60 protein-coding genes and 1 pseudogene (1 of these 61 only partly in view) are annotated in these 54705 nt (G+C 63.9%); 38 read left to right on the forward strand and 23 right to left on the reverse strand.

All coding sequences use genetic code 11. The features are described from left to right. The 5 genes from HS053_RS16580 to HS053_RS16600 form a co-directional block, all read right to left on the reverse strand. On the reverse strand, window positions 1–380 hold a 380-nt coding region (locus HS053_RS16580; protein WP_174212392.1), incomplete at its 3' end, for a hypothetical protein. 69 nt (window positions 381–449) lie between these two features. After that, window positions 450–656 carry a hypothetical protein gene (locus HS053_RS16585; protein WP_174212393.1) on the reverse strand — a complete coding sequence of 69 codons (207 nt, stop codon included), beginning with the start codon at window positions 654–656 and terminating at the stop codon, window positions 450–452. Between the two features lies 1 nt (window position 657). Beyond that, a complete protein-coding gene (locus HS053_RS16590; RefSeq protein ID WP_174212394.1) occupies window positions 658–1035 on the reverse strand; it encodes a DUF6915 family protein in 378 nt (125 codons plus the stop codon). Between the two features lie 9 nt (window positions 1036–1044). Next, window positions 1045–1539 (reverse strand): DUF6878 family protein, encoded by a 495-nt coding sequence (locus HS053_RS16595; RefSeq protein ID WP_174212395.1) that lies wholly within the window; start codon window positions 1537–1539, stop codon window positions 1045–1047. A gap of 181 nt (window positions 1540–1720) precedes the next feature. Beyond that, a complete protein-coding gene (locus tag HS053_RS16600; RefSeq protein ID WP_168775702.1) occupies window positions 1721–1885 on the reverse strand; it encodes a hypothetical protein in 165 nt (54 codons plus the stop codon). 614 nt (window positions 1886–2499) lie between these two features. Here HS053_RS16600 and HS053_RS16605 point away from each other — a divergent pair. Both HS053_RS16605 and HS053_RS16610 read left to right on the forward strand, forming a co-directional pair. Continuing rightward, the gene (locus HS053_RS16605; RefSeq protein ID WP_174212396.1) at window positions 2500–2877 is read left to right on the forward strand and encodes a helix-turn-helix domain-containing protein; all 378 of its coding nucleotides are present in this window, start codon (window positions 2500–2502) and stop codon (window positions 2875–2877) included. Continuing rightward, a complete protein-coding gene (locus tag HS053_RS16610; RefSeq protein WP_174212397.1) occupies window positions 2877–4157 on the forward strand; it encodes a type II toxin-antitoxin system HipA family toxin in 1281 nt (426 codons plus the stop codon). Before HS053_RS16605 ends, HS053_RS16610 begins: the two co-directional genes overlap by 1 nt. 137 nt (window positions 4158–4294) lie before the next feature. Here HS053_RS16610 and HS053_RS16615 read toward each other — a convergent pair whose 3' ends face one another. The 3 genes from HS053_RS16615 to HS053_RS16625 all read right to left on the reverse strand — a co-directional run bounded on the left by HS053_RS16615 (window position 4295) and on the right by HS053_RS16625 (window position 7215). After that, complete coding sequence (locus tag HS053_RS16615) at window positions 4295–4618, reverse strand: DUF736 domain-containing protein (RefSeq protein ID WP_174212398.1); 324 nt, start codon at window positions 4616–4618, stop codon at window positions 4295–4297. A 159-nt stretch (window positions 4619–4777) separates the two neighbouring features. Further along, entirely contained in the window at window positions 4778–5977 is a 1200-nt protein-coding gene (locus HS053_RS16620; protein ID WP_174212399.1) for a DUF932 domain-containing protein, read from the reverse strand. A gap of 173 nt (window positions 5978–6150) precedes the next feature. Further along, window positions 6151–7215, reverse strand: a complete 1065-nt coding sequence (locus HS053_RS16625) for a RepB family plasmid replication initiator protein (protein ID WP_174212400.1) — start codon at window positions 7213–7215, stop codon at window positions 6151–6153. A gap of 636 nt (window positions 7216–7851) precedes the next feature. On the opposite strand from HS053_RS16625, the gene HS053_RS16630 reads away from it, so the two are divergent. Together HS053_RS16630 and HS053_RS16635 are read left to right on the forward strand one after the other, a co-directional pair. Beyond that, window positions 7852–9054, forward strand: a complete 1203-nt coding sequence (locus HS053_RS16630) for an AAA family ATPase (protein WP_174212401.1) — start codon at window positions 7852–7854, stop codon at window positions 9052–9054. After that, window positions 9051–10046: a ParB/RepB/Spo0J family partition protein gene (locus HS053_RS16635; RefSeq protein ID WP_174212402.1), complete on the forward strand. Its 996-nt coding sequence runs from the start codon at window positions 9051–9053 to the stop codon at window positions 10044–10046. The genes HS053_RS16630 and HS053_RS16635 overlap by 4 nt, the downstream gene beginning before the upstream one ends. Before the next feature lie 46 nt (window positions 10047–10092). On the opposite strand, the gene HS053_RS16640 is transcribed toward HS053_RS16635, so the two are convergent. After that, window positions 10093–10989 carry a recombinase family protein gene (locus tag HS053_RS16640; protein ID WP_174212403.1) on the reverse strand — a complete coding sequence of 299 codons (897 nt, stop codon included), beginning with the start codon at window positions 10987–10989 and terminating at the stop codon, window positions 10093–10095. 230 nt (window positions 10990–11219) lie between these two features. Here HS053_RS16640 and HS053_RS16645 point away from each other — a divergent pair, with 230 nt between their 5' ends. Beyond that, window positions 11220–12290: a hypothetical protein gene (locus tag HS053_RS16645; RefSeq protein ID WP_043872360.1), complete on the forward strand. Its 1071-nt coding sequence runs from the start codon at window positions 11220–11222 to the stop codon at window positions 12288–12290. Between the two features lie 57 nt (window positions 12291–12347). On the opposite strand, the gene HS053_RS16650 is transcribed toward HS053_RS16645, so the two are convergent. Beyond that, window positions 12348–12764, reverse strand: a complete 417-nt coding sequence (locus HS053_RS16650; RefSeq protein WP_043772414.1) for a MerR family transcriptional regulator — start codon at window positions 12762–12764, stop codon at window positions 12348–12350. 75 nt (window positions 12765–12839) lie between these two features. Here HS053_RS16650 and HS053_RS16655 point away from each other — a divergent pair, with 75 nt between their 5' ends. The 8 genes and pseudogenes from HS053_RS16655 to HS053_RS16690 all read left to right on the forward strand — a co-directional run bounded on the left by HS053_RS16655 (window position 12840) and on the right by HS053_RS16690 (window position 18833). Continuing rightward, a complete protein-coding gene (locus tag HS053_RS16655; RefSeq protein ID WP_043772411.1) occupies window positions 12840–13229 on the forward strand; it encodes a mercuric transporter MerT family protein in 390 nt (129 codons plus the stop codon). Window positions 13230–13247: 18 nt separating this feature from the next. Further along, entirely contained in the window at window positions 13248–13553 is a 306-nt protein-coding gene (locus tag HS053_RS16660; protein ID WP_038068071.1) for a heavy-metal-associated domain-containing protein, read from the forward strand. 4 nt (window positions 13554–13557) lie between these two features. Beyond that, window positions 13558–13791 carry a mercury resistance system transport protein MerF gene (gene merF / locus HS053_RS16665; RefSeq protein WP_082033411.1) on the forward strand — a complete coding sequence of 78 codons (234 nt, stop codon included), beginning with the start codon at window positions 13558–13560 and terminating at the stop codon, window positions 13789–13791. A gap of 4 nt (window positions 13792–13795) precedes the next feature. Further along, a complete protein-coding gene (gene merA, locus HS053_RS16670) occupies window positions 13796–15220 on the forward strand; it encodes a mercury(II) reductase (RefSeq protein ID WP_043772569.1) in 1425 nt (474 codons plus the stop codon). A gap of 58 nt (window positions 15221–15278) precedes the next feature. Next, window positions 15279–15479: pseudogene (locus tag HS053_RS16675) on the forward strand (hypothetical protein); the annotation flags it as partial. 559 nt (window positions 15480–16038) lie between these two features. Then, entirely contained in the window at window positions 16039–16860 is an 822-nt protein-coding gene (locus tag HS053_RS16680) for a chromate resistance protein ChrB domain-containing protein (RefSeq protein WP_174212404.1), read from the forward strand. Then, window positions 16860–17309, forward strand: a complete 450-nt coding sequence (locus HS053_RS16685) for a chromate transporter (RefSeq protein ID WP_206677617.1) — start codon at window positions 16860–16862, stop codon at window positions 17307–17309. The genes HS053_RS16680 and HS053_RS16685 overlap by 1 nt, the downstream gene beginning before the upstream one ends. Before the next feature lie 78 nt (window positions 17310–17387). Continuing rightward, complete coding sequence (locus HS053_RS16690; protein WP_174212405.1) at window positions 17388–18833, forward strand: ISKra4 family transposase; 1446 nt, start codon at window positions 17388–17390, stop codon at window positions 18831–18833. Window positions 18834–19123: 290 nt separating this feature from the next. Here HS053_RS16690 and HS053_RS16695 read toward each other — a convergent pair whose 3' ends face one another. The 5 genes from HS053_RS16695 to HS053_RS16715 form a co-directional block, all read right to left on the reverse strand. Next, window positions 19124–19297 (reverse strand): hypothetical protein, encoded by a 174-nt coding sequence (locus HS053_RS16695; protein WP_174212406.1) that lies wholly within the window; start codon window positions 19295–19297, stop codon window positions 19124–19126. Between the two features lie 25 nt (window positions 19298–19322). Next, window positions 19323–20990: a cbb3-type cytochrome c oxidase subunit I gene (locus HS053_RS16700; protein ID WP_174212407.1), complete on the reverse strand. Its 1668-nt coding sequence runs from the start codon at window positions 20988–20990 to the stop codon at window positions 19323–19325. Window positions 20991–21003: 13 nt separating this feature from the next. Beyond that, the gene (locus HS053_RS16705) at window positions 21004–21675 is read right to left on the reverse strand and encodes a cupredoxin domain-containing protein (RefSeq protein WP_174212408.1); all 672 of its coding nucleotides are present in this window, start codon (window positions 21673–21675) and stop codon (window positions 21004–21006) included. 936 nt (window positions 21676–22611) lie between these two features. Further along, entirely contained in the window at window positions 22612–23082 is a 471-nt protein-coding gene (cueR, locus tag HS053_RS16710) for a Cu(I)-responsive transcriptional regulator (protein WP_174212409.1), read from the reverse strand. A 13-nt stretch (window positions 23083–23095) separates the two neighbouring features. Then, window positions 23096–25567: a heavy metal translocating P-type ATPase gene (locus HS053_RS16715; RefSeq protein WP_458358907.1), complete on the reverse strand. Its 2472-nt coding sequence runs from the start codon at window positions 25565–25567 to the stop codon at window positions 23096–23098. 173 nt (window positions 25568–25740) lie between these two features. On the opposite strand from HS053_RS16715, the gene HS053_RS16720 reads away from it, so the two are divergent. The 4 genes from HS053_RS16720 to HS053_RS16735 all read left to right on the forward strand — a co-directional run bounded on the left by HS053_RS16720 (window position 25741) and on the right by HS053_RS16735 (window position 27877). Beyond that, window positions 25741–25929, forward strand: coding sequence for a heavy-metal-associated domain-containing protein (locus HS053_RS16720; protein ID WP_174212411.1), 189 nt, complete (start codon window positions 25741–25743; stop codon window positions 25927–25929). Window positions 25930–25958: 29 nt separating this feature from the next. Continuing rightward, window positions 25959–26375 carry a CopM family metallochaperone gene (gene copM, locus HS053_RS16725; RefSeq protein ID WP_174212412.1) on the forward strand — a complete coding sequence of 139 codons (417 nt, stop codon included), beginning with the start codon at window positions 25959–25961 and terminating at the stop codon, window positions 26373–26375. Window positions 26376–26694: 319 nt separating this feature from the next. Further along, entirely contained in the window at window positions 26695–27342 is a 648-nt protein-coding gene (locus tag HS053_RS16730) for a hypothetical protein (RefSeq protein WP_174212413.1), read from the forward strand. A gap of 16 nt (window positions 27343–27358) precedes the next feature. Further along, on the forward strand, window positions 27359–27877 hold the full coding sequence (locus HS053_RS16735) for an SRPBCC family protein (RefSeq protein ID WP_174212414.1): 519 nt from the start codon (window positions 27359–27361) through the stop codon (window positions 27875–27877). A gap of 23 nt (window positions 27878–27900) precedes the next feature. On the opposite strand, the gene HS053_RS16740 is transcribed toward HS053_RS16735, so the two are convergent. Continuing rightward, window positions 27901–28944 (reverse strand): type II glyceraldehyde-3-phosphate dehydrogenase, encoded by a 1044-nt coding sequence (locus HS053_RS16740; protein ID WP_174212415.1) that lies wholly within the window; start codon window positions 28942–28944, stop codon window positions 27901–27903. A gap of 93 nt (window positions 28945–29037) precedes the next feature. On the opposite strand from HS053_RS16740, the gene HS053_RS16745 reads away from it, so the two are divergent. Further along, a complete protein-coding gene (locus HS053_RS16745) occupies window positions 29038–29226 on the forward strand; it encodes a hypothetical protein (protein WP_174212416.1) in 189 nt (62 codons plus the stop codon). 40 nt (window positions 29227–29266) lie between these two features. On the opposite strand, the gene HS053_RS16750 is transcribed toward HS053_RS16745, so the two are convergent. The 4 genes from HS053_RS16750 to HS053_RS16765 all read right to left on the reverse strand — a co-directional run bounded on the left by HS053_RS16750 (window position 29267) and on the right by HS053_RS16765 (window position 33882). Then, a complete protein-coding gene (locus HS053_RS16750; protein WP_174212417.1) occupies window positions 29267–29770 on the reverse strand; it encodes a hypothetical protein in 504 nt (167 codons plus the stop codon). Further along, complete coding sequence (locus tag HS053_RS16755; RefSeq protein ID WP_174212418.1) at window positions 29767–32175, reverse strand: heavy metal translocating P-type ATPase; 2409 nt, start codon at window positions 32173–32175, stop codon at window positions 29767–29769. The genes HS053_RS16750 and HS053_RS16755 overlap by 4 nt, the downstream gene beginning before the upstream one ends. 370 nt (window positions 32176–32545) lie before the next feature. Then, window positions 32546–33211 carry an RNA polymerase sigma factor gene (locus HS053_RS16760; RefSeq protein ID WP_174212419.1) on the reverse strand — a complete coding sequence of 222 codons (666 nt, stop codon included), beginning with the start codon at window positions 33209–33211 and terminating at the stop codon, window positions 32546–32548. Then, complete coding sequence (locus HS053_RS16765; RefSeq protein ID WP_174212420.1) at window positions 33208–33882, reverse strand: RNA polymerase sigma factor; 675 nt, start codon at window positions 33880–33882, stop codon at window positions 33208–33210. The genes HS053_RS16760 and HS053_RS16765 overlap by 4 nt, the downstream gene beginning before the upstream one ends. A gap of 646 nt (window positions 33883–34528) precedes the next feature. Between HS053_RS16765 and HS053_RS16770 the strand changes: the two genes are divergently transcribed. From HS053_RS16770 to HS053_RS16825, 12 genes are all read left to right on the forward strand, one after another. Beyond that, window positions 34529–34846: a DUF2933 domain-containing protein gene (locus HS053_RS16770; RefSeq protein WP_174212421.1), complete on the forward strand. Its 318-nt coding sequence runs from the start codon at window positions 34529–34531 to the stop codon at window positions 34844–34846. Beyond that, window positions 34843–35499 (forward strand): methyltransferase family protein, encoded by a 657-nt coding sequence (locus HS053_RS16775; protein WP_174212422.1) that lies wholly within the window; start codon window positions 34843–34845, stop codon window positions 35497–35499. The genes HS053_RS16770 and HS053_RS16775 overlap by 4 nt, the downstream gene beginning before the upstream one ends. A gap of 70 nt (window positions 35500–35569) precedes the next feature. After that, window positions 35570–37009, forward strand: a complete 1440-nt coding sequence (locus HS053_RS16780) for a YfcC family protein (RefSeq protein ID WP_174212423.1) — start codon at window positions 35570–35572, stop codon at window positions 37007–37009. A gap of 13 nt (window positions 37010–37022) precedes the next feature. Further along, a complete protein-coding gene (locus tag HS053_RS16785; RefSeq protein ID WP_174212424.1) occupies window positions 37023–38252 on the forward strand; it encodes an arginine deiminase in 1230 nt (409 codons plus the stop codon). A gap of 18 nt (window positions 38253–38270) precedes the next feature. Next, window positions 38271–39272 (forward strand): ornithine carbamoyltransferase, encoded by a 1002-nt coding sequence (gene argF / locus HS053_RS16790; protein ID WP_174212425.1) that lies wholly within the window; start codon window positions 38271–38273, stop codon window positions 39270–39272. A 5-nt stretch (window positions 39273–39277) separates the two neighbouring features. Continuing rightward, a complete protein-coding gene (gene arcC / locus HS053_RS16795; RefSeq protein ID WP_174212426.1) occupies window positions 39278–40186 on the forward strand; it encodes a carbamate kinase in 909 nt (302 codons plus the stop codon). Between the two features lie 15 nt (window positions 40187–40201). Beyond that, a complete protein-coding gene (locus HS053_RS16800; protein ID WP_174212427.1) occupies window positions 40202–40912 on the forward strand; it encodes a DUF6629 family protein in 711 nt (236 codons plus the stop codon). Between the two features lie 118 nt (window positions 40913–41030). Further along, window positions 41031–41303, forward strand: coding sequence for a hypothetical protein (locus HS053_RS16805; protein ID WP_174212428.1), 273 nt, complete (start codon window positions 41031–41033; stop codon window positions 41301–41303). A 23-nt stretch (window positions 41304–41326) separates the two neighbouring features. Further along, window positions 41327–42229 carry a ribose-phosphate diphosphokinase gene (locus HS053_RS16810; RefSeq protein ID WP_174212429.1) on the forward strand — a complete coding sequence of 301 codons (903 nt, stop codon included), beginning with the start codon at window positions 41327–41329 and terminating at the stop codon, window positions 42227–42229. A gap of 13 nt (window positions 42230–42242) precedes the next feature. Further along, the gene (locus HS053_RS16815; protein WP_174212430.1) at window positions 42243–43601 is read left to right on the forward strand and encodes an MBL fold metallo-hydrolase RNA specificity domain-containing protein; all 1359 of its coding nucleotides are present in this window, start codon (window positions 42243–42245) and stop codon (window positions 43599–43601) included. Further along, window positions 43598–45121, forward strand: a complete 1524-nt coding sequence (locus HS053_RS16820) for a thymidine phosphorylase family protein (protein WP_347233346.1) — start codon at window positions 43598–43600, stop codon at window positions 45119–45121. The genes HS053_RS16815 and HS053_RS16820 overlap by 4 nt, the downstream gene beginning before the upstream one ends. A 43-nt stretch (window positions 45122–45164) precedes the next feature. After that, window positions 45165–46010, forward strand: coding sequence for an EamA family transporter (locus HS053_RS16825; protein WP_174212431.1), 846 nt, complete (start codon window positions 45165–45167; stop codon window positions 46008–46010). Between the two features lie 44 nt (window positions 46011–46054). On the opposite strand, the gene HS053_RS16830 is transcribed toward HS053_RS16825, so the two are convergent. From HS053_RS16830 to HS053_RS16840, 3 genes are read right to left on the reverse strand one after another with little or no spacing between them, the layout of a single operon-like run. Next, window positions 46055–46642: a cobalamin biosynthesis protein CobQ gene (locus HS053_RS16830; RefSeq protein WP_174212432.1), complete on the reverse strand. Its 588-nt coding sequence runs from the start codon at window positions 46640–46642 to the stop codon at window positions 46055–46057. Window positions 46643–46646: 4 nt separating this feature from the next. Then, complete coding sequence (locus tag HS053_RS16835; protein ID WP_165053303.1) at window positions 46647–47414, reverse strand: DsbA family protein; 768 nt, start codon at window positions 47412–47414, stop codon at window positions 46647–46649. Next, window positions 47411–47974: a L,D-transpeptidase gene (locus tag HS053_RS16840; RefSeq protein WP_165053300.1), complete on the reverse strand. Its 564-nt coding sequence runs from the start codon at window positions 47972–47974 to the stop codon at window positions 47411–47413. The genes HS053_RS16835 and HS053_RS16840 overlap by 4 nt, the downstream gene beginning before the upstream one ends. A gap of 502 nt (window positions 47975–48476) precedes the next feature. Between HS053_RS16840 and HS053_RS16845 the strand changes: the two genes are divergently transcribed. The 8 genes from HS053_RS16845 to mrdA all read left to right on the forward strand — a co-directional run. Continuing rightward, window positions 48477–49055: a L,D-transpeptidase gene (locus HS053_RS16845; RefSeq protein WP_458358908.1), complete on the forward strand. Its 579-nt coding sequence runs from the start codon at window positions 48477–48479 to the stop codon at window positions 49053–49055. A 4-nt stretch (window positions 49056–49059) separates the two neighbouring features. Beyond that, entirely contained in the window at window positions 49060–49434 is a 375-nt protein-coding gene (locus HS053_RS16850) for a hypothetical protein (RefSeq protein WP_174212433.1), read from the forward strand. Window positions 49435–49600: 166 nt separating this feature from the next. Then, window positions 49601–50245, forward strand: coding sequence for a c-type cytochrome (locus HS053_RS16855; RefSeq protein ID WP_174212434.1), 645 nt, complete (start codon window positions 49601–49603; stop codon window positions 50243–50245). 2 nt (window positions 50246–50247) lie between these two features. After that, window positions 50248–51231: a cytochrome c gene (locus HS053_RS16860; protein ID WP_241699903.1), complete on the forward strand. Its 984-nt coding sequence runs from the start codon at window positions 50248–50250 to the stop codon at window positions 51229–51231. 10 nt (window positions 51232–51241) lie between these two features. After that, window positions 51242–51649, forward strand: a complete 408-nt coding sequence (locus HS053_RS16865; RefSeq protein WP_174212435.1) for a FixH family protein — start codon at window positions 51242–51244, stop codon at window positions 51647–51649. Next, window positions 51639–52130: a hypothetical protein gene (locus HS053_RS16870; RefSeq protein WP_174212436.1), complete on the forward strand. Its 492-nt coding sequence runs from the start codon at window positions 51639–51641 to the stop codon at window positions 52128–52130. Before HS053_RS16865 ends, HS053_RS16870 begins: the two co-directional genes overlap by 11 nt. Window positions 52131–52156: 26 nt before the next feature. Beyond that, window positions 52157–52870: a ferric reductase-like transmembrane domain-containing protein gene (locus HS053_RS16875; protein WP_174212437.1), complete on the forward strand. Its 714-nt coding sequence runs from the start codon at window positions 52157–52159 to the stop codon at window positions 52868–52870. Further along, window positions 52857–54705, forward strand: the 5' portion of a protein-coding gene (gene mrdA / locus HS053_RS16880) for a penicillin-binding protein 2 (protein ID WP_174212438.1). The gene runs 104 nt beyond the window's last position; 1849 of the gene's 1953 nt are visible here — the first part of the coding sequence; it begins with the start codon at window positions 52857–52859; its stop codon lies beyond the right edge, outside the window. Before HS053_RS16875 ends, mrdA begins: the two co-directional genes overlap by 14 nt.

Below are 54705 nucleotides of genomic sequence, written 5' to 3' on the forward strand. Positions count from 1 at the left end.
TGGTCTGGCAGTATGCCAAGTCGATGCTTCTCGTCGACTGGAGGGCCATGCGGCATAATCCTGATCCCGGCATAATATGGTTTATGCCGAATTCGGCATAAGGCGTAGTCGAAGCCCCAGAGGCCGGTGAGATCGAGGTCTTCCGCGAGGCGCAGCACGAAGTGGATGACCCCTTCGACATCGCCCTGCCCGTCGTCATGGAACCAGAGGACGGAACTGCCCGGGCCATCCGGCAGTGAAAGGGCAAAGCCCGAGAACTCCGGATCGTCCAAGGCCTCGTCTTCCTCGCGCAAGCGCAGGAAGAGATCGAGCGCCGCGAGGGCCTTGTCAGGTGTCCCGACGTCCAGGACGCAGGAGAATTGGGTGAAATAGTCAGCCACGATGGGCTCCTTTCAGAATGAAAACCCGGGCCGCGACGGTCGGGTCAGGTCGGGTTGCGATGGGGGGGATCAGCCCGCTTCCGCGGGCTGGGGGATATTGGATGCGACCTGTGCTGCGGCATGGGCCTGCAAGAGCTCGCGGTAGTAGCGCTTGCGCGCCTCGCGCCAGCTGCGGACTGCGAGCGTGTCGGGGTGCAACCGCCGGATCGCCGTGCGCAGGACTGTGAGGGGAGAGGCTTCAGGGGTCAGTCCGAGGTTCTGATAGGCGCGGCTCATGTCAGCTGACCTCCAGCACCGGCATCACCAGTTGCGGATCGACCTCGGCTTCGATCTCCTGGGTCCGGCCCATCCACGGCTCGGCCCGGATCGAGCGCGCCCAATCGGCAAAGCTGGGGATGAAACCCAGATCCTCGCGGACATGCTGCTCGCCAACCCAGCGGGTCGGGATCACCCGGCTCGTCGATAGAGTGAGGGTTTTCCCGTGGACCTGCTCCAGCAGGAAAATCCCCTCGGCATGGTGACGGAGGGCGCGGTGCCGGAAGTCCGCCAGGATGAGCTTTGAGGCATCGAAGAATTCATGACAGGCGAGGTAGTCGTCGACCGTCCCGCCCCACTTTTTCACCGAAGACAGGGCGTGGTGATACGGATGTGCCATCGCCGCCCCTCAGAAGTCGTGGGTGTAGAGTTCGGACGAGGTGAACCGTTCGTTGAACTCGAGGTGGATGGTCCGGGCGCGGGCATCGATGCAGAACTCGCCATAGGCGCCGTCATTGTCCTGCCAGCCGGAATGCGAATCGGAGAGGAGGTCGTAGACCAGCTCTTCGACGGCGCCTTCGAGGGTCAGACAGCGCTCGGTGGGTGCCCCGCTCTGCCAGTCGATGCCGGCAAAGGTGATTTGAGCGGCGGGCAGCGTGACGCTTTGGTCAGCATCATTCCGGGCCTCGATGCTCTCGATCTGCCCGCTGTCGCCTGAGCCATCGAAACTGACCAGGGCATGCGCGATGCCGACAAGGCGCAGCCCGTCGAACAGTACCTCCTTGTTCCGGGCGTGCAGCGCCACCTCGGCGGCGTCACGCTCGGCCTGCTCGGCCAGGATGCGGGACAGTTCGGATGAGAGTTCAGGGGCCGGCGCAGCGCGGCCGGGAAGGTGGATGGTCATTTTGGGATCTCCGGGGAGAGCGGGTTACAGGTGAGCCCGCCGCCGCTCTCTCTGTCTCAGCGGGCTCGCCCTGCCCGCTCCCGCCTCGACCTCCCCCTGCCGGACCCCTCGGTTCGGTGCCGTGTCCCCGGACGGGCGCGCTGGATGGGCGCGACCCGGGTGGGTGAGGCGCTTTCGCGCCTCATTGCCAGGGATCGATTTCCAGGGCGACGAGCGCCTCGTCGCCATCGTATTCATCAGACGGCATCGCCCCGTGCGTGCCGTCCCCGGCCTGAAACACGGTGATCGCGACCATCAGCGTGGCGGCGAGGCTGGCGGCGTAAGCGGTGGCATCTTTTTTGGACATGGGGTCGGCTCCTGTCTTCTTGGGGGCGGAGGACCATCCCCCGCGCGACAGGCGCCCGAAGTGTCTGACCGGATCTGCAATCACCCTCGTGCGTTCGGCTCGTCCGAATCCGCGAGGGCGGCACGCTCGCGTAGCCGACCCCTCTGGGGTTGAGTGTCAAAGAGACGGATCAGACCAAGGACAGCGAATGGAAGCGGGGGATGGGGCTTTGACCCGAGACAGGAGCTCCTGCCCCGTCACAGGATGCCCACCGCTCGCCAGCATTGCCGCCATGCGGGTCGCCAGCGATCAGCTGGTTCAGACCGGGAAGGTAGAGGGGCAACTTGCCATCGATGAATACGGGCGGGCGGGACCGTCACCTTGGAAACCCCATGGCATCAGGCTGAAACGCCACACCATTCCTGCCGCAGGTCTTGCTGCATTCTACACGGAGCGACACCTTGCCTGGCTGATACCGAACTGTTCCTGGAATTGTCGCGCACTTGAGATGCGAGATATTCCAGCCTGCCCTTGTGACGGATTCTGTACTTCTCCGGAGCCGCTGCGACTTTACAACTGGTCTTTTACGCCATATATGGCAGTTTAAGCTATCATAGACGCCGTATCCGACAGACATGTCAAATCTGAAAGCCCTTCGCTCCCTGACTGACCTTGGCCAGAACCTGCGCCAGGCCCGTCTGTCGCGCCGGTTCTCCATCGCAGAGCTGGCAACGCGGGCAGATGTGTCCGAGCGTACGCTGATGCGACTGGAAAAGGGCGATCCCGGAGTCGGCGTCGGAAATCTTGCTGCAGTGTTGGCCGCACTGGGAAGCCCCAAGGGTCTGGCTGATCTCATTTCACCAGAAAATGACCCCGTCGGCCTCTCTCGCGCGCTGGATGCCATTCCCAAACGAGGGCGCAGCTTCAAGCCTGGCAAGTCCACGAAGGCTGAGGCGAGAGGCGACGAAGCATCCCCTGCCCCGAAGCCTGAGCGCAAAGGGGTCAGTTTCTGATGGCCGAAGTGGATCGCATTACCGTCCGCCGCACCCGCTCCGCGCCGGGCAAGCAGGAGGCCGAAGTTCATCTCGGCAATAGTCTCCTGCATGTGGGAAAGCTGCGTTTCGCATTCGACCGGGGCCGCCAACACTCGGAGTTCAGCTACAGTCAGGGGTGGACCGACGACCCAAAGGGTTTCGCCCTCGCGCCCGATCTTCCTCTTGGACTTGCACCCTTCTTCGCTTCATCCGGGCGCGGAGGGGATCAGCGCGAGAGTCTGCCCGGTGCGTTTCAGGATGCGGCGCCAGATGCCTGGGGACGGATGCTGATGGAACGGCTGCACGGGGCAGGCCTAAGCGAGTTCGACATGCTGACGCTGACCGATGATACGACCCGGCAAGGGGCGCTGCGGTTCTGTGACAGTGAAGGGCGTGTGATTACTGGCGACACGGCCCCGGTTCCACAGCTGATCGACCTCGAAGACCTGCGCAGCATTGCCGCCACCATCGAACGCCGTGGCGAGGTTTCGAATGCGGCGCTGCGGCAGATGGCCGGCGCGGGTGGCTCCATCGGTGGAGCCCGGCCCAAGGCCAATGCTCTGGACGGCGGTCAACTCTGGATCGCGAAGTTTTCGTCAGCGACAGATGCGAGTCCAGTCGAGCGGATCGAGGTGGCCACGCTGCAACTGGCGCGATCGGTGGGGCTGAACGCCCCCGACGCCAACCTGATGCTGGAGGCAACCGACAGTCCGATCGCACTGATCCGCCGGTTTGACCGCGACGGGCCCGCACGCATCCCCTATATCTCCGCCCGCACCGCACTCCAGCGCCGCGGAGCCGAGCAAGGTGCCTATACCGAAATCGCAGGGTTCATCCAGCAGCACAGCGACAACCCGCAGGCGGACCTGACAGAGCTCTGGCTGCGGATCGTGTTCACCGTCTTGGTCACCAACACCGACGACCATCTGAAGAACCATGGCTTCGTCTATGCCGGCGATGGCCAGTGGAGCCTCTCTCAGATGTTCGACGTGAATCCGCAGCCTGAGCGGCATCGGCTGCTCAAGACGGCCATTTTCGAGGGTGCGCCCTTCGAAGCATCGCTTGAGATGGCGATCGAGGCCGCAGAGTTCTTCAGCCTGTCCCCGTCCGAGGCACGGCAGCGCGCTCGCGTGATGGCGAGGCAGATCCGCGACACCTGGCAGACGATCATGCAGCGTCATGGCGTGACGGGTCGCGATCTTAGCCAGCTGGCCCCCGCCTTCGAACATCGGGAGATGGAGCTGGCTCTGGCGCTGTGAAGTGATCTTCACCGCCGGATACGGCAGTTTATCACCATATAAGTGCCATATACGGCATGTAATGTGGTACAGCTTGCGATAGAACTAGTGCAAGCACTTCGGCCCCGGTCTTTCGACCGGGGCCTTTGCTTTTGCGATCAGTCGCCGCGGCGGGTGTTGGGGCGGGACCAGATGAGGCTGTAGCCCTCGCCGTCTTCGTCATCGAAGAGGTTGGCGTAGATCGGGGCGGCGAAGCTCGGATCGTCCAGCTTCAGGCCCAGGTATTCGCGGTTCTCGTTCGATTTCTTCGTCCAGGCGGCGCCGATCTCGGCGCGGCCGACCAGGACCCGGTGGGAGGGGGCGTTCTCGCCCGAGGCGCGCAGGTCCGGGACGAGGCGCACACCCTTGGCCTGCAGGCTGAGGGTGAAGATTTCGCCGGTGTATTCGGTGCCGGTCTTCTTGAAGGTGCCGATGGTCGCCATGGTCTTTCTCCGTTTTGCTGTTTCGGGCCCGCGTCCTTGCGGCCTCGATGGCGATCGACAGCCCGGAGGCAACCGCTGGCGGAGTTGGCCGGGAAGGAGTAAAGGGGGGGAAATGCTGACGGACAGAAGGCCGAAGGGCCCCCTGCCCCGCTGCTGATGTCAGCCGACGCGGTCGAGAAGTTTCTTGGCGCGGCCTTCCATGTCGAGACGCGCATCCTGCTGGGTCTTGTCGCGCGCCAAGCGCGTGATCCCCTGCACGAAGTCGAAGATGCTCTCGGGCGGGCGGCCCTCTTCCATCAGCACCTTCTCGATGATCTTGCCCGACTCCGACTTCGAGAAGCCGCGCTTCCGCAGGAAATCGTCCCGATCCTCATCCGTCCGCGCCACGATCTGCTGCCGCGCCGCCTTGATGCCGTTCACGAATCCCTGCGGCGAAGAATTGGCGAAGCGAGTCAGCGCCGGGGCGGCCTCTTGGGCAAAGCGGGAGGCCGCGTATTTCGAGTGGCGGATGGTGATCTCCTGGAAGTCCTCCACGCCCCAGAGGTTGCGGTTCTGGCACACCGCCCTGAGGTAGAAGCTCGCCATGCCGAGCGTCTTGGCGCCCACCTCGGAGTTCCAGCAGTAGAAGCCCCGGAAGTAGAGATCGGGGGAGCCGCCCGGCAGGCGACCCGCTTCGATGGGGTTGCGATCATCGACCAGGAACAGGAAGACGTCGCGGTCAGAGGCGTAAAGGGTCGTCGTGTCGCGGCTGATCTCGACATCGGGGTTGTAGACCCCGGTCGACCAGTCGAGCACGCCCGGAACTTTCCAGCGCGTATCGCCGGTGCCATTGCCCGCGATGCGCTGGACCGCCTCGACCAGTTCATGGTCGTGGATGCGGCCGTAGTCAGGGCCGGTCACGGCGCGCAATTCGGTGCGGCCATCCTCGGTCTCGAACGTCTTCACCTGCTCGGCGCGGTGGTTGCTGAGGCCGTATTGCAGGTTGATCCCGGCCAAAGGCGCAGGCAACTGCCGCAGGTAGGAGGCCGGGGCACCGACGATGCTGGCCAACTGGCCGAAGGCCCAATGCGTCGGAGCCACGGGCTCCTTGGCCTTGGGGAGGACCAAGTGCAGCCGCTCGGCGCTGTCGCGCGCAGCTTCGACCCGGATCTGCGCCGTCTCAACGACGCGGGACCGGCTCCGCTCGGACCGACCCTTCACCGAAGCCCAGAGATCGTCGAGCGAGAGATACCGCTCGTCATCGGGCCGGTTGAACCATTCGGACGACACCCGCCCGTTCCGCTCGCCCCGGCTCACATCCACCCTGTAGCCGCCCAACCTCACCGACCGCACAGGGTCCATAATTTCCACGTTGCTCATGGCAGTCTCTCCGTGACGGGCGCCGGAAGCCTCTCTCCCGGCTATGGCCCGTCACAGGCCAAAAGGCCCACTCTAACTCTTCCCCCTTACCGGTGCACACAATGACACGGAGGCATGAAGTCCATTTAACTATTTGATACTACTTATGAAAGCGGCAGATTGCCAATTGGCAACTATCTGATGGGATTGGCCTCAGCAAACTTCCGGAAGAATGCCAAAAATGCCCTATCCGGATCGTCCGCAGGGGGCTTTCCGGCTGCCCAAGTGCGCCACTCACCTTCCACGAAATAGATATCGTAGCCTGCATGCCGAAGGCGCGCCGTCTCGTAGGTTTCTGTCCGCAGTGGCGTACCACGCGACTGGAGCCATGCCGGACGGGGCTTCAACTCGGGGGCCTTCGGCCGCTGATCGGGTGTCGCCTCAACAGGAGCGGACGGGACTACCCTGTCCTCGGTGCCGGCAGCCCTAATACGTCGTCCGACTTTGGAAAACTGGAGAGCACGCCCTGCTGCGCCGGTCGCCTCCTCATCCTTCCGCCACCATTTGAGCTCAACATGTGTGACGCTTCGGCCAGATTTCAGGGGCTCGAACGCCACCATGAAATCGGAAAGGTCATTCACCTCTGCGACGGCGGGATCGAGAGCTCGAAGCTTGAGGTTTGACCAGGAAGTCAGCTTTCCCTTCGGTACACCAAGGATGCCCCGAAGTGCGTCAAGCGAAAACCGCTCTGCTGACCTCCAACGCAAGTTTCCCCGCTTCTGCACCATCTCGTAAAGCGTTAGCGAGTATTTGGATGAAAGCGCGAACATCACCTCGCGCTGAAGGCGAGCGAAAACAGTTGAGTTCGCGATGATCTTTCGCAATCGCGCGGGTATTTCGTACTCGATCAAACCGTCAGATCGCAGTGCTTCGATGTTCCCTCCTAGCAACTGTACTCGCTCGATCGCCGGTCCGCCGTCCCAGTTGACAGACACCTTGACGACCGCCGACATCAAGCGCTCCAAGCTTTCGCCAACCCGGTCATTCGAGTTGTGTTTGCCTCGCAGTGCCGATTTCGAGATGATGTGGCTCACGGGCTTGTCGATGGCATCCCATGCGTTCTCAAGAAGTTGATTGTAAATTCTCCGATCGTTGAGGCTCAGGGGTGTTACCTCGATCAGATCAACCAGTTCGCCTGGCTTGATCAGACTGTCGGCACTTGGCCGAGCATCAATGGTGCGATAGGGTTTTTCAGCCATGGAGCCCATACATGCTTTGTCTTACTTTTGTAGTTTGAAGTGAGTAAGCGAGCAAGTGTCTGGTAGCGCTCAGATCGGCAGACGTCGGGCCGGCACCCAATTTGTAAGTTGATCACGCGAGGACGAATCAGGGGCGATTCGCAGGCGATTGAAAGCAAAGAGAAATCTGCAGCCCGACGCCTTGAGAGGTTGCGTCACCCGAAATGTAAGTCTTCGACCAGTTGCAAAAAGTAAGTCGTCCCGCCCCGATTCGTAAGTTCTACACTCCCAGAATGTATGGCTAAGCACCCAGGAAGTAAGGTAAGGCGTGTATTATCTATGCTTTACAGCCGCTTACGGCATGCGAACCCTAGAACCAGAAAGAATCTGAACTCTTAGAGGTTTTCTTTGTGGATAATTTTTCAGGAAGAAGGTTGCGCTGACCGCCACCTCTCATTGAAACCCTACTTTTTGGGATGGGGCGACATCGTGACGGGCGCAGACTATCGACTTTCTGAGCCACGCCAGCGAAAGAGCGGAAGTCGACGTCAAGTTGCCCGTTTTCCGGAGGATCACCGTCGAGACGGTGATTTCCGAACTTTACCCTGCGTGGAAGATGCAGCATGATTCGAGCATAACCACAGAAGAGAGCAGTTGATGGACGATACCGTGCTGCCACCGGTCACGCTGAGCGAGCTTACCCTCCTAACACGTCGCGCGGCGACCGTGATCGAGCGCCTGAGAGAGCGTGTCTTCGCTCCGAATTCCGAGAAGCGCCTGGATATCCGTTTCAACGTCCGGACCGCCGCTGAGATGGTTGGCCGGACGGAGAAGGCGATCAGAGACGCTGAAGCGGACGGGCGGCTATCTGAACCCGACAAAGACGCGGAGACGGGGCGCCGCACGGGATACACTCTCGCGCAAGTCAACAAGATGCGAGAGGTCTTCGGTACCTTGCCGCACCGCGGTGCGGATGACCCTCCGCTTGTTCTCGCCGTACAGAATTTCAAAGGCGGCGTCGGCAAGTCAACCATCGTCAGCCACTTGGCGCAGTTCTTCGCACTAAAGGGCTACCGCGTGTGCGTTATCGACTGCGATAGCCAAGCGTCTTCAACGGCGATCTTCGGGATGAACCCAGACGTGGACGTGGATGAGGAGGAAGACACGCTATACCCCTTCCTACGCCACGGCGGGCCGAAGTCACTGCACTACGCTCTGCGGGCGACCTACTGGCCCGGGATTGCCCTGATTCCGGCTAATCTAGGACTCTACGACGCAGAATATGAGTTTGCGGCGAGGATGGCACGAGAGCCCACCTTCATCCTTGACCGGTTGCGCGATGGGATTGCGAGCATATCCGACCAGTTCGACGTGGTCCTTTTGGACCCGCCGCCTGCGTTGGGTATGATCTCCCTCTCAGTTCTACGGGCCGCCAACGCTCTTCTGATACCGGCGCCACCGAGTAACATCGATTTCGCCTCGACAGCACATTTTCTGAAAATGATGGAGGCGACGCTAACCGAGCTTTCGAAGTTCGGCGGCGAACGATCGTACAGCTTCGTGAAGATTCTGGCGTCCAAAATGAATGACCAGAAGTCTGCGCATGTGGCCATCAAACGCATGATGGATGCGGTGTTTCCGCAGGACATGCTTCAGTCGGTCCTGAAAGACAGCGCAGAAATCGACAATGCGACGGCCAACCTTTCGACAGTTTATGAACTGACCGGACCGAGCACGCGGACCGAAACGCACAAGCGGTGCCGTGCATACCTTGATGCGGTCGGTCGAGAGATTGAGACCTTGGCTCGTAAGACTTGGCCGAGCCATCATCGTGCGCTTCGCAAGGAGGGAGTGCTGTGAGCAAGCGTCATGACGCGATCTTCGAGGATGTCCTCAAAGATCTGAACAACGAATCTGCTCCAGGGGAAGAAGACCGCGGCGGTACGCGATTTCTCCGCAGGTCAAATGCTCTGGCTGACGTCGGGGAGCGCGAAGAAAAGGTGCTGCGTTGGGTGGATCCCGCCCTGTGTGTCATGTGGGATCGTCACAACCGCGCCTACGAGCTGCTGAACGAAGACAACTGTCGTGATTTGATCGACTCGATCAAGTCTCAAGGCCAACAGGAGTTTCCGGCCATCGTTCGCAAACTGCGGAAGGGTCGCGGTGCGGAGTATGAAGTCATCTGTGGGGCGCGGCGCCATTTTGCGGTCTCGTGGCTTCGTGCGAACAACTACCCGCAGTTCCGCTATCTTATCGAAGTTCGCGATCTTTCCGATGAGGAAGCTTTCCGTCTCGCTGATGTCGAAAACCGTGATCGCGAGGACATCTCGGACTTCGAACGCGCTCGGGACTATGCTGCGGCGCTTGAGCAGTATTATGGCGGGCGACAAAAGGCGATGGCCGAGCGGCTTGAGGTTTCGGAGGGGTGGCTGTCGCGCTACCTGAATCTGGCACGGCTTCCCGATCAGGTGGTGGCCGCATACCAATCAATTCGCGAGATCAAGGAGCTTCACGCGCGCGTCTTGAAGCCGCTACTGGCGGACCCGAAGGTCGCTTCGTCCGTAATACAGGTGGCTCGTGACCTGGCCGAAAGACAGGCTGCTGCGCGAGCAGGGCAGGGGGCTCCGATTGAGGCTTCTGCAGTGCTTTCATCTCTCAGATCCGCAGCTTCGGGCCCGAAGCGCAAGCGACCTCCGGAGCAGATTTTTCGGGGCGATGCGGACAGCATTGGGGTGACACTTAGAAAGCGTGGGTCGAATGTTGTTCTGGAGTTCAGCGATAAGCTTTCTGACGCATCGCTGCGGGCTGCTTTTGAAGCCTATCTCGCAAACAGAAGCGCAGGGCGGAAGTAAGTTACCAATTGGCAAGAAGTGGATTTTTGCACGATGGTACAAATAGTTAGACGAGTTTCGACCCAAACAAACCTAGCCGTTCCGCCCGCTTCAGCAGCATCGCGACGGAAGACGGCTGCCAACTCGTCCGTCCTCGGGGCGTGCGCTCGCGCATAGCCTCCAGGCGGCCACAAATGGCCTGCAGCGTGATGTCGGGGTCCGCGCCTTTAATGGCAGCGACGATGGCAGGCAGGCGGTCGTCCATCTCGCGCCGACTGGAGCGGCCCAGAACGTTCCCGGGCAGGAAGCCGTCCCGGACATAGGCGTTGACGGCCCGCAGGAGGCGGCCTTGCGTCCACTGGCGCTCGCGGGGCAGTGGGCCGTTGACGATGCGCAGCACGTCTTCCCACGCCATGTCGGGCCGCAGTCGGCGTACATGGGGCACCCAGTCCTGGGCCGTCTCGTTCAGCCTCTCCATATAGCCGTCCTGGCGTGCCAGCCGCACCTTGCGCAGTGCCGCCGGATCGCGGGCGCGCAGGCCTGGGTTCCCGCCAACCCGCCCCTTAGTGCGTGCGCTGGCCAGCCCCGCCTTGGTGCGTTCGCGGATCAGGGCGCGTTCAAACTCGGCCGCGGCACCCAGGACCTGCAGGGTGAACTTGCCCTGAGGGCTGGCCGTGTCGATCGGGTCCGTGAGCGAGCGGAAGAACGCGCCCTTCGCCTCCAGCCGTTCGATCACCTCGAGGAGATGGGACAGCGACCGCGCCAGGCGGTCAATGCGCACGACGACCAGCGTGTCGCCCTTGCCGATCCGCTCCAGCACCCGCGCCAGCACCGGGCGCGCGCGGTTCCCGCCCGAAGCCTGTTCCTCATGGATCTCGGCGCAGCCCGCGGATTTCAAGGCCTGCAACTGGGGCAGGGTAGTTTGGTCCTCAGTTGAAATGCGCGCGTATCCGATCAGGTGCACGGGGCAGGGGGCCTGTTTTGCAGTTTATGATGTTGCCAATAAACGACCGTTTGTAAACGAATGCAAGAGCGTGCTCTGTGGCACTGCTCATCAGAAACCCCTTAGTTTGCATAGGCTGAGCGCGATCAGAGAGTTCTGGCAGACCGTGCCGCGCGCATGCAATATAAGGAGCGCGGGCGCATTCCGACAAAACCCTTGGGTAAAAAGCAAAATTCCAGTATTTTGCACATATGAAGCCTCAAGTGCCTGCCTTTCATGATGAATCGGACGCTCTCTTCCTCGACGCTGAGGAGGTGGAACAGTCGTCCGAAGACGATCTTTGGTTCCTGCCCGGTCCGATGGAAGAGGAGCCGGACTACTTGCCACCAGGACCACGGGCCGAACTGCGTGAAGGCGAGGTCCTCGACGATTGGCGGAAAGCAGAGGCAGGTCATGCCGCGCGTCTTGCCCGTGTGGCCGGTCGCGTCGGCGCGCTGGACGACCGCCTGAAGCGCAGCCCGGAAGGATGGCGGCACAGGCTTGCCCTGATCGAGGCTGCCGACCTCAGCTGGTTCGCGGGTGACCGCATTGGCCCGGATCGCATTGCTATTTGGATATCCATGCGCCTGTCAGGCGTTCAAGAGGACCCCGCAGCACTGGCGCGTGTCGGTTGGGCGGTACGTCGTCTGACAGGGGGACCAGGCCCAGAGGTGGACCTTTCTGCCTTCCTCGATCGTCGCGATCCCGAGAACATGGTCGATGACGCCGAGCCTTTCGCGGATCGCGCGGGCGGTTGGCTGAACCTGATGGCGCAAGCCGCCGAGCTGCACCCGATAACCCGTGCCTGCGCGGGTTATCACCTCTGGAGCCTTGCGGGCCTTGGGCAGCAGGGCGATCGAATGGAAGCGGCAGTCACGGCCGCGCGGATCGCGGCCAGCGAGGGCAAGGGAGCAGTCTTTGCACCTCTGGCCATGGGTGGGGCAGGGGGGCTGCGCGCTGGCGGCCCACCCGCTGATCGTTTGGCGCGTTGGCTTGAGGGGATGGAGACGGCATGTCTGACAGCAATGCGGCACCTAGACGATGTCGAAGCATGGTCAGCGCGGGCGGAAGCCGAAATGACACCGCTTTCGGGCAAGACCCCGCGCGCCTTGCGCGCTGTGCTTACCGAATGGCCCCTTGTCTCTACCCCGATGGGCGAGGTCCTGACCAACGCTAGCCGTGCCGCCGTTCAACGCAATATTGCCTGGATGGAAGCGCGAGGCCTGATCCGCGAGGTGACCGGCCAGGGGCGATTCAAGATATGGGTAGCGGCACGATCTTGAATCTTCCAGTTCGATGCATGGGAGCTTCAAGAGTTCGGGAAGTTCGTGTCATAGTTTTCAGTTTCCAGAAATCGCGTCGAGCACCGGACAGTTGGGGACTTCGGCGCCAGAACACCTGGATGCCGTTGCAGCGAGGACGGATTCGATCCGCCGGAGATCCGCGATCTTCGCCCGCACGTCCGCAAGGTGACGTTTTGTCCGCTCCTTGACCTCGGCGCAGGTCGGCGCGGCACCATCGTCGAGCCCCATCAGCCCGCGAATGTCCTCCATCGAGAACCCGAGCTCGCGGGCGCGCAGGATGAAGCGAAGGCGCGTGGCGTGTGCGGCGGAATATATCCGGTAGCCTGCGGCGCTGCGCGGCGGGTCGGGCAGCAGGCCGGTTTTCTCGTAATAGCGGATCGTCTCGATGTTGCATCCGGTCGCCCGGGCCAGGTCGCCGCGTGTTAAGCTGCTCTCGCTTTCGTGATCGATCATGGGGGTTTTCCTCTTGAGCCTGTAGCTACTACAGACCCTACACCCATCGTCAACCACAGACGAAAGGTGCGCGACATGGCGCTGACAGACGACAGAACTGACACCTCAGCAGCGGATCGCCCCGCCCGAAAGGGCTGGCTTGCGGCGGGCGGGGTGATGGGCGCCTTTCTCGCCTCGGCCTGCTGTGTCGGACCATTGGTGCTGCTGACCCTCGGTATCTCGGGGGCCTGGATCAGCAACCTGACGGCGCTGGAGCCCTTCAAGCCGATCTTCGCCGTGATTTCGCTCGGCTTCATCGGGGCGGGATTCCGGCAGGTCTATTTCCGCAAACCGACCGTCTGCGAGCCCGGTTCCTACTGCGCGCGCCCATCCTCGGCGCGCATCACCAAGTCCGCTCTCTGGACCTCCCTGATCCTCGTCCTCGCTGCACTCACCATCGACTGGTGGGCTCCGCTTCTCTACTGATCTCGAAAGGACACCCTCATGAAGACGATCCTTGCCCTTGTTCTGTTCGGCCTGACCGCCACAGCACCCATCACGGCCATCCCTGCCGTCGCGCAAACCGTCGCCGCCGAGCAGACCCTCACCTTCGCGGTGGACAATATGACCTGTGCGCTGTGTCCGGTCACCGTGAAGCGCGCGATGGAGGGCGTCGAAGGCGTGCACGCGGTCGAGATCGACTTCGAGGCGCGCACCGCTACTGTCGTCTTCGACACCGCCGCGACCAGCGCAGAGGCGATCGCCACCGCGTCGGCCAATGCAGGCTACCCGGCGCGCGTCTCGGGTTGACGGGATGACCGAGCGGACAGACCGCAAGCTGATTGCAACAGGTGTCGTCGGCACCGTCATCGCAGCGCTCTGCTGCTTCACGCCGATCCTGGTCGTTCTTCTCGGCGCCGTGGGCCTGTCGGCCTGGCTGGGTTGGCTCGACTATGTGCTGCTGCCCGCGCTGGCGTTTTTAATCGGCCTAACCATCTATGCCGTCTGGCGGCGGCAGCGGCGCAGGGCATCTCAAGAAAATGGATGAGTTCATGAAATTCGAAACCAAGGCGCCCACGGGCGATTTCGACCTCGCCGTGATCGGCGCCGGATCGGCTGGCTTCTCCGCCGCGATCACCGCCGCCGAGGGCGGCAAGCGCGTCGCGCTGATCGGGCATGGGACCATCGGCGGCACCTGCGTGAACGTGGGCTGCGTGCCCTCCAAGACGATGATCCGCGCTGCGGAAGCCCTGCACAGCGCGCAGTCGGCGCATCGTTTCCCGGGCCTCAGCGGAGAGGCGCAGGTCGCCGACTGGTCGGCGCTGGTTGCGGCCAAGGACGATCTTGTCGCTACACTGCGCCAGAAGAAGTACGCCGATCTGCTGCCGGGCTACGAGGGTGTGACCTATCTCGACGAGGGTCCAGGCCGTCTCGTCCCCGGCGGGGTCGAGGTCGGCGGGCGCAGGATCACGGCTCCCAAGGTGATCGTCGCCACCGGCGGTCGACCGGCCAGGCCCGACATCCCTGGGGTCCGGGACGTACCAACGCTCGACAGCACGTCGCTGCTGGATCTCGACCAGTTGCCCGAAAGCCTGATCTTCCTCGGCGGCGGCTATATCGGCGTGGAGCTGGCGCAGATGATGGCGCGGATGGGCACGCGGGTTACCATCGTCTGCCGTTCGCGCCTGTTGCCGCGCACCGAGCCGGAGGTGGCGCAAGCGCTCACCGAGGTCTTGCGCGCCGGGAGTGTCACGGTTCTTGACGGCGCAACCTATCACGCCGCGCGGCGCGACGGAGACCGTGCGGTGCTGACCGTGACGGTGAATGGCGCGGAGCGCGAACTGACGGCCGACCGCCTCGTCCTGACGACGGGGCGCGCCGCCAACACCGAGGGGCTGGGCCTCGCGGAGATGGGCGTCGAGACCGACGCACGCGGTGCGATCCGGGTTGGCGACGACATGCAGACCACAAAGCCCGGGATCTTTGCCGCGGGTGACGTCACGGACCGCGATCAATTCGTTTATATGGCCGCCTATGGCGCCAAGTTGGCCGCCCGCAACGCCGTCATGGGCGGGGCCGAACAATACGACAATGCGGCGATGCCCTGGGTGGTGTTCACTGATCCGCAGGTCGCCGGGGTCGGGCTGACTGAGGCGCAGGCGCGCGCGGCGGGTCATGACGTCAAGACCAGCGTGCTGACCCTCGACAACGTGCCTCGCGCGCTTGCCGCGCGCGATACGCGCGGGCTGATCAAGCTGGTCGCGGACCGGGCGACAGACCGTCTGCTTGGCGGCGTGATCATGGCGCCGGAGGGGGCAGACAGCGTGCAGACGCTGGTCATGGCGCTTAAGATCGGTATGACGACGAAGGCACTCGGCGAGACGATCTTCCCCTATCTGACAACGGTCGAGGGGCTGAAACTCGCCGCGCAGACTTTCGACAAGGATGTCGCGAAGCTGTCGTGCTGCGCTGGATGAAACGAGCAGATTTATCCAGCTTGGACCCTCAAGCGTGTCTAAGACGAGCAAGGCAGGCGAAATGACCCCACTTTCGGGCAAGACCACGCGCGCCTTGCGCGCCGTGCTTACCGAATGGCCCCTTGTCTCTGCCCCGATGGGCGAGGCCCTGACCAACGCTAGCCGTGCCGCCGTGCAACGCAATCTCGCCTGGACGCAAGCGCGAGGCCTGATCCGGGAGGTGACGGGGCAGGGGCGGTATCGATTGTGGCGCATGTGAGCAACCAAATGGGCACCACCAGGAGCGTTTTTGCACAAGTAGAGACAAATGGCAGTAAAGGTTCGCTGAGCACTATTGCACGGGTTGCGGCAAAGTTAAAAAGCGGTGCTTGGGGTAGGTCAGGGGCGTCCTGATACCGGATGCGAAGGGGTGACAATTAAGCTTATTGTGCAAAACTCGATGGATCTGGGCCTGATGCTGATCACGGACTAGATCCCCAGCTGCAGGAATATTGACAAGATCTTCGCCAGTCATCTGACCGCACAATACAACAAGGGCCAGTATTCCAACGAATAACCGGTGCGCATGTCAAAATCATGAGGACCGTGAACGGGATCGGCTACCCGAATGGGTTTTCCGGTGGCATCGATCGATCGGTTGAGAAATAACAGCGTCGATTTTTGCTATGACATTGGTGTAATAGACCCACCTGAAAGGCTATCCTTCCTTGACATGATTGCTCCTAAATCAGATAGTTCGCGTATGGGGATTGCGAGCTCCCCACGAGGCGCCAGCCGAAGATCGCGTTCCATACCACCCGCAAGACGGAGGAACGCACATGCCTGCGCCCAATGCCATTTCGTTCGAAAAGCTTACCCGCATCATCGGAACCCCCCGCGCACCGCTCCTGCTCGACGTGCGATCCGAAGAGGATTTTGCCGCTGATCCACGGCTGCTCCCTGGCGCCACCCGGATCGACGATCAGACGCTCGCCGACCTCGCGCCACAACTCGGCGGCCAGTCGTCGATCGCTGTCTGTCAAGCTGGCCACCGCCGCAGTCAGGGTACCGCCGCCTGGCTGCGCGCCGAGGGTTGCTCCTCGGAATATCTCGAGGGCGGTTTCGAGGCATGGCGCTCTGCCGGGTTGCCGCTGATTGATCGGGCTAAGTTGCCCGCGCGCGATGCGCAGGGTCGCACCATCTGGGTCACGCGCTCGCGGCCCAAGATTGACCGCATCGCGTGTCCCTGGCTGATCCGGCGCTTTCTCGATCCCCGCGCGATCATCCTGTTCGTCGCGCCTGCCGAGGTGGAGGGCGTCGCCGAACGATACAATGGGTCGCCCTTCGACATCGAAGGTGTGTTCTGGAGCCACCGGGACGACCTCTGCACCTTCGACGTCATGCTCGCCGAGTTCGGCCTGACCATTCCTGCCCTCGACCGGCTCGCGACAATCGTGCGCGGCGCTGACACTGCGCGACTCGACCTCGCGCCCGAGGCGGCCGGCCTGCTTGCCGCATCGCTCGGCCTGTCACGTATGTATTCGGACGATCTGGAGCAGTTAGAGGCCGGAATGTTGCTATACGACGCCTTCTATCGCTGGGCGCGGGATGCAACTGACGAAACACATAATTGGCCCACCAACAAGCCGAAGGCAGACTGATGCAGGACCGCACATATCCAACGCTGACCGAGGCTACTCGTATATGGGCCCGTATCGGTCTCTTGAGCTTCGGCGGTCCAGCTGGACAGATCGCGCTTATGCACCGCATCCTGGTCGAGGAGCAACGCTGGCTTGGCGAGAAGCGGTTCCTCCATGCGCTTAACTATTGCATGTTGTTACCAGGCCCGGAAGCGATGCAACTCGCGGTCTATATTGGCTGGCTGATGCACCGCACGCTCGGCGGCATCATCGCGGGCGTCCTGTTCGTGCTGCCCGGCGTCATCGCTATCATGGCGCTCAGCTGGATCTATGCGCTCTACGGCAATGTCGGACCGATCGAGGCACTGTTCTTCGGGCTCAAGGCGGCAGTGCTGGCCATCGTGGTGCAGGCGGTCATCCGTATCGGATCGCGTGCCCTGAAGAACGGCGCGATGGTCGCTGTCGCGTGAGAGCGTTCAATTCCCTGGGGTGCATTGTTTGCCGAAGCGGGCTCTACTCTCTGCCAGTCTTGGCAGAGGAGAGGCAGGATGCGCTGGAAAATCAGTATTGAGGGTTCGGACGAAATCACGCGAGGCCACCGGTTCGAGTTTGAGATCGAGAAGAGCCTTGATGATCTGATCGCCGGTAACGTCGGCCTGTCGATCGATGAAGGCAAAGCTATCATGGCCTCGCTTCAACGGAACATCATCGAGCGGCAGTGCGCCCTCTATGTTCTGTTCCGACGTCATTGCGAGGGATGTGGCGGAACGCGGCCGGTCAAGGACTATTCGACCAGAACGATCCAGACAGTTTACGGCGCTGTGACCGTGGAGAGCCCGCGGCTGTACCCCTGCCGCAGCTGCATGCCCGGCGTTGATTTCACAATCACCCCGATTTCCGAGCTCTGCCCTAACCGGGCGACTGCAGAACTGATGACACTTACTGCTAAGCTTGGCGCACTTATGCCCTACCGGGCAGCGGCGAAAGTTCTGACCGATTTTCTGCCTGGGCAGACACCAACTCGGCACACGACCCTGCGACATCGCACGTTGGCAATTGGCAAGCGACTGGAAGAAAAGGAAGAACAGCGCATGCTCTTTGAAAAAGTTGACACGCAGGAACGTCATCAACGCGAGCTGCCGCTGCCTGGAGACCCAGAAAGGGAATTTGTCCTCAGCATCGATACTGCTCATATCCCGCAAGTCCGCGGCCATGAAACGCGAAGTTTCGAAGCGGTCATTTGTCATGCAAGTCGTGGCGGGGTCGGATCCGACCGAGGAATCTTGTTCGCGTTTTCTGGCACCTCGCGAAAGAGAATGCGCGCGGAAGGGCTACTCGCCCTCAAACGACTTGGATACGAAGGCAAAGGCGAAATCACTGTGATTTCTGATGCTGAGGACTGTCTGAAACGCCTAAAATCAGCACTACCACAGACAGCCACGCACATCCTCGACTGGTTTCACATTGCCATGAAGCTGCGCCCCATCGAGCAGACTGCCGCGTGGTTGGCGCGCCGACTGCCGCCGGACGAGCGGGAGGAGCTTCTGGAGGACATAACAGCGGTGAGGTGGCGTCTTTGGAATGGTCAAACAGACAGGGCAATTGACCTGATCGGTCGCCTGTTTCACGACCTGAAGGCAGTTGAACAGGGCAGCACCGCGATCGTCCCGCTACGAGGCGGTCTGTTGAACTTGCGCACCTACATCGAGCAGAACCGGGGTTCGATCGCCAACTACAGCGCAAGATATCGCGAAGGGAAACGGATCGCCTCCACGGCGGCTGAAGCGAGCGTCAACAATCTCGTCGCAAAGCGGATGGTCAAGAAGCAACAGATGCGCTGGTCGGAACGAGGGGCGAACCTGCTCCTTCAGGTTCGCGTCGCCCTTGCCAATGGCGATCTTGCGGAACGTCTCGCCTACCAGCCGCCCATTCAACCAAGGCAGACCATCATTTCGCCATTCGTGCCGGTACCGCTCTTTCAGCGTGCCGCATGACCCCAGGTAGTTGAACGGTCCCACAAACGTCGCTCAACGCGCAGTGTGCCGGATTTAAAGGCAACGCGACAGCCGGTGATCTCGGCTCTGATCGCCGATGTCGTGACGCGCACGAGCCGCGCGGCAGTCCAGCGAAACCTCAGCTGGACAGATGAAAGAGGTTTGATCCGCGAAGTGACGGGGCAAGGACGATTTCGGATGTGGCGCGCGTCCTTGCCCCGATGACTATCTCCGTCAAATCAAAACTACCTGCCTGCAGGCAGGAGCCCGCTTGCAAAGAGAAGCTGGTTTCAGCTTCTTGCCGCCCTCCAGACAACTGCGGCGATGGCAAAGAACAGGGCGGCCCCGAAGCCCCACACGCGGGCATAGCCAATCATGTCGCCCCATGGGGCCAAGGCATAGCCGATCGCCAAGGCGGTCCAGATGCACGCCACGCCAATCAACAGCCAGATATCTTCTTTCATGTCAGATCTCCTGTGGAATTTCCTGTCAGTGACCCATCTCGCCAGTGGCGATGAGGGGAACCGCTTGCAGCAACTCGAACCCAAGGGTGCTGAAGCCATACATGGCGACCGCAATCACGAGGATGGACACCGGCCCTGTCCAAGCAGCGTTGCGCCCGACGGGCAAGGCCTCCCATTGGACCGGAGCCCGGTAGGATGCCTCCGCTGTTTCCGACCGGCCGAACACCGAAGCCAGAGCGATCGCTGCATAGGCAAGGAGGGAGAGCGCCATGACGGTTCCGCCCAAGCCGACAAATCCCATGAGTGTCGACCAGACCGCAGGCGCTTCGCCGCCGTATGTGACATCCATCACCCGCCGCGGCACGCCCATGTAACCCGCAGCCACGCCCGCGCTGCCAAATACCAGAAGCCCTGCCGATGCCACCCACGGCAGCGACCGCAGCAGCCCCGGCGCACGAAGCGGGCGGCCAGTCAACTCTGGCAACAACGCCGTGAGTCCCGCGAGCAGCGACAGGCTGACGGTTCCCACCGTGAAGAAATGGAAGTACCCCGGAACGAAGAACGTATCCGACAGCAGCGGTGCCAGCTTCTCCTGGATCAGCACGAATGCCAGCGAGATGCCGAAGATCATGTTGACCACGGCCATGCTTGCCGCGTTTGTCGCGGGATGCTCCCACGGCAGCTTGCGCAACCAGCCGAACAGACCCGTTGCACCCGAGGCTCGCGCGTGAACCTCCAGCGTTGCGACGATCACCAGGAAGGCGGTCAGCGTCGGTACCGAAACGAACAGCGAGAGCGCCGAACCCGCCACCTTGACATACTCCGGCAGGCCGGGGTCGAGGAACATGTGGTATAGCGAGGTTGGCGGCACGAAGACGAGATACAGGCTGAAGACCAGCTTCGAGAATCTGGCACCAAACACCGACTTTGCGCCGGTCAGCACCTGCATCAGGATGTACCAGACAACCACCGTCGCCATGAGCGGCAAGTAATGCAGATTGTGGAACAGGATGTGCCAGCCTGTCTCCTGGCTTGCCGGAAAGGCGCCCAGTCCGGCGGCCCAGAGCAAGGCCGGCAGGAAGGCGTGAATTGCCGCAAAGCCGGTGACGATCAGAAAGCCGGCCCATGCCAGAAGGGCAAAGCCAAGCGCGTCCAGAGACCGGCGGCGGCTGCGCCCGAGAGAGGGCAGAAGCGTGGCAATGGCGGATGCCGGGACCAGGATCAGACCAAGTCCCAGCAAGACATAGCCAAGGCTGAAGACCAGAGCGGTCATCGGTTCATCAACCAGTAGGTCGGCCTTGCCGTCGTATAGCGGGGGCGAACCCATCACCGAGGCCAGAAGCCCAAGGCCGAACCCCAGCACCATCGCAATGGATCCGGAAAGGGCCAATGGATGCTTGACCAGTCCGGTCTTCCCCCCGCCGTTCCCGCGCTCGGCGGCAGAAAACCCGAGCAGCAGGGCCGCCTGGGCGAAGTAGAGCCAGTAGAAGAAGGCACTGAGTCCGTGCACCGAAAGGAAACGGTAGCCGGACTCGGGCAGGACCGGCAGGAACCCGGCCCGGACAAGGGCGGTCAGCAGACCGCCCGCAAGGCCGATGATCAGCGCCACAAGTGCAGCGACAGCCAGAAAGATGACAATGCGCCGATCCTGACGAGGAAGCGAGCGCAACCGGGAAACGATTGTGTCAGACATTGGAACCTCCCCTTCAGACGACGGTAATGCGGGCTTGCATGCCATCATGGCCGGGTCCGCAGTAGGATGTGCAATAGACGAGAAAACTGCCCGGTCGGGTGAACGTCATTTGCAGTTCCGTCTCGACCCCGGGGCCGAGGCGGATCATCCTGGCGCCTTCTCCGAACTGGATCGACGCGCCGTGGGTGACGTCGGCGGCCAGCATTCGGAAGCGATAGGGCCGGTCGACCTCCAGCCGGATGTCCGAGGGGTCAAAGTAGAAACGTTCGGCCAGCATGAGCACTTCGACGGGCGTGTCCATTCCTGCATGATCCGGCTCGGTGTGTGCTGCTTCCACATCAGAAGCCATCTCCATCCCGTCCATGTTCATGCCGGACATGGCTTCCGGATTGGCGACCGGCCTGGGATAGACGGATCCATCCGGCTCGCTGAAGCGGGCGACGAAATCGGCAAGCTCTGTCCGGAAGGCTTCGACATTCGATGTCGAAGCCATTCCGCCGTGACCCTCCATTGCCATCGCGGCCATGGGATCAGAATCCGCAGCTGAGGTTTCTGCGTTGCGCAAGAATGCGAAGGGGTTTGGGGCTGCGCCGTAAGCGGCCCAGAGGCCGTAGAGGCTTACGCCGCCAAAGCCCAACGTGGCGATGAACCCACGTCTTGTGGTGAAGTGTTTGTCGGGTTTCATGGTTCAATCCATCATGTGGATGATCGCAGACGCGTGCAGCCGGCGTCTTGGCGTATCGGATCATTGAGGTGCAGCGGGTTCGCGGACGGGCACAGGTCAGAGGTGCCAATGCTCCGCTCAGCTGCAGCGGCCGGACGTGGAAAACAGCGCCCTAGATCGCAATCGGCGGACGATATCCTGGAGACACGGCAACGCCGGAATGGTCTGCTCGGTCGAGGCCCAGGATCACGGCAGTCGCGATCGACACCAGAGGCGTCAGAGGATTGCTCTCGCCAAGACTTATCGAAATGCATCCGAGAAGCGGACAGGCCTGAAGGTGCGACGCATGTATTCTGGATGCGACGCCTTCCGTCTCGCCAGTACCGATGTGCACCGAGGAGTCAAAGTGCGACGCGATGGTGGTGCATCCAGTTGCAGTCGTGGCATCGGAAGCCAAGGACGGCTGCCCGACAAAGCCCAGTACGGCTACGGCAAGGGTAAGAAGCATCCGGAGAAAGATGCCATGCCCGGCTGGGGCATTTCTTTTTGCGCGGACGTTCCCTTGGTGTTGCATTCTGCGCCTGACCAGTCAGCAATGGCCAATGCTCTCAGGCGAGACCTGACCTCGCCTTGACACAAGTCAAGTGCCCCGGTTTTTGCAACAATCAAGCGTGATCAGACCCGCATCCCTGTTTTCTAAGGCGCGTCGTCGGGTGATGCGGCGCATTCTGATTTGTCACGGACCGAAGGGGGCAGGCGTGCCAGCGTCAGGGCAAGACCCAACCATCCGATCAAGCTCGCGTCCGGAACGCGCCCGACGTAGAGCGCGGCGATGTCAGGCGGGATGGTGGGAACGGAGCAAGCGGCACCTGCCGCCAGAAAATCCCACTGGTTGCCACGACAGCGGTAACGGCCCGCCCGGCTTGTCGGATCCAAGGAACAGCGGTCTGCACGAAGTCAATGTGTTTGAAGTATGGTCGCCGGACCGGAGCGGATTGCCGCAGACCGGCCGCCTTCGCTGTGGGCGTCGACTTGTTGCGGACCCTCCAGCAGATCGGCAAGGATCGGACAGTCGGGACGGTGGTCGCCGCAGCATGCGTTAGCCAGGTGACGGAGCGTGTCCATCATCGCCTGCATCTCGCGAATACGAGTCTCAAGACCGGCGATCTGCTCCAGGGCGATCCGCTTCACGTCGGCGCTCTGCCGGGACCGGTCCTGCCAAAGTGCCAACAGTTCCTCGATTTTTTCGACCGGGAAACCAAGGTCGCGCGCCCTGCGAATGAAGCGCAGAACCTGCACGTCGGTCATTGTGTAGAGGCGGTATCCTGACGTTGTTCGCCCCGCTGCCGGGATGAGACCGACGGACTCATAGTAGCGGATCATCTTGGCCGACACGCCCGAGGCCTTTGCAGCTTCACCGATATTCATGACCATTCCTCCTTCAATTCAATGTTGCGGGCGCAAAGCGCCGCAGCCGAAGTGCGTTGCTGAGCACGAAGACGGATGAGAGGGCCATGGCGGCGGCGGCGATGATCGGCGACAGAAGGAGGCCGAAGGCGGGCCACAGCACCCCCGCAGCTACCGGGATCAGCAGCGCGTTGTAGATGAAGGCCCAGAACAGGTTCTGCCGGATGTTGCGCATCGTCGCTTTCGACAGCGCGATGGCGTCGGACACGGCGGTCAGCCGGCCGGTCATCAGCACCACATCCGCCGCCTCGATGGCGATGTCGGTGCCGGTGCCGACGGCGAGGCCCACATCCGCCTCGGCCAGCGCCGGGGCGTCGTTGATGCCGTCGCCGACATAGGCAAGCTGGCCGATACCTTTCAGCCGCTTCACCGCATCGACCTTGCCGTCGGGCAGCACCTCGGCCACCACCTCGTCGATGCCAAGCTGGCGGGCGATGGCGTTCCCGGTGCGGGCGTTGTCGCCGGTTATCATCGCGACCTTCAGACCAAGGGCGTGCAGCGCGCGGATCGCCTGTGGCGTGGTTTCCTTGATTGGGTCGGCGACGGCGAGGATCGCTGCCAGCTTCCCGTCGATGGTGGCATAGAGCGGCGACTTGCCCTGATCACCCATCTGCGCGGCGGCGTCGGCGAATTGGGCCACGTCAAGGCCGAGCTTGGTCATGTAGCGGTCGGCGCCGACCTCGATCCTTTGCCCGCCTGCCGTGGCGGTGACGCCAAAGCCGGTGACGGAGTCGAAAGAGGTGACTTCGGCCAGGGTCAGCCCGTCCACACCCGCCGCCGCGACGATGGCGCGGGCGATCGGGTGTTCCGATTTCGCCTCGACCGCCGCGACGGCGGCGAGGACGGCGGCACGGTCGAAGCCCGGCGCGAGCACGAGGTCGGTCAGCTTCGGCTTGCCCTCGGTGAGGGTGCCGGTCTTATCCAGCGCCACCACCTTGACGCCTTGCAGCGATTGCAGCGCCTCGCCCTTGCGGAACAGGACACCGAGTTCCGCGCCGCGCCCGGTGCCGACCATGATCGAGGTCGGCGTGGCCAGCCCCATGGCGCAGGGGCAGGCGATGATCAGCACGGCCACCGCGTTGACAAGGCCGAAGGTCAGCGCTGGATCGGGGCCGAAGACCAGCCAGACTGCGAAGGTCAGTGCGGCCAGCACCATCACGGCGGGCACGAACCACATCGTCACCTGATCGACCAGCGCCTGAATCGGGAGTTTCCCGCCCTGCGCCGCCTCGACCATGCGGATGATCTGGGCGAGCATCGTCGCCTCGCCAACCGCCGTGGCACGGAAGCTGAAGGCGCCGGTCTGGTTGACCGTGCCGCCAGTGACGGCGCTGCCTGCGATCTTTTCCACCGGCAGAGGTTCGCCCGAGATCATGCTTTCGTCGATCCAGCTATTCCCGTCGGTGACTTCGCCGTCGACCGGCACCTTCTCGCCCGGTCGGACCTCGACCACATCGCCGGGGCGGACCTCGGCAACGGGCAGTTCTACCGCGACACCGCCCCTGACGACGCGGGCGGTCTTGGCCTGCAACCCCACCAGCCGCTTGATTGCCTCCGATGTGCGGCCCTTGGCGCGGGCTTCAAGGTAGCGGCCGAGCAGGATCAGCGTCACGATCACTGCGGCCGCCTCGTAGTAGACGTTGATGGTGCCAGGGGGCAGCAGACCGGGGGCAAAGGTCGCCACCAGCGAATAGGCGTAGGCGGCGGAAGTGCCGACCGCGACCAGGCTGTTCATGTCGGGTGCCAGCCGCGCCAGCGCCGGGAAACCCTTGCGGAAGAAGCGCAGGCCGGGGCCGAAAAGCACGGCGCTGGCCAGGGCGAACTGGACATACCAGCTTGCCTGGAGGCCGATGCTGTTCACGATCGCCATGTGAATCGGCATGAACAGATGCCGACCCATCTCCAGCACGAAGACCGGCGCGGTCAGGGCGGCGGCAATCAGCACGTCGCGCTTGAGGCCAGCCTCTTCGGCGGCCTTTTTCGCCGCCGTCTCGTCCGACACAGCCATCGCCGGGGCGGCGGGACGGGCGTCGTAGCCCGCATCGGCCACCGCGCGCACCAGCGCCGCCGGATCGGCCGACCCCGTCACCGTCGCCCGCTCGGTCGCGAGGTTGACGACGGCTGAGGTCACACCCGGCACCGTTTTCAACGCCCGTTCCACGCGCGCAACGCACGAGGCGCAGGTCATCCCCTCGATCTCCAGATCGACGGGACGCACGGGAACGGCGTAGCCTGCCCCCTCCACCGCCTGCACCAGCGCCGCACGGTCCAGCGACGGGCCGGTCACTTCGGCGCGCTCGGTCGCCAGGTTGACCGATGCCGCAGCCACCCCCGGCACCGCTTTCAGCGCCCGTTCGACATGTGCCACGCAGGAGGCGCAGGTCATGCCCTCGACTTCGATCACCATCCGGTCCGTGGCGGATACGGATGGTTGCCTTGCCTGCATGTTCATTGCGGGACTCCTTCCAAGGTGCTTCCGCGAACATAGATAGGGCTTCCCATCATGGGAAGGTCAAGGGCTAGCTTCTATTCCGTCTTCACGGCTTTGTGGGCTTGACCTTACAACCGTGGGAAGCCCTATCTCACAATGCATGAGGCAAAAACCTGAAGGAGGCACTCATGCAGTTCCATATCGAGAACATGACCTGCGGCGGCTGCGTGCGCAGCGTGACCAAGGCCATCCAGTCGGTCGATCCGGCAGCCGAAGTCAGCGCCGATCCCAGCACCCACAAGGTTGAAGTCAGATCGGAGACTCCCCGCGAGCGGCTGGCCGCAGCTCTGACCGAGGTCGGGTACGCGCCGGCCTGACGTAATCCAAGGAGAAAAGGAAAACAGAAATGAAAAAGCGCAGACTTGTGCTATCGGCAGCGGCCATTGCTCTCTTTGGCGGCCTTGCCATTGCCCAGACCATGGAGGGGATGGACCATTCCAACATGGGCGGAATGGGAGACATGGGCATGATGAGCCACATGTCGCTGATCCCGCCGGAACTGGCCGACAATCCGTCCGCACAGGCCTATGCCGCCGCGATGGACAAGATGATGGCCGACATGATGGTGCCCTATACCGGGGACGCGGATGTGGACTTCGTGCGCGGCATGATCCCGCATCACGAAGCGGCGGTCGCCATGGCGCAGATCCAGCTTGAGCACGGCAAGGATCCGGAAATCCGCAAGCTCGCGGAAGCGGTGATCGCGGCTCAGGAGGCCGAGATTACCCAGCTGAAGGCCTGGCTCGCCGCTCGCGGCCTGTAGGGCACTTCCGCGGCGTGCGGGGTGGCTTGCTCCCGGCCATCCCGCCGCCCGACGGGCGGGAGCACGGGATGGAAGCCTTCGGTTTCTTTCTTCGGTGCTTCCGGGGGCAGCAACACATCCCGAATGCGTTTGATGCAGCAGTGCAGCGGTCATGGCGCCATCCGCTCTCGAAAGCGCGTTCCGCAGGTCTGCTTGCTGCGGTCGAGAGAGAGCCGAGCGGCTCGGTAATCTCCAGCGGGTTCGTGCGTCGATAGAGGTGGCCTGTATGACGCGGCGAAGTGCAGCGCGTAACAGGACGCTGCGGCATAGGGGGATTGAGATGTTCGCAACCATTCGGCTTCCCGCTGCCGAAAGTGGTGCGGCGTCCGCCCCAGTTGCCGAGACGATGAAACCTGCACACGAAATGGCTAGGAGCATTGAGATGAGGGTTTGTAGTGTATCGTCCATCCTGCTGGCAGGTTTTTTGACTATCGGCGCGGCCAGCGGGCAGACCCCTCCGCCGGCGGACGACCCGCATCACCCGGCAGTCGATGAAGAAACGACCGCCACGGTCGAGGCGGAGGTCGCTCCGCAACCACAGCCTCCGAGCGGCGAAGCCGGAATGGGGGCAATGATGTCTCCCGAAATGATGCAGATGATGATGCAGATGATGGCGCAGCACCATCCAGCCGGTCAGATGCCCACGGCGGGAATGGCCGACGGAATGCAGTCCGGTATGGAAAGCGGATTGAGCCTGGAAGTGATCTTCGGCAAGGCAGCCTCCGCAGCCCCGGAGATGACGCCGGACAAGGTGCAATCCTTGCTTCAGGCTCAGCTTGACCGTCTGGGCAATCCGCGCCTGGTGCTTGGCGCCATCGGCGAGGCTCCCGATGGCAGCATCATTGCGGAAATCCGTACGGTTGATGGTGCGCTGGTGCAAAAGCTGGCGTTCAACCGCTTTCCGGGCTTAGTACGCCAGATCGACTGAGCGCCGGACGGCGGCGATGGAGAAGCAGAGATGCAAGGAAACCCCCCATCGTTTCGAACATTCAGCGACGATCGTTGCGCCGCCGCAGGACGTGTTCGACTTCCTCGACGACCCGGAGCGCATCGGCGCTCACATGTCCGGGGGGTCACCGATGATGCTGGGCGGCGCCATGCGGTATCGCCTGGATGAAGGCAGGGGCAGGGAGGTCGGATCGGTCATCCGCATTGATGGCCGGATGTTGGGTCTTGCACTGCATGTGGAAGAAGTGATTGCCGAGCGCGTTCCGCCTGTCCGCAAGATCTGGCAAACCGCCGGATACCAGAAGATGATCGTCATTCAGGACTATCGGATGGGGTTTGAGACCCATCCGGCCCCGGGCGGAACCGAATTGCGCGGTTTCATCGACTACACGCTGCCGCAGGGTGTGGTCGGCGGCCTGCTCGGGCTCTTGGCTGGGCCGCTTTATGCACGCTGGTGTGTGACGCGTATCGTCGACGGCACGCGGCAACATTTCGCTGCGCGCCGTCGCGGGTGATACTAGCGGCCCTCTGCCGCCGATCACCAGCGGGCAAGCGCACCGATGCCAAGCGCCGCATCGGTCAGGGCCATAGTGGCGAACGCCTCGGTCGCCAATCCCGTCAGCGCCCGGATGGCGTCGATCGTCTCAGGGATAACAATGGCCTGGTTGTCCACCATGTAGGCGTAGAACAATTCGTCCCCCTGCACGGTCAGCATGTCCTCCCAGAGCGCGACTTCGTAGAGGTTGTCGTGCGGGCGGCCCAGATCGGCCATCATCTCCTTCACGGCATTCAGCGCGTCGAGCCCGTCGTCCATGCGGATCAGCGCAATGCGCGACGAGGCGCGGAAGGCGTCTAGAACCTCCGCCTTGGTCGCGGCGCGGGTCATCTGCACCGACCAGTAATGCAGATGCGCCAGCGTCTCGGGCACCTTCACCGCCATCGTCACCACGTCCAGATCGGGATCGACGCTTTGCGCGTCGGGACCCTGGTGGCTGGGAATAGCGGGTTCCGGGACCAGCGTGTTCATGATGCCGCCGAGATGGCTTTCCCAGGGATCGGTCGCCCGACGGAGCAGCGTACCGCGCGCCCGTGCCAGCAGGCTCGCGCGTTTCAGAGCGTTGAGCGTGCGAACGATGGACGTGGTGTTGCAGGACACGACCCGGGTGCTGTCGCGGCCGATGGCACTGGCAAAGCTGGCCTCGGCGACGAAGGAATGGCCGGTGACCGAATGCTTCTCTCCTCCCTGGAGGATGAAGCGGATGCCACGTTTGCGGTAGGCCTCGACATTTGCTGCCGCGATCCGCTTTGGCGTGCAGTCCACCACCACATCCGCCTGCGCGAGCAGATCGTCGAGCGTGCCCGAGACGGCAAGATCGACGGCGCGCATCGCCGCCGCGTGATCCGCAGTTGCCCCGAACAGTGCAAAGCCCTTGGCCAAAGCCATCCGGGGGCGCCAGTCGGCGGATACGTCGCATACCCCGGCGAGCGCCATGTCGGGCTGCAGCACCACCGCATCGGCCACTCGCTTGCCGATGACGCCATAGCCGTTGACCGCGACGCGGACCTTTTTTGTGATGTTCATGCCGATTTCTCCTCTTTCAACCAGGACGGTCGACTGTTGCCACCGTCTCGTGCTTTCGATGTTGGCCGGCGTCAGCGGCGCGACGTCCCGCAGATGCGCAAGCTTCTTTCGGACCACCATTGTCCGGCCGCCGCGAAAGCCTGCGGCACCGCTGCAGTTGCTTTGGCCGCCTTTGGTCCTGAGCGGGTCGCCCATGCCCGAGGCCCGATCGCAACCGTTTCTTCAAACGCGTTCGAACAGGTCATTCATTTCGGTTCCTTCCTGCGTTTCGCGCAGTCTTGAAGAGATGCCAGGGTGCAGAGACGATTGCCGGAGCAACCGGTCAGTCCCCGGTGGGGGTATAGGTGAATGGGAACACGATACCCTTCGCCCGTCCGGGAAGAATGACATCGAAAGAAAGTTCAAGGGCTTGCCGGCTGGGAAGCTCCGCGAAGGCTCCCCAGGTCACAGTCCCGGCGATCAACATCGGTTCGAGGTTCAGCCGGGTGTTCCCGATGTGGCCAAGTTCCATGAGCTTGACCGACACGCGCGCCGCTTCGATCCTCGCGCCGGTTGTGGCATCGAACAGGGCGAGGACGAGATGATATTGATTGCGACCCTCGGGAACGCCGCCATGCATCGTGCCTTCGGAATGGGAGCTTGGATGACCCCGGACGATCGCGGCGGGCAAGACACCGAGGTAGGCGAGTACGTCGTCGACGACCATGGAATTGGCGTCGGCGGCATCCTGTGCTGGCGCGGACATGGGCAAGGCAAGAGCGGCGATTCCTGCACAGGAAAGCGCCAAAAGACTGCGTCGCGACAGCTGAGGCAGCGCGAGGGTCATGCCGTGGCTTCCCGCAGGCCTTGGGGCAGCGGTGCGTTCGGGGAGCGGCGTACCACGCCTTCGAGCCGTGTCCGCTTCAGAAGCAGGGCGTTGACCGCGACCAGGGCCGAACTGCCCGACATCGAGATCGCGGCAACTTCGGGGCTGATCGTGAAGGGGTAGAACACGCCCGCCGCCACTGGAAACGCCACGACGTTGTAGGCTACCGCCCAGAACAGGTTCTGGTGCATCTTTCGCAGGGTCGCGCGCGACAGCACGATCGCGCCCAGCACGTCATAGGGATCGCTCTTCATCAGCACCACGTCGGCGCTTTCCATCGCCACATCGGTGCCCGCACCAATGGCGAAGCCGACATCGGCCTGGGTCAGCGCCGGGGCGTCGTTGACGCCGTCCCCCACCATGCCGACCTTCTTGCCCTGCGCCTGCAATTCCTTGACCTTGTCGGCCTTCTGCCCCGGCAGGACATCCGCGAGCACGATGTCAATGCCCAGTTCGCCCGCGATGCGCGCCGCCGTTCCGGCGTTGTCTCCGGTCAGCATGGCGACCTGGACTCCGCGTTCGCGCAGCTTGGCCACGGTTTCCTTGGCACTGGGGCGCAGCGCGTCGGCAATCGCGATCAGGCCAAGGATGCGGCCACCCTCGGCGACATGCACCACCGTCCGGCCCGCGCCCTTCAGCGTGTCGGCGCGGTCGGTCAAGGCACCGAGCGACACCTTCTCCTCGTCCATCAGCCGCCGGTTGCCGACCAGCACCGCCTTGCCCGCCACCTCGGCCTTGGCACCGCGACCGTCGAGGGTCTCGAATGCCGTCATCGCGCCAAGCGTCAGGTTCTCGGCGCGTTCGACGATGGCAACGGCAAGCGGATGGTCTGAGCCCTTGTCCACCGCCGCCGCCGCCGCCAGAACCTCGTCCTCGGTCCGGCCTTCGGTGGCCACCACTTCGACGACCTTGGGCTGGCCCATGGTCAGGGTGCCGGTCTTGTCGAAGATCACCACGTCAAGTTTCGTGGCATCCTCCAGGGCGCTGGCATTCTTGAACAGGATGCCGTTCATCGCGCCAAGGCCGGTGCCGACCATGACCGCCATCGGCGTCGCCAGCCCCAGGGCATCGGGGCAGGCGATGACGAAGACAGTGATCGTCAGCGTCAGCGCGAACAGGAGTTCGGCCCCGATCCAGCCATACCAGACGGCAAAGGTGCCGACGCCGATGACGATGGCGACCAGCACCAGCCACTGCGAGGCCCGGTCGGCCAGAAGCTGCGCCGGGGCCTTGGAGTTCTGCGCCTCCTGCACCAGCTTGACGATCTGCGCCAGTGCTGTGTCGGCGCCGACCTTGGTGGCGGTATAGCGGAAGGTGCCCGACTTGTTGATCGTGGCCCCGATCACCATGCTGCCGACGCCCTTCTGCACCGGCATGGATTCCCCAGTCAGCATCGACTCGTCGACCAGAGACGTACCCTCGATCACTTCGCCATCAACGGGGATCTTGTTGCCGGGCCGGATCACCACAGTTTCGCCTTGCAGGACCTCGGCTGTCGGCATTTCGACCTCGCGGCCGTCGCGGATCACCGTCGCCATCGGCGGGGCGAGGTCGAGGAGCGCCCTGATCGCCTCGGACGCCCCGGCGCGGGCCCGCATCTCGAGCCAGTGGCCGAGCAGGATGAACACCAGAAGGACCGCAACCGCCTCGTAGAACTGCACGCCGGGAAAAAAGAAGGTCGAGCCGACGCTGAAGGCATATCCTGTGCCAACCGACAGTACGACCAGCACCGCCATGTTCAGGATGCCGTTCCGTAGCGCCCGCCAGGCGGCGACGACAAAGGGCCAGACCGGCCAGATCACCGCGATGCTCGCCAGGATGAACAGCCAGAGGTCAAGCCGCAGGTCAAAGGGCGGGGCGGGGGGGGTGAACATGCCGCCCATCGGGGAGTAGATGAAGATCGGGATGGTGAAGACCAGCGCCACCCAGAAGCGGTTGCGCATGTCGCGCACCATCGACTGCATGTCGCCCGACCCGTGGCCCATCTCATGCGCCATCTCGTCATGGGCGGTGGGGTGGGCGATGGCGGATTTCGCCATGCCGGGCAACATTCCGGGCATCGAAGCCATGTCATGCCCGGCATGCACCGAAGCTCCGGCCGCCGCCTGGCCCTCATAGCTGCCGTGTTCGGCACAGACATGCCGCGGCAGCACTTCGCCCGCGCAGTGGTAGCCGCAGTCCTCGACAGCCTGACGCAGCGCTTCCACGCTGGTCCTGCTGTCGTCGAAGGTGACGCTGATCGACAGGCCGACCGGACTGGCAGAGGCAGACAGCACACCCGGCAGTGCGGCAAGCTGCTTTTCGATGCCGAGATGGCCCAGCCGATCCGCCGAAGCGTTGAAGTCGAGTGTGGCCGTGGTTGTCATTGTACGTCGTCCCTCGTTGGCTGATCTGGGCTGCGGCGCGCCGGGCATTGCGGCGCGTCGCAGTGGCGTTCCGTCAGGAGCAGCAGCAACCTGAGCCGTGCTTCGCTTTCGGCCTGTCTGCGGACGCGTCGGCGCCTGTCGCCTTGGCCCGCTCGACATGCTTGTCGTTTGATGCGCGTTCGGACGATGTGGCGTCAAGGCCATGCTCTCCGTGCGACCCACAGCAGCCGCCTGCGGCAGATTTCGTCTCTGCTTGCAATCTGGTTTCCGGTTTGGTCATTCTGGATCTCCAGGGTCAGGGGTTGATCTTTCGGCGGACTGTCCCGCTCAGGGGACTCGCCGTGGTAAGGACGCGGCGCGTCCGCGACCATTACACCGGCGAACCCTCTGCAGATCCTCCGGAAGTCAGCCTAAGCGTTCGCGCCCTGTCGCAGGCACAGTCAAGAAAGCCGTGCTCCGGGCAGGTCAGGCACATGGCGACCAGCAGGTCCCGCAGCTTTGCGCGCGCGCGATGCAAACGGACCGCAAGTGTCGCTTCGCTGATGTTCAGGGCGCGGGCGACTTCCGCTCGCGGCTGCTCGTCAAGATCAATCCGCCAGACAATGTCGGCCGCCGCCGGGGGAAGAAGGCTGATCACATCCCGCAGGCACGCGCAGACGGCGACATCGACCTCACCGTCGGGACCGGCCGCGGGATCTGCTTCCTCTGACGGAGTGGCGGGCACTTCCTGACTGCGCCGCCGACTGGAACGCCTATGATGGTCCGCGATAGCAGTCGAGAGCAGGCGGCTCAGCCAGCCACGCACATTTTGCGCGTCGCGCAGATCGTCGGCGCGCCTGATCGCTCGCAAAGAAAATTCCTGCATGACGTCGCGTGCTTCATCGGCATTCCTCAACCGATTGACGAGGAATCCGAAGATCCGGCGATGGCCCTCGACTAAGGCTGCTTCGACCGCTGCGCGCTGCGCGCTGACTCCGGGATTTGGGTGCTGATCCTGATCGTCACTGACCTTGGCCGTCCTGATAGTACCCGTCATGCGAAACCTTCTTCTCCTGTTCGGGTAACGTGCGGACCCGGCACCCGGACAGAGAAGCCGGAAAAATCGGGATTGGAGCCCGCAGCTGTCCCGATTGCGCCAGTGTGGCCGGACGGGCCCGTCAGCGCGTCGCGCAAGGCGCGACGGGCGCGCAGGATACGGACGTTGAGTGTTCCGATCGAGACGTTCAACTGGCGCGCAAGACTGTCTCTGGTCTGATCACGCAAATAGAGGCCACGGATCAGCTCTGCCTGGTCGGGACGGATGCGCGCCAGGGCCTGCTCAATGTCCGTCAACTGCCCGTCAGCCGAGTCGGCTTCTGCCAAGTCTGGCTCCATGCCGTCAGATGCGGAAAGCGCGGTAGCATGGATTGCGTAGGTGGCATCGGCCCGGCGGCGCGCATCACACCGACGGTAATGATCAAAAAGTGTATTGCGCAACACGCGGGATAGCCAAGCTTCGGTGTTGTGAATCGTGCCGGCGCGGCGGGAAGCCCGAATGACCTTCAGGTTGAAGTCCTGCAGAAGATCTTCCGCAGTGTCCGGGTCGCTCACTCGGCGGCGCAGATAGCTCAGATAGTTACCGCGTCTGGCGACAATTCTTGTGCACGGGTCGGGCTCAACCGGCTGCGGACGCCGGAGGTCGGACCGAAAGATCTCGGTGTAAAGCATGGCGGTTTCCGTTCGCTAAGTCTCGTGAATGGAACCCGGCTATGACAATGGCGATTGACGGTGATCAGCCAACGGCAGACGGAATTCCGGTTTCAGGCGAGTTGCGAAACGGCGTTTGGTGGACGAAGCAGTCCGCTTGGCCGATGCTGAGTTCGGAACGAGAACTCCAGACGCACCCAGTGGCTTACGAACGCGACGATCGGCACCGGCGCGTTGGCTGATCCGCTGGCTGAAATGGCATATTGAAGATGGCAATGGCTACCGAGACTGCCAGGCGAAGTGGGGCATTCATGCGGCGGCATTGATGCTACATTCACGATGGCAGATCTGTGTTGGTCGCTCTGTCTTGCCTGGTTCGTTTCAATCGGGTCCACGGAACCGACCATTATCGCCAAGCCCAATATTGCGACGAGGAACGCCATGCAGATTGCATGCGCTTCCCGGCGAAAATCTGATGGGGCATTGGACGTCATGTAGGCACTCTACGTCGCCTGGACGAGAGCAACATTGACCGAGATCAACCCGTGCGAGGTACGTCGAGGGGGGAGCGGATGAACTCAATGTCGCCGAAAGCCTGTAATATCTCGGCAGCGTGAGCGTCTCCTTCCATGCACGGCCAGCAAATGCGTGACCTTGGAGGCAAGCAATGCATCAGCATGATCAAACACAGAAGCCGGATGACCCCGCAGCGTGGTACAAGACACGCTGGGGATTGGCATTGGTTGGGTTCGTTGCGCTGAGCGCGCTGCTCCTCCTTTACGAGCACCGGCTGCACATTCCCTTTGGAAATCTGCTGGTGATATTGCCGCTGTTCGCCTGCATCGGCCTGCATTCCATGATGCACGGCGGGCACGGAGGCCATGGCGGGCACGGAGGCCACAGCGGTCTTGGCGGCCGGTCGGGCGATGTCACCGGCCCGGCGACGGAGAAGCCTTCCGAAAAGAGCGAGGGAGGCCCGCGATGACCCCGGATACCGCACCTGCCTACGGGCTATGGCTTCTCGCGTTTGTAAATGCGGCCGTCTTCATCATGTTTGCCTTGAGTTTTAGCAAGCCGCAGACGCCGAGGGATTGGCGCAGCTTTGGCGCGTTCAGCGCTTTTCTGGTCGCTCTCTTTGCCGAGATGTACGGCTTTCCGCTGACCATCTATCTGCTTTCTGGCTGGCTTGGCAGTACCTACCCTGGCATCGACTGGTTCTCGCACGACGCGGGCCATCTGCCCGAGATGATGTTCGGCTGGCGAGGCAGTCCGCATTTTGGCCCGTTCCACCTTCTGAGCTACTTGCTGATCGGGGGAGGTTTCTGGCTGCTCTCGGTCGCGTGGCCAATACTTTACGCGGCGCAGCGTGCCGGGCGGCTGGCCACGACCGGGCCTTACGCGCGTATCCGACATCCGCAGTATGTAGGCTTTGTGCTGATCCTGACGGGGTTTCTGGTGCAATGGCCAACCATCCTGACTCTGGCGATGTATCCGGTGCTTGTCTGGATGTACCTCCGCCTTGCCCGCAGCGAGGAGGCCGAGGCGCGCGAGCGGTTTGGCGCGGAATATGACGCCTGGGCAAGCCGGGTGCCTGCCTACTTGCCGACAAGCCGTCCCGAAAGCGGGGCGACTTCCTGATCGTCGGCCTCTCCCAACAAGGGCGGCGGCGCAGAGGCTCTGTTCCCGCCCGAGCAGAATGGAACACAGAATGAGCGACATCGACACCAACTCGGGAACCGACCGGCTGGCCGACCGCTTTCCGACCGCCTACACGATCCTCTTCGCGCTGATCGTGCTGGTCGCGGGCCTGACCTGGGTCATCCCCGCCGGCCGCTTCGACCGGGTGGAGAACGAGGCCGTCGGCCGCGAGATCGCGGTCGCGGGCACCTACAAGACGGTCGAGGCCAACCCGCAGGGGGTCATCGACATCGTGATGGCGCCGGTGGCGGGCTTCTACGATCCCGACAGCTATGCCGCCAACGCCATCGACGTGGCGCTGTTCGTCCTGCTGTTGGGCGGGTTCCTGGGGGTCGTGAACGCCACCGGCGCCATCGACACCGGCATCCGCCGGGCGATGTCCGGGCTGAAGGGGCGCGAGATCTGGATGATCCCCTTCCTGATGAGCCTCTTCGCGCTTGGCGGCACGACCTATGGCATGGCCGAGGAAACGCTGGCCTTCTACGGGCTTCTGGTGCCGGTGATGATCGCGGCGGGCTATGACGCGGTGACCGGTGCGGCGATCATCCTGCTGGGGGCCGGGATCGGCACGCTCGGCTCGACGATCAACCCCTTCGCCACGGTGATCGCCTCGAACGCCGCGGGCGTGGCCTTCACCGAGGGGCTGGCGCTGCGGCTGGTGATCCTGCTGGGCGGGCTGGTCATCTGCATCGCCTATGTCATGCGCTATGCGGCCCGCGTCCAGCGCGATCCGTCACGGTCACGGGTGGCCGACCTTGCCGCCGACCACCGCGCCGCCTTTGCCGGATCTGCCGGGAAAAGTGCGGGCGACGTGCTGAGCGGCACCCAGTCGGTAGTGCTGGTCCTGTTCGCGCTGACCTTCGTCGCGCTGATCTGGGGCGTGTCCTCGCAGGGCTGGTGGATGGCGCAGATGAGCGCGCTGTTCTTCGCCGCCGCCATCGTCACCGGGCTGGTTGGGCGGCTGGGCGAAAAGCGGCTGACCAGGGCCTTCATCGACGGGGCGCGCGACCTGCTGGGCGTGGCGCTGGTCATCGGGCTGGCGCGCGGCATCGTCGTGGTGATGGAACAGGGACTGATCGCCGACACCATCCTGAACGCCGCCGCCGGGGCCGTCTCGGGCCTATCGGACCTGGCGTTCATCAACCTTCTCTACTGGATCCAGGTCGGGATGAGCTTCTTCGTCCCGTCCTCTTCGGGCCTTGCGGTCCTCTCGATGCCGATCCTGGCGCCCTTGTCGGACTTTGCCGGAGTCGACCGGTCACTGGCCGTCACCGCCTACCAGTCGGCCAACGGGCTGGTGAACCTGATCAACCCGACCTTCGCGGTGGTGATTGGCGGGCTCGCCATCGCGCGGGTGCCCTACGAGCGCTGGCTGGGGTTTGTATGGCCGCTCCTGCTGATCCTGACTGTCTTCATCATGGCCGCGCTCAGCGTCGCCACCTATCTCTGACCGGAGACTCCCAATGTCCGAACCAACCGTCGGCGTCCATTCCGAGTCCGGCCGACTGCGCCAGGTGATCGTCTGTCGCCCCGGCCTCGCCCACCGTCGCCTGACGCCGGAAAACTGCGACGATCTTCTGTTCGACGACGTGTTCTGGGTCAAGCAGGCGATCAAGGACCACGCCGTCTTCACCGATCTGATGCGCGCCGAAGGCATCGATGTGCTGGACGCGAACGACCTTCTGGCGGAAACGCTGGACATCCCGGCGGGCCGCGCCTTCGTCCTTGACCACCGGATCACGCTGACCACCGTGGGCGCGGGCATGGTGGAACCCCTGCGCCTGTGGATGGAGGCACTGCCGGGGGCCGATCTGGCGCGCTGGCTGATCGGCGGGCTGACGGTGGGCGACCTGCCCTATGCCCCCGAGGGGTTGTTCGGGGCCTGGCTTGGCAAGGCGGGCTTCATCCTGCCACCCTTGCCCAACATGATCTTCACCCGCGACAACAGCGCCTTCGTCCACGGCGGCGTGTCGCTGAACCCGATGTTCTGGGCAGCGCGGAAGCCCGAGACGCTGCTCACCACCGCGATCTACCGCCACCATCCGAAATTCGCCGGCCGGGTGCGCGAGTTGTTCGGCGATCCCACCCGCGATTTCGGCCCGGCGAGCCTTGAGGGCGGCGACATCATGCCGGTGGGCCGCGACACCGTGCTGGTCGGCATGGGCGAGCGATCCTCGGCCCAGGGCATCGGGCTTTTCGCGCAGGCTTTGTTCGACCAGGGCGCGGCGTCCCGCGTCGTCGCCTGTCGCCTGCCGCGCACCCGCTCGGCGATGCATCTCGACACCGTGTTCACCTTCTGCGGCGGCGATGTGGTGACAACGTTCAAGGAGGTCGCCGACGGCATCACCTGCTTCGACCTGCGCCCCGACGGGCCGGGCAAGCCGTTCCGCGTCACCGAGGACCGCCGCCCGATCTTCGAGGTCGTGGCCGAGATCATCGGTTACAAGAAGCTCAGGATCGTGCCCACCGGTGGCAGCGACCCGGCCGAGCGCGCCCGCGAACAGTGGAACGACGGCAACAACGTGGTGGCGCTCCGCCCCGGCGTGATCGTCGGCTACGACCGCAACGACGACACCAACGCCATGCTGCGCGCCGAAGGCATCGACGTGCGCGAGATGCCGGGGGCCGAGCTTGGCCGGGGCCGGGGTGGCGGCCATTGCATGACATGTCCGACGATCCGCGACCCGGCCTGACACCGAAGGAAAAGAACCATGAGCTTCAACCTGCGCAACCGCCATTTCCTGACCCTGCGGGACTATACCCCGGCGGAAATCGGCTTCCTGCTGAAACTCTCCGCCGACCTCAAGGCCGCCAAATACGCCGGGACCGAACAGCCGCTGCTGAAGGGCCGCGAGATCGCGCTGATCTTCGAGAAGGATTCCACCCGCACTCGCGTCGGCTTCGAGGTCGCCGCCCATGACCAGGGCGCACATGTCACCTATCTCGGTCCCACCGGCAGCCACATCGGCCACAAGGAGAGCGTGAAGGACACTGCCCGCGTCCTGGGCCGGGTCTATGACGCGATCGAATATCGCGGTTTCGGCCAGGAGATCGTCGAGGAACTGGCCCGGCACGCGGGCGTGCCGGTCTACAACGGCCTGACCGACCAGTTCCACCCGACCCAGGTGCTGGCCGATTTCCTTACTATGCAGGAACATGCCGAAAAGCCGCTGAGGAAGATCGCCTTCGCCTTCCTTGGCGATGCGGGCAACAACGTCGGCGAAAGCCTGTTGATCGGCGGGGCCAAGATGGGCATGGACGTGCGGTTGGGCGGGCCCAAGGCCTGCTGGCCGAAGAAACCGGTGATCGACGAGGCCGAGGCCATCGCGAAGGAGACCGGGGCGCGGATCACCGTGACCAAGGACCCTGACGAGGCGGTGAAGGGGGCCGATTTCCTTTACACCGATGTCTGGCTGTCGATGGGCGAGGCCAAGGAGAAATGGGCCGAGCGGATCAAGCTTCTGACCCCCTGGCGGATCGATACCGCGATGATGGCGCGCACCGGCAACCCCCGGGCGCGGTTCATGCATTGCCTGCCCGCCTTCCACAACACCGAGACGGCGGTGGGCCGCGACATCGCCGAAAAGTTCGGCCTGACCGAGATGGAGGTCAGCGACGAGGTGTTTGAAAGCCCGGCCTCGGTGGTGTTCGACCAGGCCGAGAACCGGCTGCACACGATCAAGGCGGTGCTGGTCGCCACACTGGGGGGCTGAGGCCGATGTGGGTGGTCGCGGCCCTGGGCGGCAACGCGCTTCTGCGGCGGGGCGAGCCGCTGACGGCGGAGGTGCAGCGCGCCAATGCGGCGCGGGCAGCCGGGGCCTTGGCCGGGCTGGTGCGGGCGGGGCACGATCTGGTCGTCACCCACGGCAACGGCCCGCAGGTCGGACTGCTGGCTTTGCAGGGCGCGGCCTACCGGCCCGATGCGCCGGAACCGCTCGACATGCTCGGCGCGGAAACCGAGGGCATGATCGGCTATCTGATCGAACAGGAGCTTGAGAATGCCCTCGGCCACGACCGGCCGGTCGCCACGCTGCTGACGCAGATTCTGGTCGATCCCGCCGACCCCGCCTTTGCCCGCCCGACCAAGCCCGTCGGCCCGGTCTATGCCGAGGCCGAGGCAAAGCGGCTGGCGACCGCGCGCGGCTGGACCGTCGCCCCGGACGGTGCGGCGTGGCGGCGGGTCGTGCCTTCGCCGAAGCCGGTCGAAATCCCCGACCTGCAGGTGATCCGCCTGCTTCTGGCGCAGGGCGTGGTGGTGATCTGCGCGGGCGGCGGCGGCATCCCGGTGATCCGGCGCGGTGACGGCAGCCTGACGGGGATTGAAGCGGTGATCGACAAGGATCATGCCAGCGCACTGCTGGCGCGGGAGATCGGGGCCGATGCCCTGCTGATGCTGACCGATGTGGACGGGGTGCAGGAGGGTTTCGGCACCCCCACAGCGCGTCGCATCCCGCGCCTGACCGCTGCCGAAGCGGCGCAGATGACGCTGCCTGCAGGCTCGATGGGGCCGAAGGTTGCCGCCGGGCTGGATTTTGCCGCACAGGCTGGCAGACTGGCCGGGATCGGCCGGATGGAAGATGCACTCGCCATTCTGGGCGGAGCAGCCGGGACCGTGATCTCGGGCTAGGGAAAGGATGCGAACATGTGTCTCTCGGCAACGGTCAGCTTTACCGCCAGCGCCCTGCTGACAGCGGGCGGCGGTGCGATCATCGTCAAGGCGGTGCGTAGCAACTGGCGCTATCTTCCGATCGGGCTGATGCCGCTGTTCGCCGGGATCCAGCAGTTCACCGAGGGCCTCGTCTGGGTCGGCGTCAATGGCGGAGACCATGCAACGATGGTCTGGGGAGCGATGGGCTTCATCTTCATCACCTGGTTCATGTGGCCGTTCTGGATTCCCTTTTCCGTCTTGGTGCTGGAGCCGCCGGACAGCCCCCGCCGCCCATGGTTCATGGCGATGACCGCCGTTGGTCTGCTGCTTGGCCTTCTGCTTTACATCCCGCACGGCTTTGGGACCGACTGGCTGGTGGTGACGGTCAACCAGAACTCGCTGGCCTACGAAAACTCGATGCTGCTTGACCAGTTCCTGCCGCGCTGGATCACCTACACGCTTTATGTCTTCCTGATCGTCGCCCCGCCCGCCCTGTCGCATTACCGGCACATGCGGCACTTCGCGGTGACAGTCGCGGTGGTGGTGATCCTTGACGTGACACTTCTGCGCTATGCCTACATCTCGTTCTTCTGCCTTCTGGCGGGGCTCGCGACGCTGCATCTGGCCTGGATCATCCTGACCAACAAATGCGCCGAAGAATGCCCAGAGCTGTTCGGGCACGACGCCGTCCCGGGCCGACCCTGACCTGAAAAGCAGCGCGGTCGCCCGGGACGAACGGGAAATGAAGGCCCGTGCAGACGTAATGAAAGGTGAGAGGGTGCGTCTGTTGGATCAGGAAGTTCACTTGACCGGAGAGCCCGAAATGACCCGTTCCGACTTCAGACCCTTGTCCATCACGCCCGTCGGCGTCACGCTGTCCGGCTTCTTCGCGGCTACCTATGTCCTCTGCCTGCTCGCGGCCCTTGTTCTGCCGGTGCAGGGAATGCGCATGATCTTCGAGGCGATCGTTCCAGGCTTTGTCTGGCTGAGTGCCGGAAGCGCGATCCTCGGGCTGCTCTGGGCGATATTCATCGGCTGGTACATCGCCATCATCTTCGTGCCGATCCGCAACTACGCCTTCCGGCGGTTCGCCTGACGCAGAAAGCAAGGTCCATCAGCATGACCCCGCGTCCCCTGATCCTGCCCATGCCCGGCAACGAGGGCTTTGCGCGTGACCTTGCCGACGCAGGTGGCGGAGAGATCGGCACCGTCGAGACGCGACGCTTTCCGGACGGCGAGACCTACCTGCGGCTGCTCACTCCTGTGGCAGGGCGCGCGGTCGATCTGGTCGCCACGCTGGCCGGGCCGGACCCGGACTTCCTGCGGCTTGCCTTCGCGGCGGATGCGGCGCGGGCGCAGGGGGCGGTACGGGTGCGGCTGGTCGCGCCCTACCTTGCCTACATGCGCCAGGACAAGGCCTTCCGCCCCGGCGAGGCGGTGACATCGGACAGCTTCGCGCGGCTAATCTCGTCGCTGTTTGACGGGCTGGTGACGGTCGATCCGCATCTGCACCGCCGGGCCGCGCTGTCCGAGCTTTACAGCATCCCGGCGGCGGCGGTACAGGCTGCCCCGGCGCTGGCCGACTGGATCACCGCCGAAGTGCCGCGCCCGCTGCTGATCGGACCGGATTCGGAAAGCGCGCAATGGGTGCAAGCCATCGCCGAACGGATCAGCGCACCCTGGACGGTGATGGAAAAGACCCGCCGCGGCGATTATGACGTGTCGGTCGAACTGCCGGACCTGTCTGGCCACGCGATTTGTACTCCGGTCCTGATCGACGACATCGCCTCGTCCGGGCGCACGATGATCGCGGCGGCAAACCTGCTGGCGGCGCGCGGGCTTGCGAGGCCAGTCTGCGCCGTGGTCCATCCGCTGTTCGCCGGAGACGCCTTTGCGCGGATTCAGGCGGTCGCGGCACGGGTGGTATCCTGCGACAGCGTCCCGCATCCCTCGAACGCCATCCCCCTTGCCCCGCTGGTCGCGGCTGCCCTCACGGCGCTGCCCGAGCGGTCCCGGACCTGACAGGAGAATGTCCATGCTGACCCTCACCACCCACGGTGCCGCCGGAACCGTCACCGGATCGCGCCATCTTCTGACCCGAGGCAACCAGCGCATCCTGGTCGATTGCGGCATGTTCCAGGGCTTGAAGAACCTGCGCGACCTGAACTGGGAGCCGTTTTCCGTCCAGCCCCGGTCAATCGGCGCGGTGGTTCTGACCCATGCCCATCTGGACCACTCCGGCTATCTGCCAAAGCTGGTGGCGGACGGCTTTCGCGGACCGATCTACGCCACGCCCGCCACCCGGGCCGTGGCCGGGCTGATCCTGCGCGACAGCGGCCACCTGCAGGAGAAGGACGCCGAATATGCCAATCGCAAGGGCTATGCCAAGCACAAGCCCGCAAAGCCGCTTTACGGCGTCAAGGAGGCCGAGCACGCGCTTGAGGCCTTTGTGGACGTCGATTTCCACGCGCCGACGCCGATCCTGGGCGATGCCGAACTGACCTTCCGCCACGCGGGCCACATCCTGGGTGCTGCGACCGCCGGCATCGACTGGGGCGGGCGCAAGGTGGTGTTCTCGGGCGATCTCGGCCGCTATGGCGACGAGGTGATGGTCGATCCCGAGCCGGTGGAAGACGCCGACCACATCGTCATCGAATCCACCTACGGCAACCGCAGCCACGAGCAGACCGACCCGGCCGAGGCGCTGGCCGCGCTGATCTCGCGCACCGCCGCGCGCGGCGGGACCATCGTCATCCCGGCCTTCGCGGTCGGGCGGGCGCAAAGCCTGCTCTACTATATCTGGAAGCTGAAAGAGGGCGGGCGGTTCCGCGACCTGCCGGTCTATCTTGACAGCCCGATGGCGATCAACGCGAGCGAACTTCTCTGCACCTATCCCGACGACCATCGCCTGTCGCCCGGCATCTGCCGTGATGCCTGCGCCATCGCGACCTATGTGCGCGATGTCGAGGGCTCGAAGGCGATCACCGCAAATACCTATCCCAAGATCGTCATCTCGGCCAGCGGCATGGCCACCGGCGGGCGCGTGCTGCACCACATCCGCGCCTTCGCGCCCGACCGGCGCAACCTGATTCTGTTCTCGGGCTTCCAGGCGGCGGGCACGCGCGGGCGGTCGATGGTCGATGGCGCGACCGAGGTCAAGATGTTCGGCGAATGGGTGCCGGTGCGGGCCGAGGTCGCCAACCTGCCGATGCTGTCGGCCCATGCCGATGCGAGCGAGCTGCTGCGCTGGCTGGGCGGGTTCCGCGCCGCGCCGCAGCAGGTCACCATCGTCCACGGCGAACCCGACGCGTCCGAGGCCCTGCGCGTGAAGATCGGCCGCGAGCTTGGCTGGCGCGCCGCCGCAGCCCGCATGGGGCAGGAGTTCCGCCTGTGACCCTTTCCGGCGATGCCGACCACCCGGTCCCCGCGCCGATGCGGCTGGTCCGGATCGGCCTGCACAGCCAGGGCGAGCCGCTGGCGTTGATGCGCACCGATTGCCATGTCTGCCGGTCCGAAGGGCTGCACGCCCGCGCCCGGGTCGAGATCGCCTCGGCTGGGCGACGGGTGACGGCGCGGCTTCTCCAGGTCGAAGCGGGGCTGCTGAACCCACACGAGATCGGCCTTTCGGAGGATGCCTGGGCCCGCCTTGGTGCCACCGAGGGCGCGGAGGCGACGGTCCGTCCCGCCCCGGTGGCGGATTCGATGTCGCTGGTGCGGCGCAAACTTTACGGCGGGCGGCTGGACCAGCCGGATTTCGCGGCGATCCTGGACGACGTGCAGGCCGGTCTTCTGAGCGATGTCGAGCTTGCCGCCTTCCTGTCGGCCGGGGCGGCGCTGCCGCTGGACGACGACGAGGCCACCGCGCTGACCCGTGCCATGGTCGCGGTCGGCGACCGGCTGAGCTGGGGTGCGCCGCGTGTCATGGACAAGCACTGCGTCGGCGGGCTGCCGGGCAACCGGACGACGCCGATCGTGGTGGCCATCGTTGCGGCCTGCGGTCTGGTGATCCCCAAGACCTCGTCGCGCGCCATCACCTCGCCCGCCGGCACCGCCGACACAATGGAAACGCTGGCGCCGGTCGATCTGGACCTGCCCGCGATCCGCCGCGTAGTCGAGGCGGAGGGCGGCTGCGTGGTCTGGGGCGGGGCGGTGCGGCTCAGCCCGGCGGATGACGCCTTCGTGCGGATCGAGCGCGAGCTTGACATCGACGCCGAGGGTCAGCTTATCGCCTCGGTCCTGTCGAAGAAGGTCGCCGCCGGATCGACCCATGTCGTCATCGACATCCCGGTCGGCCCGACCGCCAAGGTGCGGACGCCGGAGGCAGCCCGTTCGCTGGCCGCGCGGCTGTCGCTGGTCGGTGGCAGGCTGGGCCTGAACGTCGCCTGCCTGCTGACCGACGGCAGCCAGCCGGTCGGGCGCGGCATCGGCCCGGCCCCGGAGGCGCGGGATGTTCTGGCCGTCCTGCAGGGCGGGCCAAACGCGCCGCAGGACCTGGCCCTGCGCGCCATTGCCTTGGCGGCAGTGCTTCTGGAAACCGGCGGGGCGGCCAAGCCCGGCAGCGGGGCCGTCCTTGCGCGGGCGGTGCTGGCCGACGGTCGCGCTTGGGCCAAATTCGCCGCCATCTGCGAGGCGCAGGGCGGCCTGCGCGAGCCGCCCGAAGCGGCCCAGACCATTGAAGTCACTGCTTACGCCGCGGGTACGGTTGCCGCCATCGACAACCGCCGCCTGGCGCGGCTGGCCAAGCTGGCCGGGGCACCCGCCAACCCTGCGGCGGGTCTGACACTGGCCGTGAGCGTTGGTGACGCCGTCACCGCAGGGCAGCCGCTGTTCCGTCTTCACGCCGCCAGTGCCGGGGAAATCGCCTATGCCATCGACTACTGGACTGGTGCACCCGCCATCACCGTCGGCGGGTGACCGGCCCGGCCGAATTGGTCGTGGCACGGTCGCCAGCCTGCTTGTGGTCGCGACGCTGACGGCACTTTGCTACGCGCTTCTGTCGGTCGGTCTGACCTATGCGCCGCCGGTCCAATTCGCAGCATTGCGCGCCGGGACTACGGGGCTTACGCTGCTGATGCTGGCCCTCTTGCTGCGTCGCCCCTTTCCCCAGACCCGTGGGTTATGGCTTCGCGTTGCGCTGTCGGGCCTGTCGGCGACGACGATCGGATTCGCCGCAATGTTCGGCGCTGCTGGCCTGGTCGCGCCGGGCATCGCGACCGTGGTGGCAGGAACACAGCCTATCGTCGCAGCCCTGCTCGCCTTGGCGATGTTCGGCCAGCCCTTCAGGGCGAAGCAGGCCGCCGGTATGGCCATCGCGCTGGCGGGGATCGCGGCGATGACACTTCAGGACATCGCGGCAAGCGGCTCCACGGCGTCCCTCGGTGTTGTGCTGGTCATGCTGGCAACGCTTGGTATCGCCTTCGGCAACGCCCTGACCAAGCGGTTTGCCTCGGATGTGGACCCGATCGCCGCCACGGCGCTTCAGCTTTTGGTTGGCGCGGTTCCGCTCGCGCTTCTGGTGTTCCTGACCAAAGCTTGGTCTCCGCAGATTCTGACCCCCCGCTTTCTTGCGCTGGTGGCCGCCCTAGGCATTGGGGGCACATCCGTTACATTCACGATGTGGATTGCGGCTCTGAAGGACTGTCCGCTGAACGCCGCGAACGCTTTCAACTTCCTCGCGCCGGTGCTGGGAGTTGCGATCAGTGTTGTGTTCTTGGGCGAGGGCCTCACCCCACTTGCAATAGCAGGGATGGCCCTGACGCTCATGGGGATCGCGCTTGCCGTCTCGCGCGGAAAGATGGGGTAATGGTGGGAGTCCTGGAAAGCGGTCCTCATGGAACAGTTTCCTGTTCACCCCATGCCGTGCAAACTGTGCAGACTGCCCGTTAGAAGGATTGGAACCACCATAGGTGCGGCGACGGCAAGGACCAGCGCGCGCTCCCGCCATCGGCTCAGCCGCGCGCACAGGAGGGCGGTCAATGTCAGCACCAACGCAACCTCGAACACGCCGAAGATATCTCCGTAGAACCGCGCGTCCCAATAGCTGACCGGACTGCGGAACACCCAGTCCGAGACGGGCCAGAACTGGCGGCGGGCGTCATCGTGATGGGTCAGGAAGTCCGCAAGGGCATGCAGGAGACCGGCACCTGCAAAGGCCCGCAGGATGATCTGTCTGCACCAGACAGCCAACCCGAGCAGCCCTCCCCAGATAAAGAAGCTGTGGTCGATCGCAAAGACCGACTGCCAGGTCTCCGAGAAGAAAAGCGTGCTGAAGACCTCATGTTCTGGCACGCCAACAACCCGGGTCGCCCAGAGCACCATCGCAAACATCGGCAGGTCCGGGGCTAGCCCTCCTGCGAGCGCTGCGATCAAGGTTGCCGGTGCTAGTGGCCGCGCGAAGACGGCAGCCCCGATCAGCATGTGCGACGGCGTGTTCATGACCTCAGCAGACCGGGTCCGGCATGGATGCTTCGTCCTCTGCAATCCGGCGCAGCAGCGCATAGGGGATCGCGCCGTTCAGGACGGTCCGTCCCATGACCAAGCCGGGGGTGCCGACAAACCCGAATATGTCGGCAAGTGCCCGCGTCCGGTCGAGGTCTGCCTGCACTTCCGGGGATGTCATGTCGCGGGCCAGCCGGTCGACGTCGAGACCGACGTCGGCCGCCACGCGCAGAACTGAGGCCTCCTCGGCCACGAGCGGTGTTCGCATGAAGCGGCGGCGAAGCTCCTGCTGCCTGCCTTGCCGTGCAGCCGCGACCGACGCGCGCGCGGCAAGCTCGGAGGGCGGTCCGAAGATGGGGAGTTCATGTTGGACGAGACGGAAGGAAGCAGGAAACTCGGCCAGCAATGTGTCGAGGTCCCGCTCCAGCGCCCGGCAGTAGGGGCAGCGGAACTCGCTGAAATAGGCAATCGGTACGACTCCCGGCGTCCCGTCGGTGCCAAAAAGGGCAGGGCAGGGGTCGACACGAACAACGTCAGCACGCGCGCGGCGCTGGTCTGCATCTTCTGACGGCGGATCGAGGCCAACGAATGCCGGCGTTGCTCCGGACGTTTGGCCACTCCCTTCAAGGCGGCGAAACGGCGGCAGATCCGCAATGTCGGCATAGCGCGGCCCGCGGCCCGGGAGCCGGTCCCAGGGAAGGGCACGCAGACCATAGATAAGGGCAACGATCCCGCCGAAGACGAGAAGGTCGCGGCGTCTCACGGTCACACCACAGTCACCGGTGTTCCAACCGGCACCTGTTCGTAGAGCTGGATCACATGCTCGTTTAGCATCCGGATACAACCGTTCGACACGGACTGGCCGATGGACCACGGCTCGGTCGTGCCATGGATACGGTAGTAGGTATCGCGCCCTTCCCGGTAAAGGTAGAGCGCGCGCGCCCCAAGGGGGTTGTTCGGCCCGCCGGGGACACCATCGGCGAACTGGGCATAACGGTCAGGATTGCGGCGGATCATGTCGGTCGTCGGACGCCAAGCAGGCCATTCGGCCTTGCGCTCGATGATCGCGGACCCCCTGAAGGCAAGTCCGGCCTTGCCGACACCGACACCATAACGGATCGCACGTTCGGTATCGAAGACATGGTAGAGAAAGAAGCTTCGCGGGAACACGAGGATCTGGCCGGGCGCGTGCTGTTCGCGGACGCGCACCTCGCGGGGCTGGAATTCGTCGGCCAGCACGAATGGCTCTGCGGAATGGGCCCGCAGGATGGAGGGCGAGGACAGCGCTGCAAGTGCGGCCCCGCCAATGAGGAAGCGTCGGGAAATCATGCTGTCTCCTGAGAGGAACGAGAAGGATCGGGTTCGTTCAGGACACGTATCGCGGCGGCGGCGTGTGGGGGGCCAAACTGCGGCTGGAGCCCATGACCGGCGTGATCTCGAAATACGACGATCCGGCCACCGACATCAGAGTGACGAGCACTGGCTCGCCGGGGAAAACAAGCTGACATGTCCCGTGTCCTGATCCCTCGCCGCAGAGAGCGTCCGGTATCAGGGGTTGAGCGTGAAGTGCGTCACCTTGCGCTCCATACGGCGATCGTTCTGAATGCGCCAGTCCGAAAAGGGTGGCGAGCAGGAGGAAACTGCACAGACAAGCCATGATCAACCGCATGGCTGGAGTATAGCCCCTCTCACCTAAGTGCCGACTGATCACATCAAGGTGAGGCGCCAAATTCCTTCCAGGATTGGCGAAAACGCAACGCATTCACCTGTTTGTGACCCGGTCGCGATGCAAAGCCGTTTGACCTTCCCACGTTGGAAGGAAGCAAACCTTGTGAAAAAGGAGCAGAACATGCGATTCACTCGACGGCTTTTTATTGCCGGAACACTTGCCGCACCTTTCGTGACCGGTCGCGCCGCCAGCGCGTCGGAAGACACGCAGGGCCCGGTCCGTAACAACATCTCGGCTTTTCGTACCCACGAGTGGCAGGATCACTTCGATACTCTTGGAGTTGGGATCATCATCTCCGACACGACGGCCAAAGTCCTCCAGCACTGGACGAGCGACGGTCAGATGTATCTCTACCCAACCTCGGTACCGCTGTCGGACGAGCTGACCCGCCGGGGCTACACCGAGGTAGTCGAGAAGAAAGTTAATCCGAGCTGGGCGCCGACTCCGTCGATGCGGGAACGCAACCCCGAATGGCCGGCCTTCGTGCCCGGCGGCGACCCGGCCAACCCGCTCGGCACCCGCGCCCTTTACCTGTCGTGGCAATACTACCGCATCCATGGTACACACGACACACGCAAGATCGGCCGCCGCTCGTCGAACGGCTGCATCGGGCTTTACAACGAACATATCGAGGAAGTTTTCGACCGGACGCCGGTCGGGACGCAAGTGAAGCTGATCTAGCCGGATGAAACCATCTTCGACCTCACCGAACGCACTCAAGAACCTGTTTTCGCACAGGTTCTTGCGGTTCGTATCGATGTGGCTGTTGTCCCTGGTCCTGACGCTTGGCCTGGTCCTCGGACAGGCTGTGGAGGCGGGCTCGGTCGAAGATCATCATCCCGAGACGTCAATCGAGATCGCGAGTAACTTAGGGCAAGAGACCACGCCGGCACCTGCATGCCACCCAGGCCTCGCCTGTTCTGTTTTCGTGCTGCCCGATGGGCCGGTCACAGCACTGTCGTTGTCAATCGTGATCACTCTGCGACCGGACCTGACACAGTCGCAACGCCGCTTTGGCGGCCCGTCCGTCACCCTGCCTCCCCCCCGAACCCGGATCTGACAGTCAGGCCGGACGTGCGTCTGACGGTTCGATAGGCTCTCCGCAGCTCTGTCGACAGTTCAATCTCTGTCAGCCTGACACCAGACAGTTGTGCAAGCCGCACGATCCGCCGGAAGGGCGGGTCGCGGGATCGGTCAACAACAAGAAACCAAGGGCAGTCAGGCAGATGAAACCACAATGGACAGGCGCTTTGGCGCTTGCCGCTTCCGCAGTTGCGGCAGTGGCGCTGGCACATAACGGGGCGACGGGTGTCGTCCTGGAACGGATGAACGGTATGACGGCGATGCGGGACACGGTGGCGGAGCTGGCGCCGATGATGCAAGGCACGATCCCCTACGACACATTCATCGTGTCAGAGGGTGCGAGTGTCATCGCTGGTCACGCGGGCGAGACGATGCTGTCGCTGTTCCCGGAAGGCAGCCTCGAAGGGGTGACCTATGCCAGGCCGGAGATCTGGTCCGACTGGCAGGACTTCGCAGCGCTTGCAGGAGAATTGAAGACCTACGCCGACGCTCTCGCCGTGGCGGCTCCGAACGGGCTGGAAAAGGCGCTTCCGCCCGCCGACGATATGGCCGGGATGGATCATTCGGCAATGACGATGACCCCGGCTCCGGAAGTCAAGGAGGGTTTCACAGTAGCGGAGCTGATGGGCTACGGCGAAAGAACCCAAGAGGTCCAGGTCGCGCGCGGCACATCGGACCCGGCGACGCTGGCGTTCGATCTGACGACGTTGGCCGCTGACGACCTCTTCACCCGGATCAGCGCCACCTGTTCGTCCTGCCATTCGCAGTACCGTGCGGGCCGGAACTGACCATGCGGGGTTTGATCCGCGCTTCCGTCATTTTCCCGGCCGTGGCGGCGAGCCTCGGGGCCGGTGTCCTGGCGCTATGGCCCATCGGCGCGCCAGAGCCCGCCGCATTCCCGCCGGGGGATGCGGAACGCGGCGCCTATTTGGCCCGCGCCAGCGGTTGCGTGTCCTGTCACACCAACGCGACCGCCAAGGGGCTGGCGCTCGCTGGAGGTGCCCCGCTCGACACACCCTTTGGCACTTTCGTGCCCCCGAACATCACCCCGCACACCACTGCGGGGATCGGTGCATGGACCATTCAGGATTTCGCCAAGGCTGTTCGCCAGGGAGTCTCTCCGGAGGGTGACCCCTACTATCCGGTCTTCACCTATTCGTTCTACGCAGGCTTCACCGATCAAGAGATCGCCGACCTGTGGGAAGCGTTCCGCACCGTTCCGCCGGTTGCGGATGCTGCCCCGGCGCATGATGTCGGGTTTCCGTTCAGCTTCCGCTCGGGCCTGAAGCTCTGGCGCGCTGCCTACCTCGACGCGCCGGAGACGGATGCGCTGATGGGCACATCATCGCCGTGGAACCGCGGGCGTTTGCTGGTCGAAGGGGCGGCGCATTGTGCGGCCTGTCATACCGGCCGAACGCTTGCGGGCGGCCTTGACGAATCCGCCCGGTTCGCTGGAAACGACAGCCTTCCCGGTGGCAGCAAGGCACCGTCGATCCTGACAGCCGATCTTCTGGAAGGCGGCTGGACGGTCGCGAACCTCGCCTATGCGCTCCAGTCGGGGCTGCTGCCCAACGGGGACGCTTTCGGCGGCAGCATGGCGGAGGTCGTGGCTGAGGGCACCTCGTACCTCACCGACGCCGACCGCGAGGCCATCGCAACCTACCTGCTCGACCCCGACGGCAGCGGGGACATCCCGGAACCTGCGCCTCCTGCCATGGAGACCCCGATGGCGGGGATGGACCACTCGCAAATGGAGATGGGCAATGAGAACTAGAGTGCTCGCTGTGACGCTTGCTCTGGGCGTCTTTGCCCTTGTAGCCGCGTTCATCTGGGCGACGGTGGGCACGCTCGATCCGCGAGACACCGTTGCGGATCGGGACGTGCCGACGGCCGAAGTGTCGGAAGTCCTTCCGGATGGTCGGATCGACGTCCAGGTCTATGCGCTTGGCAACCGGGATGTCCGTCTCGAGATCCAGTTCGCGCCGGATGCCGATGCCATCGAATCAGCCGCCATGCGGCCGGACGTGAACTTCGCTATGATGGAGATGCACATGGACGGCTTTGACCCGCCGCTTCAGTTAGTCGAGGCCGGGGTCTGGCGAGCAAACCTGAAGTTGCCGATGGCCGGGCGATGGGTGGTCAGCGTTGGTTTTGGCGAGGATCGTGCAGAGGTTGAATTTGATGCGGAGTGACGGACTGACACAGCAGGTAAAAGAGGACGATACCCTGCGCAGGGGGCTTCACGGCACCGCCGTAGGTGTCGCGCTGTTCGCCGTCCTCGGGACGGTTACCGCAGTCTGGGCGAACCCCCTGTTCGTCCGCATGACCCCGGTTGGTCCGTGGGAGTTCGGGGCCACTGTCCTGACGGCACTCTTGGCCGGAGTTACCGTCGCGCTTTGGGTTCCCCGATACCGGCTGCGCACATCCGGGGCAGGCGGTCTTGCGAGCTTCCTCGGGATCGCCTGTCCGACCTGCAACAAGGTGCTGATGCTGATTTTCGGTGGGCCTGCGCTGCTCGCATGGTTCGATCCGGTCCGGCCCTGGCTCGCGGCAGCCGGGGTCATCGTCATGGGCTATGCTGCCTTTCGCACCTGGCGCGCGTTTCGCGAGTCCCGATCTGACCTTCACATTGTCGGCGGCGTTGAAACTCCCATGACGGGAGGCCCGCAGTGACAGCGTCAACTGGTTTGCGGTCAGCGATGCGTGGGCTGGCCCGGAAAACGCTGGTCCGGCACACGCTCGTGGCCAGTCTTGCGATGGGGCTCGTGCTGGGCTTTGCGGCGGTTCACGCGCAGTTCAGCCCGATGCATCGCTGGAACCGCGCCTTCGGGGATGCCTCGCTGGTGCTGATCGCGCTGTCGATGGGGTTGGGGCCGCTGACCCGCTTTCTGCGCGCATCGGTTCCGCTGCTGCCGTTCCGCCGTGAGATGGGAATCTATGCTTGCCTTCTGGTGATCGTCCACGCGGCGATCGTCCTCGTCGGCTGGGTCGAATGGGATCTGATGCGGCTTTTCGGGTTCGAATGGCATCCCGACCTCTTGGTCTATGTCATGTTCCAGCATGGTTTCGGACTTGCCAATGCCATCGGGATCGCGGCCCTCGTCCTCGTGGGGCTGCTTGCCGCAACATCGAGCGATTTCGCGATGCGGCATCTGGGGCTGTCCGGCTGGAAGTTCTTGCAGATGGGCGTCCTGCCGATGTGGTGGCTGACCGTCGCCCATGTCGCCTACTTCCTCTTCATGCATTTCCTGAGCTTCCATCGGGCAACGCCACCGCCGAATCCGCTTCAGCTCTGGTTCGTCGGGCTGGTGGTTCTGGTCCTTGGTCTGCGCGCGGCGGCTTACCTGAAGACCATCCGCGCCATGGCCCCGTCCGAACTGCCGGGAGCGGAGGTAAGCCGTGCGTCGATCTGAACGCGATTTCGCGCAGGCGGCAAAGAAGATGACCCGGCGATCCCTCCTGCTGGGTGGGGCGATGTCCTCGGTGGTCAGCGTTCTGGGCTTTCGGATGTGGCAACTGGGCGTCCGTGATGCCGAACAATACTACCTGCTGGCCGAAGAGAACCGGATCAGCCTGCGGCTGGTACGTCCCGACAGGGGGCGCATCTTTGACCGTGCTGGGAAGGTCATTGCGGATAACGAACAGGCCTACCGCATCACGCTCGTGCGGGAGGAAGCACGGGATGTCGAAGATGTCCTCGAGAAGCTGCGTCTACTCCTTGGTTTAGACGAGGAAACACTGACCAAGGTCCGCGAGCAGACGGCCCGTGTGCGGGCCTTCGTTCCGATTACGGTAAAGGACCGGGTCACCTGGGACGAGCTTTCCATCGTGGCCTTGAACTCCCCCGTGCTTCCGGGCGTTCACCCCGAGATGGTCCTGTCCCGTGTTTATCCTTTCGGGCCCGATTTCGCCCATCAGGTCGGCTATGTGGGACCGGTCAGCGACAACGATCTGGAAAACGAGGCTGCCGACAATGAGCCACTGCTCCGCCTTCCCGATTTTGAAATCGGGAAGACCGGGGTCGAGCGCAGCCATGAACGCGCCCTGCGCGGCCTGCCGGGAACTCAGCGGGTTGAGGTCAATGTCTCCGGTCGCACGATGCGCGAGCTGGCGCTCGACCCTGCTACCTCGGGCCCCGACATGCAGGTCACCCTCGACCACCACCTTCAGAACTTCATGCGCGTCCGCCTTGAAGGGCAAAGTGCCGCCGCGATCGTGATGGACGTGACGAGCGGCGATCTTCTTGGCTGCACCTCGGCGCCGTCCTTCGATCCGAACCTCTTCGTCCGCGGGATTTCCAGCCGCGACTACGGCGCGCTCCGCGACAGCGAATTCCGCCCGCTCTCCGACAAGACGGTGCAGGGGGCCTATCCGCCGGGATCGACGATCAAGATGTCGAATGCGCTGGCCGCGCTGGAAACCGGGCTGATGGACCCGGAAGAGACTGTCGCCTGCAATGGCTATGTCGAGATCTCCGGCCGCAGGTTCCACTGCTGGAAGCGCGGTGGTCATGGCCGAGTGAACATGGTCGGCGCGCTGCGCGAGTCCTGCGACGTATACTTCTATGAGGTCGCGCAGCGCATCGGCATCGACGGTATCTTCGCGATGAACGACCGGCTGGGGCTTGGCCAGAAGTACGACCTTCCGCTGTCCGGCATGGCGCATGGCAACAACCCGTCGCGCGCTTGGAAGCAGGAAAGGTATGGGCAGGACTGGCTGATAGGGGACACCATCAATGCCTCAATCGGCCAGGGCTTCACGCTCGCCTCGCCGATCCAGCTTGCTACCATGACGGCGCGACTGGCGTCGGGGACCGCCGTTCTGCCGCGTCTGGTGCGGCCGTTTGGCGGGCAGGACCAAGACAATCCTGATCCGGCCCCACTCGGTCTGTCGGCCGAAGCACTGGCCATCGTGCGACAGGGCATGTTCGAGGTCTCGAACCACGAGCGCGGGACGGCCTATGCCTCGCGCATCGCCGATCCGGCGCAGGCGATGGCGGGCAAGACTGGAACGAGCCAGGTCTTCTCTATCACCGCAGCTGAGCGGGCCGCAGGCGTCCGTTCGCAGGACGAGCTGCCGTGGAACCGTCGAGATCACGGGCTGTTCGTGGCCTTCGCACCGTATGATGCGCCCCGCTTTGCCGTCACGGTCGTGGTGGAGCACGGTGGCGGCGGGTCAACGGCCGCCGCGCCAATTGCGCGCGACATCATGCTGTTTGCGCAGCATGGCGGCTTGCCCCCCGAGGACG

The sequence above is a fragment of the Tabrizicola fusiformis genome (assembly GCF_013328815.1).
GTDB lineage: Bacteria > Pseudomonadota > Alphaproteobacteria > Rhodobacterales > Rhodobacteraceae > Fuscibacter.

Coding starts and splice junctions, on each gene's coding strand:
- HS053_RS16650 (WP_043772414.1), bottom strand. CDS start 12,764: ATGATCGATCACGAAAGCGAGAGCAGCTTAACACGCGGCGACCTGGCC.
- HS053_RS16625 (WP_174212400.1), bottom strand. CDS start 7,215: ATGGCTGAAAAACCCTATCGCACCATTGATGCTCGGCCAAGTGCCGAC.
- HS053_RS16745 (WP_174212416.1), top strand. CDS start 29,038: ATGCGCAAGCTTCTTTCGGACCACCATTGTCCGGCCGCCGCGAAAGCC.
- HS053_RS16770 (WP_174212421.1), top strand. CDS start 34,529: ATGCATCAGCATGATCAAACACAGAAGCCGGATGACCCCGCAGCGTGG.
- HS053_RS16610 (WP_174212397.1), top strand. CDS start 2,877: ATGGCCGAAGTGGATCGCATTACCGTCCGCCGCACCCGCTCCGCGCCG.
- cueR (WP_174212409.1), bottom strand. CDS start 23,082: ATGAATATCGGTGAAGCTGCAAAGGCCTCGGGCGTGTCGGCCAAGATG.
- HS053_RS16760 (WP_174212419.1), bottom strand. CDS start 33,211: ATGACGGGTACTATCAGGACGGCCAAGGTCAGTGACGATCAGGATCAG.
- HS053_RS16875 (WP_174212437.1), top strand. CDS start 52,157: ATGCGTGGGCTGGCCCGGAAAACGCTGGTCCGGCACACGCTCGTGGCC.
- HS053_RS16715 (WP_458358907.1), bottom strand. CDS start 25,567: ATGCAGGCAAGGCAACCATCCGTATCCGCCACGGACCGGATGGTGATC.
- HS053_RS16700 (WP_174212407.1), bottom strand. CDS start 20,990: ATGTCTGACACAATCGTTTCCCGGTTGCGCTCGCTTCCTCGTCAGGAT.
- HS053_RS16705 (WP_174212408.1), bottom strand. CDS start 21,675: ATGAAACCCGACAAACACTTCACCACAAGACGTGGGTTCATCGCCACG.
- HS053_RS16600 (WP_168775702.1), bottom strand. CDS start 1,885: ATGTCCAAAAAAGATGCCACCGCTTACGCCGCCAGCCTCGCCGCCACG.
- copM (WP_174212412.1), top strand. CDS start 25,959: ATGAAAAAGCGCAGACTTGTGCTATCGGCAGCGGCCATTGCTCTCTTT.
- HS053_RS16765 (WP_174212420.1), bottom strand. CDS start 33,882: ATGCTTTACACCGAGATCTTTCGGTCCGACCTCCGGCGTCCGCAGCCG.
- HS053_RS16655 (WP_043772411.1), top strand. CDS start 12,840: ATGGCGCTGACAGACGACAGAACTGACACCTCAGCAGCGGATCGCCCC.
- HS053_RS16850 (WP_174212433.1), top strand. CDS start 49,060: ATGAAACCATCTTCGACCTCACCGAACGCACTCAAGAACCTGTTTTCG.
- HS053_RS16630 (WP_174212401.1), top strand. CDS start 7,852: ATGGACGATACCGTGCTGCCACCGGTCACGCTGAGCGAGCTTACCCTC.
- HS053_RS16590 (WP_174212394.1), bottom strand. CDS start 1,035: ATGGCACATCCGTATCACCACGCCCTGTCTTCGGTGAAAAAGTGGGGC.
- HS053_RS16735 (WP_174212414.1), top strand. CDS start 27,359: ATGGAGAAGCAGAGATGCAAGGAAACCCCCCATCGTTTCGAACATTCA.
- HS053_RS16755 (WP_174212418.1), bottom strand. CDS start 32,175: ATGACAACCACGGCCACACTCGACTTCAACGCTTCGGCGGATCGGCTG.
- HS053_RS16620 (WP_174212399.1), bottom strand. CDS start 5,977: ATGAGCAACGTGGAAATTATGGACCCTGTGCGGTCGGTGAGGTTGGGC.
- HS053_RS16645 (WP_043872360.1), top strand. CDS start 11,220: ATGAAGCCTCAAGTGCCTGCCTTTCATGATGAATCGGACGCTCTCTTC.
- HS053_RS16775 (WP_174212422.1), top strand. CDS start 34,843: ATGACCCCGGATACCGCACCTGCCTACGGGCTATGGCTTCTCGCGTTT.
- arcC (WP_174212426.1), top strand. CDS start 39,278: ATGTGGGTGGTCGCGGCCCTGGGCGGCAACGCGCTTCTGCGGCGGGGC.
- HS053_RS16720 (WP_174212411.1), top strand. CDS start 25,741: ATGCAGTTCCATATCGAGAACATGACCTGCGGCGGCTGCGTGCGCAGC.
- HS053_RS16780 (WP_174212423.1), top strand. CDS start 35,570: ATGAGCGACATCGACACCAACTCGGGAACCGACCGGCTGGCCGACCGC.
- HS053_RS16660 (WP_038068071.1), top strand. CDS start 13,248: ATGAAGACGATCCTTGCCCTTGTTCTGTTCGGCCTGACCGCCACAGCA.
- HS053_RS16785 (WP_174212424.1), top strand. CDS start 37,023: ATGTCCGAACCAACCGTCGGCGTCCATTCCGAGTCCGGCCGACTGCGC.
- HS053_RS16860 (WP_241699903.1), top strand. CDS start 50,248: ATGCGGGGTTTGATCCGCGCTTCCGTCATTTTCCCGGCCGTGGCGGCG.
- merF (WP_082033411.1), top strand. CDS start 13,558: ATGACCGAGCGGACAGACCGCAAGCTGATTGCAACAGGTGTCGTCGGC.
- HS053_RS16805 (WP_174212428.1), top strand. CDS start 41,031: ATGACCCGTTCCGACTTCAGACCCTTGTCCATCACGCCCGTCGGCGTC.
- HS053_RS16740 (WP_174212415.1), bottom strand. CDS start 28,944: ATGAACATCACAAAAAAGGTCCGCGTCGCGGTCAACGGCTATGGCGTC.
- HS053_RS16695 (WP_174212406.1), bottom strand. CDS start 19,297: ATGAAAGAAGATATCTGGCTGTTGATTGGCGTGGCGTGCATCTGGACC.
- HS053_RS16840 (WP_165053300.1), bottom strand. CDS start 47,974: ATGATTTCCCGACGCTTCCTCATTGGCGGGGCCGCACTTGCAGCGCTG.
- HS053_RS16870 (WP_174212436.1), top strand. CDS start 51,639: ATGCGGAGTGACGGACTGACACAGCAGGTAAAAGAGGACGATACCCTG.
- HS053_RS16800 (WP_174212427.1), top strand. CDS start 40,202: ATGTGTCTCTCGGCAACGGTCAGCTTTACCGCCAGCGCCCTGCTGACA.
- HS053_RS16830 (WP_174212432.1), bottom strand. CDS start 46,642: ATGAACACGCCGTCGCACATGCTGATCGGGGCTGCCGTCTTCGCGCGG.
- HS053_RS16815 (WP_174212430.1), top strand. CDS start 42,243: ATGCTGACCCTCACCACCCACGGTGCCGCCGGAACCGTCACCGGATCG.
- HS053_RS16685 (WP_206677617.1), top strand. CDS start 16,860: ATGCAGGACCGCACATATCCAACGCTGACCGAGGCTACTCGTATATGG.
- HS053_RS16595 (WP_174212395.1), bottom strand. CDS start 1,539: ATGACCATCCACCTTCCCGGCCGCGCTGCGCCGGCCCCTGAACTCTCA.
- HS053_RS16615 (WP_174212398.1), bottom strand. CDS start 4,618: ATGGCGACCATCGGCACCTTCAAGAAGACCGGCACCGAATACACCGGC.
- HS053_RS16810 (WP_174212429.1), top strand. CDS start 41,327: ATGACCCCGCGTCCCCTGATCCTGCCCATGCCCGGCAACGAGGGCTTT.
- HS053_RS16730 (WP_174212413.1), top strand. CDS start 26,695: ATGTTCGCAACCATTCGGCTTCCCGCTGCCGAAAGTGGTGCGGCGTCC.
- merA (WP_043772569.1), top strand. CDS start 13,796: ATGAAATTCGAAACCAAGGCGCCCACGGGCGATTTCGACCTCGCCGTG.
- argF (WP_174212425.1), top strand. CDS start 38,271: ATGAGCTTCAACCTGCGCAACCGCCATTTCCTGACCCTGCGGGACTAT.
- HS053_RS16605 (WP_174212396.1), top strand. CDS start 2,500: ATGTCAAATCTGAAAGCCCTTCGCTCCCTGACTGACCTTGGCCAGAAC.
- HS053_RS16690 (WP_174212405.1), top strand. CDS start 17,388: ATGCGCTGGAAAATCAGTATTGAGGGTTCGGACGAAATCACGCGAGGC.
- HS053_RS16585 (WP_174212393.1), bottom strand. CDS start 656: ATGAGCCGCGCCTATCAGAACCTCGGACTGACCCCTGAAGCCTCTCCC.
- HS053_RS16855 (WP_174212434.1), top strand. CDS start 49,601: ATGAAACCACAATGGACAGGCGCTTTGGCGCTTGCCGCTTCCGCAGTT.
- HS053_RS16680 (WP_174212404.1), top strand. CDS start 16,039: ATGCCTGCGCCCAATGCCATTTCGTTCGAAAAGCTTACCCGCATCATC.
- HS053_RS16750 (WP_174212417.1), bottom strand. CDS start 29,770: ATGACCCTCGCGCTGCCTCAGCTGTCGCGACGCAGTCTTTTGGCGCTT.